We start from the raw sequence: 57,671 nt of genomic DNA, 5'->3' as shown, positions 1-57,671 counted from the left end.
GGCGCAGAGACCGGCCGTGACGAGCGCGAAGGTCACGGCGACGCGCAGCCCGATGGGCCAGCGCCCCCTGCCGACGAACGCGAGGCGCGGGAGGCGAGCGAGGCGCGTCACAGTCGGTACCCGCGCCCCGGCAGCGTCGCGATCGGGTCGGGCGAGCCGAGCTTGCGCCGCAGCTTGCTGACCGTGACCCGGACGGCGTTCGTGAACGGGTCGATGTTGGCGTCCCAGACCTTCTCCAGCAGCTCCTCGGCACTGACCACGCGACCGTCGGCCGCGAGCAGCGCCTCGAGCACCATGAGCTCCTTCGTCGAGAGCCCGAGGTCGACGCCGCCCCGGGTGGCCTCGTGCCGTGCCACGTCGACGACGATGTCGCCCGACCGCAGCACCGGGCGGGTGGCCGCACCCGCCCGGCGTCCGAGCGCCCGCACGCGGGCCACCAGTTCGGGGTAGTCGAACGGCTTGGCCAGGTAGTCGTCGGCCCCGAGTTCGAGGCCGGCCACCCGCTCGGTGAGGTCGCCGGCCGCGGTGAGCATGAGGATGCGCGTGCCGTCACCGCGCTCGGCCACGCGACGCGCGACGGCGTCACCGTGCAGGCCCGGCAGGTCGCGGTCGAGCACGACGACGTCGTAGTCGTTCACCGCGAGCATCTCGTCGGCGTCGTCGCCGCGGTAGGCGACGTCGACCGCCATCGCCCGACGGCTCAGCCCCGCGACGACGAGGTCGGCCAGGGCCCTCTCGTCGTCCACCACCAGTACCCGCATGCTTCCTCCTGCCGTCGTCGAACGTGACGATTCTACATATCAGAGTGTGACACCTCGTGTTTCGTGGACATAACCGGCGGAGGCACGGTCGCGAAACACCCGGTCGGCTGCACTGGGAGCACTCCTGAGACGAAAGGACTCCCATGACCTCCCTGCCCCTCCTCCACCGCCGCCGCGTCGCCGCCCTCGTCGGCGCGACGCTGCTGATCCCCGCGCTCCTGTCGGCGTGCTCGTCGGCTCCCGACGGGCCGACCCCCGTCGGCTCGAGCGCCGCCCCCGCGTCGAGCGACGCGGCCCGCGTCGGCCAGTGCGTCCGCGACGCCGGCTACGACGTCGAGGACGACGGCTTCTCGACCCCGGGCTCGTTCCGGCAGCCCGCGGGGCTCTCCGCCGACCAGCTCGACGCGTACACCGAGACCATCGCCGACTGTGCCTCGGGGACCTCGCTCGCGCCTCCGTCGCGGTCCGGCGGCGGCGGCCAAGGCTTCGACCAGCAGCTGCTCGACCTGACGGCCTGCCTGCGCGACGCCGGGTTCAGCGACGTCGAGGACCCGGTCGACGGCGTCTGGCGACCCGACCCGAGCCACCAGGGCGACCCCGCCTACGAGGCGGCCACCACCACCTGCCAGGCCGAGGTCGGCCTGAAGGGCTGACGCCCGCCCCCTCCCCTGCCGTCCCCCACCACTGAGAGAGAACGACATGACCACCCACGCCACCACCGTCCGACGCACCGGGTTCCGCACCGCCGTCGCTGCGCTCGCCCTGCTGACCCCCGCCCTGCTGGCCGGGTGCGCCTCGGGGCCCGACACCGCCTCGGGAGGCGCCGACACCTCGGCGGCCGACGCCCGCAGCGCCTCCGCCCAACTCGGCTCGTGCCTGCGGGACGCCGGCTTCGACGTCGACGACCCCGACCTCAGCGAGGTCGTCGTCATCGCCGCCCCGAAGGGAAGCGACCCCGACGCCTACGAGAAGGCCTTCTCGACCTGCGCCGCCACGCTGCCCGGCGAGTTCGGCGAGATCGGCCAGGCTCCCGACGCCGACGAGGCCGCCGCCCTCCAGAAGTCCGGCCTGAAGGTCGCGCAGTGCGTCCGCGACAAGGGGTTCAGCGACTTCGCCGACCCGGTCGGCGGCGAGTTCGCGCCGGGGCGCACCGGCCCCGAGGGCGAGGCCGAGGCCCTCGCCTTCGACGCCTGCTGGACGGAGTTCGGCCCCGACGCGTCCGGTGACGACGAATGAGGCGCACGTCCGCGCGCTGGTGGACGGCCGTGGCCGTCGTGACCACCTGCGGCGCCGCACTGACGGGGTGCTCTCTCGTGTCGGGTGCCGACGCCTCGACGCCCGCCGCCGACAGCACACAGGCCTCGACGAACCGGCAGACCACGCCGGTCGTCGAGGGCGACCTCGTCGACAGCAAGCGCGTGCCCGGCAGCCTCGGCTACGGCACCCCCGTGCCGCTGACCGCCGTCGGCAGCGGCACGGTCACCTGGCTGCCGGGCTTCGGCGACACGATCGGCCGCGACGGCACCCTCTACTCGGTCGACGAGGTGACCGTGCGGTCGATGCACGGCACGGTGCCCCTCTGGCGCACCCTCGAGCAGGGCCTCCGCGGCGCCGACGTCGACCAGTTGAAGGACAACCTCCGCGCCCTCGGCTACGACGTCGCCGACGACGACCGGTTCGACGACCGCACCCGCCGAGCGGTCGCGCGCTGGCAGAAGGACCGCGACCGCCCGCAGACCGGCACGCTCGGCACGTCCGACGTCGCGTTCGTGCCCGGCGACATCCGGGTCGGCGACCTGACGGGGCTCGTCGGCGCTCCGGCGGGCGAGGCGGTCTACGGCTACACCGCCACCACCCTCGTCGCCACGGCAACGGTCCAGCCCATCGACCTCGTGCGGTTCCCGTCCGGAGGTGCGGTGCAGGTGTCCCTGCCCGATGGCTCGCAGGTGCCGGGCACCGTCCAGTCCGTGGGCGGTCCGCCCTCGGACGACGAGGGCTCGGGCTCGGGCGGCGACGCCGACACGACCCCCGTGGTGGTCCGCCTCGACGCCGAGCTTCCCGAGGGCGTCTCGGCGACGAGCACCGTCGACCTGGTCGTCGCGGGCACGACCCGCGAGGGCGTCCTGTCGGTGCCGGTCACGGCGCTCCTGGCCGGGTCGGGTGGCGGTGCCGCGGAGGACGGCTCGGCCGAGGGCGACGCCGGTTCGACCGGCGACGACTACGTGGTCGAGGTCGTCCAGCCCGACGGCACCACACGAGAGGTCCCGGTCACGACGGGGTTCTTCGCCGACGGCCGGGTCGAGGTCACGGGCGAGGGCATCGCCGAGGGCACCGAGGTCGTGGTGCCGTCGTGAGCGCGTCGGTGACCGTGGGCGACGGGGTCGACGCGACCCGCGCCTCCTCGGCGGGCCCGCTCGTGCCAGGCGACGACGTCGTCCTCGAGCTGCGGGGCGTGACCAAGCGGTACGGCGACCTGGCGGCACTCGACGGGGCGGACCTGACCGTGCGGCGCGGCGAGTTCGTCGCCGTCGTCGGGCCCAGCGGCTCGGGCAAGTCGACGATGCTCAACGTGATGGGCACGCTCGACCGCCCCACCGAGGGCTCGGTGCGGGTCGCCGGGCACGAGGTCGGCGACCTGTCGGACGACGACGTGTCGCGGCTCCGGGCCGACCACATCGGCTTCGTCTTCCAGCACTTCCACCTGTCCGCGGGCGCGACGGCGACCGAGAACGTCGCCGACGGCCTGCTCTACTGCGGCGTGCCCCGGCGCGAGCGGTCCGCCCGGGCCCGCGTGGCGCTCGAGGCGGTCGGCCTCGGGCACCGGCTCACGCACCGTCCGCACGAGCTCTCTGGCGGTGAGAAGCAGCGCGTCGCCATCGCCCGGGCGATCGTCGGCGAGCCGACCCTGTTGCTGGCCGACGAGCCGACCGGTGCGCTCGACTCGACCTCGGGGTCGGCCGTGCTCGGGCTGCTGCACGAGCTCAACGCCGGGGGCACGACGATCGTCGTCATCACGCACGACCTCGCCCTGGCGGCCTCGCTGCCCCGGCGGGTGCACGTGCGCGACGGCGTGGTGGGGGCTCCTCCGCCCGTCGCGAGCCCAGGAGGCGCGGCGCGGCGACCCGAGCGGGTCGCCTCGTGAGCGCCCCCGCTCCCCGGCCACGCCGCACGGGCCGGGTCTCACCTCGTGACCTGCTCGGCCTCGGCGTGTTCGGCCTGCGGACGCGACCGACGCGGGTGGTGCTGTCGGCCCTCGGCATCGCCATCGGCATCGCGGCGATGATCGCCGTGGTGGGCATCTCGTCGTCGAGTCAGGCCGCCCTCGACCGGGTGCTGTCCGGCCTCGGCACGAACCTGCTGCAGGTGCAGCCGGGCACGTCGGTCACGGGTGAGGACGTGCCGCTGCCGGTCGACGCCGTCAGCGTGCTCGACCGTCGCACGGACGTCGACGAGGTCGGTGCCGTCGGCCGGATCGCGGGCCAGAAGGTGTACCGCAACGACCACGTGCCCACCGGGGCGTCGGGCGGCATCTCGCTCGACGCCGTGCAGGGCGACCTGGCGTCGGTGCTCAAGGCGGACCTCGTCTCGGGCACCTGGTTCGGGGCGGCGGCGGGCGAGCTGCCGCAGGTCGTGCTCGGCTCGACGGCGGCCGCGACCCTCGGCATCGACGAGGTCGGCCCCACGACGCGCATCTGGATCGGGGGGCGCTGGGTCGCGGTCGTCGGCATCGTCGCCCCGCTGCAGCTCGCACCCGACCTCGACAACTCGGCCTTCGTCCCGGCCGCGGGTGCCGACGCGGCGTTCGGGTTCACGGGCCACCCCACGCAGGTGTTCGCACGCGCCGACCCGGCGCACGTGGCAGGCGTGCGCGACGTCCTCGCCCGGCAGGTCAACCCGGCCGAACCGAGCGGCGTCTCGGTCGGTCGCCCCTCGGACGCCCTGGCCGCCCAGCAGGCGACCGAGGAGTCGTTCACCGGCCTGCTGCTGGGCATCGGCGGGGTCGCGCTGCTCGTCGGCGGCATCGGGGTGGCGAACACGATGGTGATCACCGTGCTCGAACGCCGGGCCGAGGTCGGCGTGCGACGCGCGCTCGGGGCACGGCGGCGACACATCCGCGACCAGTTCTTGGTCGAGTCGCTGCTGCTGTCGCTGCTCGGCGGGACGACGGGCGTCGTGATCGGCGCCGGGGTCACGGCCGCGTTCGCGGTGTCGCAGGGCTGGCCCGTCGTCGTCCCGGCCTGGGCCGTGGGCGGTGGGCTCGCCGCGACCGTCGTGATCGGCGGACTGAGCGGGCTCTACCCCGCCTCGCGCGCAGCGCGCATCCCGCCGACCTCGGCCCTCGCGGCGGTCTGAGCCGTCGGGCCAGGAGGGCCGTGCCGGATCGTCCGGCGCGGCCCGTCAGCGCCTGGCCCGCGCGTCCGCGTCCGCCTCGCGCACGGCCGCGACGAATGCCCGGATGCGACCGACGTCCTTCACCCCGCGGGCGGACTCGACGCCCGAGCTGACGTCGACGCCGTCCGGGCCGAGCTGTCCGACGAGCGAGGCGACGTTCTCGGGGGTGAGCCCGCCCGCCAGCACCCAGTCGCGGGTCGGAGGGGACGCACGCAGCGGTCCACCGTCGAAGGTGGCCCCGGCACCGGGCTCGACCGCGTCGAGCAGCAGGGCGTCCTCGCCGTAGGCCGCCCGCCGTTCGTCGTCCTCGGCCAGGTACGCCGCCGCACTCACGGCGCGGACGACCCGGAAGCCGGCGGCCCGCACCTCGGCGACGTCGGCCGGCGTCTCGTCACCGTGCAGCTGGACCGTCGTCACCCCCGAGGCACGGGCGAGCTCGAGCACCTCGGCGACCGGCTGTCCGCGGAACACGCCGACGGTCTCGACCGTCGGCGGCACCCCGTCGACGAGGTGGGCGGCCGTCCGGGCGTCGACCGTGCGGGGGCTGCCGGCGGCGAGGACGAAGCCCACGGCGTCGACGCCCGCCGCCACAGCGGCATCGACCGACTCGGGGGTCGACAGCCCGCAGATCTTGATCCAGGTGTGCATCACCTCAGTGTGCCGCCCTGGGCCGGTCGGCGCACCGGGCGGCCCGGACGACGAGCCAGAGCATCACCGCGTACGAGACGACGGACGCAGTCGACCAGACGGCGATCGACGTCGTCACGGTCGCACCGGCGAGGCTCGAGCCGACGATCGCCCCGGAGGTGGCCACGAGACGCACGACGTCCCAGGCGAGCTGGGTGCCCTGCCGTTCGAGGAGGGGCAGGAGGCGCGACACCGGGGACGCGACCAGTTGCGCCGCGAAGGCGGGCGCCAACAGCATCGCCGAGGTCGCCGCCCCGGACCAGGCCTCGCCGAAGACGACCGGGAACACGACGGGGGCCCCCAGGACGCAGGCGACGAGTCCGACCACCGCCAGAGCGGCGAGGGGCAGCAGCACACGACGCACCGAGGCTTCGACGCCCCCCGCACGACGTCGCACGATCGCGCCCGTCTGCCCGTCGACCTGCAACGCGACGGCGTCGGCGACGATGCCGACCGGGCTGCCGAGCACCCGCATGGTCAGGGCCAGAGCCCCGATCGCCGGTGAGCCGTGCAGGGCGGCGAGCAGCAGCAACGGAGCCTGCTGCCCCATCACGTTGATCAGGCCGGACCACGTGCTGACCAGCGGGAAGCGCCGGTAACGCGACACCACGGCCACCACGAGACGCCCCCGGACCCGACGGCGGCCCGGAGGTCGTACGGTCGCGCGAGGGGGTCTCGAACGTCTCGGGGCGTGGCGGCGACGGGTGCCGACCAGCGCGGTGGCCCGGCCGACCGCGAGCCCGAGCACGAGCCCCCACGATCCCCCGAGCGGCGCGAGGGCGAGGTTGCAGGCGACCTGCCCGAGACCTTGCAGCGCCGAACGGCGACCGAGGGCCACGTAGTCGCGGCGCCGGGCCAGGCTGCTCGTCACCACGCGCTGCAGGGCGACGGCGAGCACGGTGACCGGGCAGACCCACCAGGCGTCGACGAGCAGCGGGGTGCCCGTCGCCTCCGCCCAGACGTGTCGCCCGGCGTACGCGACGACCCCGGCGATCGCGCTGATGGTCACGACGCTCACCACGGCGAGCAGCACGACGGCCCGGGCGGCGCCCTCGGCCCGGGGCACGACGACGGCACGATCCCAGCCCAGCGGCGCGACCGCCCCGACGACGCTCGAGAGCGCCGTCACCACGGCGAGCGCTCCGAGGTCGCCCGGGCGGTAGAACCGGGTGATGAGAGGGGACGCCGCGAGCACCGCACCCTGACCGATCACGCTGCCGAGCAGCACTCGCGACGCCGGTCGTGCGAGACGAGCGCGCAGACGGCGCCTCGCCCCGGGGCGCGGGTCGGACGCCTGGACGACGTCCGACGACTCGGTGGTGGTCACGCCGAAACGGCGGCGGCCTGCTCGAGCCGCGCGGCGACGGTCCCGTCACCGATCGCGGCGACGAAGGCCGACGGCCAGCGCGTGGTGTCGAGCACGCGTCGGCCGTCGACGACCGACCGCACGCCCGGCACGTCGGAGTCGCGCCACGTGCGGTACTCGGCGTGGTCGGCCTGCACGATGACGGCGTCGGCCGGCTCGCCCCGGTGGTAGGCCTCGAAGCCGAGTGCGGTGAGCTCGGCGTCGTCGTAGAGCGGGTCGTGCACGAGGACGCGCGCCCCGCACTTGGCCACCGCGGCCACGGTGTCGAACACCCCCGAGAAGGCCGTCTCTTTCACCCCGCCGCGATAGGCGGCGCCGAGGACGACGACCGTCTGGCCGGCGAGTCGGCCGTGCACCCGACGCAGCAACCCGGCGGCGTGCGTCGGCATGGCCGCGTTGCGGGCGCGGGCCACACGGACGGTCTCGGCGTCGGGGTCGTTCCAGAGGTAGAGGCGCGGGTACACCGGGATGCAGTGGCCGCCCACCGCGATGCCGGGCTGGTGGATGTGGCTGAACGGCTGCGAGTTGCACGCCTCGATCACCTGGGCGACGTCGACGCCGACCGTCTCGGCGTAGCGCGCGAACTCGTTGGCGAGCCCGATGTTGACGTCGCGGTAGGTCGTCTCGGCGAGCTTCGCCATCTCGGCGGCCTCGGCCGAACCGAGGTCCCAGACGCCGTTGGGGCGGTCGAGGTCGTCACGGGCGTCGAACTGCAGCACCGACTCGTAGAACTCGACCGCGCGGCGCGCCCCCTCGGGCGACAGGCCCCCGACCAGCTTGGGGTAGCGGCGAAGATCGGCGAACACCCGACCGGTCAGCACGCGCTCGGGCGAGAACGCCACGTGGAAGTCGACGCCCTCGCGCAGGCCGCTGCCCGCCTCGAGACGCGGCGCCCAGCGCGACCGGGTGGTGCCGACCGGCAGCGTGGTCTCGTAGGCGACGAGGGTGCCCGGGGTGAGCTGCGCCGCGAGCGACTCGGTCGCCTGGTCCATCCAGCCGAAGTCGGGTCGGGCCTCGTCGTCGACGAAAAGGGGCACGACCACCACGGCGACGTCGCAGCCCGGCACGGCGTCGGCGTAGTCGGTCGTGGCCCGCAGGGCACCCGACGCGACCACGTCACGCAGGCGTCGGGCCAGGTCGTGCTCGCCGGGGAAGGGCTCGACGCCCGCGGCGACCTGTTCGACGACGGTCGACGAGACGTCGACGCCGACGACGGTGTGGCCCGACGAGGCGTACTGCACGGCCAGGGGGAGGCCGATCTTGCCGAGTCCGATGACGGTGATGTTCATGGGTTCCTGCTCTGTGTGGGGTCGTGGGGGACGGGGATCGGGTCGATCGACGAGGCCGGGCGGGCCCCGCCCGTCAGACCCGGACCAGGGAGGCGCGGGGGTCGACGGGCATGCCCGTCGCGGCGGACTCGAGGGCCGCCTCGGCGACGCGGAGCGTGTCGAGGCCGTCGCGCAGGGTGACGACCCGGACGGGCCGCCGGCCGCGGACGGCGTCACGGAAGGCCTCGTGCTCGAGCACGAGGGGCTCGCGCTTGGTCAGGGCGAAGCGCGTCATCGAACCCTCGGCGACGCCTCGGAACGCCGAGACGGCGTCCCAGGCGGTGTCGACGGTGGCGTTCTCGTAGAAGGTGAGGTCGGCCGTCAGCGTGTCGGCGACGAACGAGCCGCGCGACCCCGTGACGACGGTCAGCCGCTCCTTGAACGGCGAGAGCCAGTTGACCAGGTGGCTGGTCACGGTGCCGTCGTCGAGACGACCCGAGAAGGCGACGAGGTCCTCGTGCGGTCGGCCGCTCTTGTGTGCGGCGTGCCCGTAGACGCTGCGGAACGGGCTGCGGGCGAGCCAGGCGGTCAGGTCGATGTCGTGGGTGGCCAGGTCTTTCACCACGCCGACGTCGGCGATGCGCGAGGGGAAGGGCCCCTGGCGACGCGTGGCGATCTGGTAGACGTCGCCCGCGTCCCCCGCCTCGAGACGTGCCCGCAGCGACTGCAACGCCGGGTTGTACCGCTCGATGTGACCGACGGCCCCGACGAGCCCGCGCGTCTCGAAGGCGTCGACGAGTCGGGCGCCCGCGGCGACGTCGTGCGCGACGGGCTTCTCGATCAGGGCGTGCACCCCGGCCTCGGCGAGCTGCAGGCCGACCGCGTCGTGGTAGGCGGTCGGGACGGCGACGACCGCCGCGTCGATGCCGAGCCGCAGCAGGCCCTCGACGTCGTCGACGAAGGGCAGGTCGCCGGCGACGCCGTGTGGGTCGCCGCAGGCGTCCGCGACGGCGACGAGCTCGACGCCGTCGACCTGACGCAGGACGCGGGCGTGGTGACGCCCCATCATGCCGAGGCCGATCAGCCCGGTGCGCACGGGTCGCGCGGTGCTCATCGGCCGGCCCCCGCGACGGTCTCGACGGCGGCCGCGACGCGGTCGAGCTCGTCGTCGGTGACCGACGGGTGCACCGGCAGCGAGAGGACCTCGCGTGCGGCACGCTCGGTCTCGGGGAGGTCGACCTCGAGGCCGAACGAAGGCAGGCGGTGGACCGGCGTCGGGTAGTAGACGCCCGTGCCCACGCCGTGCTCGAGCTCGAGGGCCCGGGCGAAGCCCGCCCGGTCGTCGGGGACTCGCACCGTGTACTGGTGGAACACGTGGGTGGCGCCGGCCGCGACCGACGGCGTCTCGAGCGACGTGATGCCCGCGGACAACCGCGACGCGGCGACGCGGCGACGCTCGGTCCAGCCGGCCAGCTTGCGCAGCTGGACCCGACCGATGGCGGCGTGCAGGTCGGTCATGCGGACGTTGAACCCGACGACCTCGTTGGCGTAGCGCCGTTCCATGCCCTGGTTGCGCAGCAGCCGCAGTAGCCGTTCGACCTCGGGTTCGGCGACCGAGATCATGCCCCCCTCGCCCGAGGTCATGTTCTTGGTGGGGTAGAGGCTGAACGCGCCGGCGACGCCGAACGTGCCGACCGGCCGCCCCGCCCAGGTCGCGCCGTGCGCCTGCGCCGCGTCCTCGAGGACGAGCAGGTCGTGCTCGGCCGCCAGGGCGGTCAGGGCGGTCATGTCGGCCGGGTGGCCGTAGAGGTGGACGGGCATGACGGCTCGCGTCCGGGGGGTCAGGGCAGACCGCACCGACTCGACGTCGAGGCAGTAGTGCCGGGGCTCGATGTCGGCGAAGACCGGGGTGGCCCCCACGAGGCAGACGGCGTTCGCCGTGGCCGCGAAGGTGAACGACGGCACGATCACCTCGTCACCGGGCCCGATGCCGGCCGCGAGCAACCCGAGGTGCAGGGCCGTCGTGCCCGAGTTCACGGCGACGGCGGCCCGGTCGCCGAGCAGCTCGGCCGAGAACTCGCGTTCGAAGGCGGCGACCTCGGGGCCCTGCGCCAGCATGCCGCTGGCCATCACGGCGTCGACGGCTCGTCGTTCGTCGTCGCCGATCAACGGTCGGGCCGCCGGGACGGGCGGTGCACCCGTGGTCGCGGGGGTGGTGGCGGTCATCGGTCTTCCTCTCGGAGGGCGTCGCCGTGGACGCGGTGGCGGGTGCCCGTGACGGGGCAGACGAAGAGGTCGCCGTCGGCGACGAGGGGGGCACCGGCACGCCCCACCCAGCCGATGCGACGGGCGGGGACGCCGGCGACGAGAGCGTGGTCCGGCACGTCGCGCGTGACGACGGCGCCGGCGGCGACCATGGCCCACCGACCGATCGTCACGGGCGCGACGCAGACGGCACGCGCCCCGATCGAGGCGCCGTCGCCCACCCGCACGCCGACCGGAACCCAGTCGGACGCGCCCTTGAGTGCGCCGTCGGGGGTGACGGCTCGCGGGGTGCGGTCGTTGGTCAGGACGACGGCGGGGCCGACGAACACGCCGTCGCCCAGCTCGGCCGGCTCGAAGACGAGGGCGTCGTTCTGGATCTTGCAGCGATCGCCGACCACGACCCCGGCACCGAGGTAGGCACCACGGCCGACGACGCAGGCGTCGCCGACGCGCGCCCCCTCGCGGATCTGCGCCAGGTGCCAGACGCGGGTGCCGGCGCCGACGACCGCGGTCGCGTCGACGTCGGCCGTCGGAGCACAGGAGGCGCGGGCCGCGTCGGTCCGGTCCGTCGCCTCTCGGCTCGGATCCGACGGGGCGGGGCTCTTCGGTCGCATCGGGTCCTCCGGTTCGGGTCCCGACCAGAATACGACATGTCGTCAGCCAATGCGAGAGGAAAAATATCATGCGCCGGTCTTCTGTTCCGAGAGGAGGTCGAGTAACATTTCACACACGCCAACCCGAGGAGACCCCGATGAGGCCGAGCCGCCACGCCGATCCGAACCCCCGCCCGCGGGCGCGACCCGTGTACGAGACGGCCAAACGCGTGGTCGACGTGGCCTGCGCCTCCTCGGCCCTCGTCCTGCTCTCGCCGGTCGTGCTGGGCGTCGCCGTCGCCGTCGCCGTGCGGCTCGGTCGGCCGGTGCTCTTCCGTCAGACGCGACCCGGTCTGCACGGCGAGCCGTTCACCCTCGTCAAGTTCCGCTCGATGCGTGACGTCGACCCCGCGGCCGGCCTGGTGACCGACGCCGACCGCCTGACGCCGTTCGGGCGACTGCTGCGTTCGACGAGCCTCGACGAGCTGCCCAGCCTGGTCGGCGTGCTGACCGGGCGGCTCAGCCTCGTGGGCCCCCGCCCGCTGCTGATGCGCTACCTGCCCCTCTACGACGCCGAGCAGTCCCGGCGGCACGACGTGCGCCCCGGTCTGACCGGCCTGGCGCAGGTCAGCGGCCGCAACGGGCTCGACTGGGACGAGCGACTGCGCCTCGACGTCGACTACGTCGACCGGCGGGGCCCACTGCTCGACCTGCAGATCGCCCTGCGGACGGTCGGCTGCGTGCTGCGCCGCACCGGCGTGACCGACGCCGGCGGAGTCACCTGTCGGCCGTTCGCCGGATCGAGCACCGCGGTCGAGTCCGACTGCCGGCCCGACGCACGCGTCGGCGTCGACGCCCTCTCGGACGGGGTCGCGGCGTGACCGGCGGCCTGGTCGTCGTCGGCGCCGGCGGCATGGGCCGCGAGACGATCGACGTGGCCCGCGCGGCGGGGCGTGAGGTCGTGGGGGTCGTCGACGACGGCCCCTCGCCCGCCGACCTCGACCGTCTCGCCCGGCTGGGGGTCGCGTACCTCGGTGACCTCGACGGGTGGCTGTCGTCCGGCTCGACGGCTCCCTGGGTCGTCGCCGTCGGCGACCCCGCCCTGCGCCGTCGGCTCGCCGCCCGCCTCGCCGCGGGGGCCGCACCCGCCCCCGCGCTCGTGCATCCGGAGGCGACGCTCGGCTCGGACGTGCTCGTCGGCGACGGCTCGATCGTCTGCGCCGGCGTCCGCGTCTCGACGCACGTGCGGCTCGGTCGCCACGACCACCTGCTGGCCGGCGCCGTCGTCGGACACGACGTGGTCGTCGGCGACCACGTCAGCATCAACCCCGGTGCCGTCGTCTCGGGCACCGTCCACGTCGGTGCCGACACGATGATCGGCGCCGGGTCGATCGTGCTCCAGCAACTCACGGTCGGGGCACGCAGCGTCGTCGCGGCCGGAGCCTGCGTGGTCCGCGACGTCACGGACGACGTCGTCGTGCGAGGGGTGCCCGCCCGATGAGCGAACGAGTCGTCTGGGTGGTCGCCCACTACGCCACGAACCGCGAGCGAGACGGTCGCAGCGGTCGACACGAGCAGTTCGCCCGACGCTTGCCGGACCACGGCTGGCGAGCCGTGCTGATCGCCGCGAGCACCGACCACCCGAGTGGCCGCCAGGGCTTCGGCCCCGGGCGCCTCCGTCGCCGGTGGCACGGACCCACCCACGACTTCCTCTGGCTGCGGGGCGTCTCGTACGCCCGGTTCCGGCCTGCCCGGGCGCTCGACATCCTGCTCTTCACCGCGCTGGTCCTGCTGCCCGGCACACTGCGCGGCCTTCCCCGCCCCGATCTCGTGGTGGGCACGTCGGTGCACCCGACGGCAGCCTGGGCGGGGTCGGTCCTCGCACGTCGCCTCGGCGTGCCCTTCGTCCTCGAGATCCGCGACCTCTGCCCCGAGACGCTCGTGCAGTTCGGGGTCGTCGGGCCACGATCACCCGTGACCCGCGCGCTGACCCGGCTCCAGCGGCTCTGCGTCCTCCGGGCGGTCCGAGTCGTGTCACCGCTCGAAGGGGCGGGTCGTTATCTCGCCGAACGCGGGCTGCACGCTCCCTTCAGCTGGGTGCCGAACGGCGTCTCCCCCGAACTCGTCGACGAACCGCCGGGAGTCGCGTGCCGCGACTCCGAGCCCTCGAGCGCCGAGAACCCGGCCCGAGACCGCTCGCCCGGCGCGACGTTCGAGATCACCTACCTCGGCTCGATGGGTCCGGCGAACGCCCTCGGCCCGATCGTCAACGCCTTCGACCGCGCCGCGAGTCGCCCCGGGGGCGAGCACCTCGTCCTGCGCCTGGTCGGCACCGGTCCCGCACGCCCCGCCCTCGAACGTCGGGCTGCCGCCGGGCGCCACGCCGACCGCGTGGTCTTCGAGGGCCAGGTGTCGCAGGTGCGGGCCCGCGCCATCGGCCGTGGCGCCGACTGCCTCGTCGCGAACCTGCGGCCGCTCGACCTCTACCGGCACGGCACGTCACTCAACAAGGTCTTCGAGTACCTGCTCCTGGCCAAGCCCGTCGTGCTGGGCGCATCCGTCCCGCACGACCCCGTCAGCGCGGCGGGGGCGGGCCTCCGGGTCGACGGCAGCGACGTCGACGGCCTCGCCGAGGCGATCACCGCCGTCGCCGCCATGACGCCGGCCGAGCGCGCCCGCCTGGGCGCCCGGGGCCGAGAGCACGTCCTCGCCCACTACGACTTCGACCTGCTCACCGCTCGACTCGCGGACGCCTTCGACGCGGCGGTCGGTTCTCCGGCGGCGACGGACGACCCGACACGCCCCGGCGGCAGGGCACGACCGTGAGCGCCCCGGTGACGTCGGCGCGCCCGTTCCGGTCCGCGCCGTCGGCCCGGCCGGCGTCGTCGCCCCCTCCCCCGTCACCGACGTCGTCGCCGATCCCGTCGCCCTCGTCCCGTTCCGAGACGATGGCTCGATTCATCGCGCACCTCGTGACGATCTCGGTCGGCACCGTCGTGTACGCGCTGTCGTTGCACTGGGTCTACGCGCAGCTCGTCACGGTGCAGTTCGCCTACGGAGGCTTCACGTACCGCGCCGCGTCCCCTCAGCTGACGATCGCGACGATCGCCCTCGCCTGTGCGATCGCCACCACCCTTCCGCGCCGACCGTCGACGGTGTCCCACGTCGTGTTGTGGGTGCTCTTCGCCGTGGGCGTGGCGCCGGCGGTCCTGATGAGCGCCTACACCGGGTACCTCAGCGCCTCCGAGGCACTGGGCGCGAGTGCCACGGTCGCCGCAGCATTCGGCATCGCGACCCTCGGCACCCGTCTGCTCGACGCCCGAGCGGCCGCGAACGGGGACGCGCCCCCGAGCCCGTTCGCACCTCGGCCCGGAGCGAGCCCCCGTCGGCGCGTGCCCCCCGGCACCGTGTTCTGGAGCATCTGCGGGCTGCACTCGGCCATGACCTACGGGCTGATGGCCGCGACCACCGGGATCTCCCTGACGTTCGTCGCCCTCGACGACGTCTACGACGTGCGGGCGGCCTACAGAGAAGAGACACACGCATACGGCCTGCTCGGCTACCTGCTGAGCAGCCAGGCCAACGTCATCAACACCGCGATCATGGCCCGCGGCACGACGCGCCGGAACGTGCCGCTGATCGCCGTCGGTGCGCTCGGGCAGCTCGCGCTGTACTCGGGCACCGGGTTCAAGACGATCCTCTTCTCGTTCCCCGCCGTGCTCCTGGTCGCTCTCGCGACACACGTGAGTCGCGGACGCGTCCGAGCTCCCGGTCTCGCCTACGTCGTCGGCCCCGTCGTCCTGATGGTCGCCGCCGCCCTGGCCGACGAACTCCAGGGCGGACTGCTCTGGACGTCCCTCTTCGCCCGGAGGTTCTTGATCACCCCCGGCCTGCTGACGAGCGTCTACGTCGACTTCTTCGACGAGAACCCGCCGGCGATGTTCGGGCGGAGCTTCTTGCGATGGTGGGTCGACTCGCCCTACGACCGGTCCATCGCCCTCGAGGTCGGGCAGTACCTCCAGCCCGGGGGCCAAGTGGCGGCCAACGCGAACCTCTTCGCCGACGGCTTCGCCAACTTCGGCCACGTCGGGGTGATGGGCACGGGGGTCGCACTTCTGGCCCTCCTCCGGTTCGTCGACTGGGCCGCCAGAGGTCTGCCCCTCACGGCCGCGGCCATGGTGATGCTCATGCCGAGCATCACTCTGACGAACACGGCCCTGACCACCGCGATGCTGACGCACGGCCTTGCCCTCGGCACGGTGCTCCTCGCCGTGGCCCCACGCTCGGGGTGGTACCGACCGGGCGGCGACTCGGGCTGAGTGGACTCGGCGAGGACGACGTCGATGCGTTGCTCCCGCGCCGCTGCGCTGCCGCACTGCCGCCGGGACCCGCGCCTCCTCGGTCTCGGTTATAGTGCATTCATGCCTCATGTTCACATGTCTCATGCCGGTGGTGCGGTTCGACGCCCCACGCCTCCGACGTTCGACCGGCGACGCCTGCTGGCGACGGGGGCCGTGGCGAGCCTCTTGGGTCTCGGGTTCTCGACCCGCGCCTCCTCGACCGTGGCCGCAGAGGTCACCTCGCCACCCGGCCCGGTCATCGACGACGCGGGCGTGACCGACCTCGACGATGCGCTGGCGGCCGTGCCGGCCGGCGGCGAACTCGTGGTCACCCGTCCGTGGCGACGCACGCACCCCCTTCAGCTCGATCGCCCGATGACCCTGCGGTTCGTCGGCGACGGGGCCCTCGACACCACGGCCGACATCAGTGTCGTCCGGGTGACGTCGTCGGCCGTCGACGTCGTGGGGGCCGCGGTCCGGGGGCCCGGTGGTCGGCAGGCGGGTGCGGGGCGCGGCATCGACGTCGTCGGCACGGCCGAGCGTCCTCTCGACGACGTCCGACTGGTGGGCGGTCACCTGTCGGGGCTCGGGCACGACGGGGTGCGAGCCGAGCACACGAGCGGCCTGCTCGTGCACGGGCTCGAGATCGACGACGTCGGTTACGCCGGCGTGCTGCTGCGCACGTGCGTCGACGGGGCGGTGCGGGCGTGCACGGTGACCGACGTGCACCAGCCGCCGCCCTACGTCAACAGCTACGGCATCATCGTGACGCGCGACGACACCCGGCCGCTGACCGTCACCGGCCGTTCGGCACGACTCACCGTCGAGGGCAACGTGGTCACGGGCGTCCGCTCGTGGGAGGGCATCGACACACACGCCGGCGACCGCATCGTCGTGCGCGACAACGTGGTGCGCGACTGCCGCGTGGGCATCTCGATCGTGCCGTGCCGTGCCGAGGTCGACCTGTCGTACCGGCACGCTCCGACGGCCTTCGTCGTCGCCGGCAACACGGTCGAGCGTGTCGCCCTCGCCGCCCCCGGGGCGGGCATCGTCGTCAAGGGCGCCGGCTCGACCGTCGGCGACGCCGCCGAACGCGCGACCGGCTTCGTCACCGACAACGTCGTCCGGGGGCACGGCGGCGGGACCGAGGCCGGGGTGCTGCTCTACCTGACCCGCAACGTGGTCGTCAGCGGGTCGGTGCTCGATCGCTGCGTCGACCGCGGCATCTCGCTGTACCACTCGAACGACGCGATCACCATCACGCGGACGGTCGCGACCGGCCTCGTACCGTCGACACCAGGAGGCGCGGCGTCGGTCGTCGACGTCCGCAGCGGCTCGAACTCGGCGACGGTCTCGGCGACGCGCGTCGTCCGTGACGGCTCCGAGACCGGGCCCGTCCGGGGCGTCGCCGTCGGTTCGGCGGCGAACACCGTCGACCTGCTGGCGAACGACTGGTCGGCGACCGATCTCGCCGTCTGGAACCGCGGTGCCACGGTGCGACGGTGGGCGGACGGGGCCTGACGAACAGGGTGACCGAGCCGGGGACCAGCCCCGGGCGGGCGACTCGGACGGGCGACTCGGAGGGGGGAGGGTCAGGGACGCGCTGGCCCGTGACCGTCTCGGGACGCCACCGCACCCCGCGCGCGGGCAGGTCGCCGTCTCGGGCGTCGGTGAGGGCCTGCCACGTGGGAGACGGCCGCGACGGGACGTGACCCGGGGTCGGGACCGTCGGCCCCCGGCGCGGCAAAGGCCCCGCCCACCAGATCGGCAGCCGCGGCGAGCTGCCTCGACACCCGTCGGTGCACGCTGGCCCGGCGACCGATCGGATCGATGACGTCGTCGTCGTCCGGGTTCACCGGCCGACGCGTCAGCCCGCGTGACCGGACGACGGCGTCGACGACAGCGAACGGACGACCCCGCTCGTCGGTGGCCGGCACCCCACGCCGCGCCCCGCCGGCCGAGGCGTCGTGCCCGAGGCCCACGGCCGACGAGTGAGCCGGAGCCATCCCCGACTCGTCGGGCGAGACCGACTCCGGTGGACCCGCCTGCTGGACCACGAGCGCCTCGGCCAAGCGCGCGAACTCGAGAATCGTGAAGACCCTCGTCGCGGCCCGGGGCGACCGGCGGACGACGTCACGGCGGTGGCGGCGACTGGCCACGAGCACGAGGTCGGCGTCGTCGATGTCGGAGTCGTCGAGGGATCGGGCGGTGTGCCCGTCCAGTTCGACGCCCACGCGTCGGGCGGCCAGGACGGCCGCGGCCGGTGGGGTCGCCCCGGCGACGGCCCCTGTGCCCCGACTGGTGACGACAGCGTCGCGGCCGAGGCGGTCGGCGAGCAGGGCGGCGAAGAGAGGCGATCGGCAGAGGTTGCCGGTGCACACGACGAGGATGCGCAGCGGGTCGGACGCGGTGGACACCGGACCGGCACCGGACGGGGTGCGGGTCATGACGCATCACGCTGGTTCGCGGCGAGCCGGGGAGCCGCCCCGGCAGCGCGCGCGGGCGCACCGATGAGGCCTCGGTACAACGCGAGCAGGGCCGCCTCTTCACCGTCCCAGGAGAAGGTCTCGACGACGGCCCGACGAGCATTGCGTCCGTGTCGGTCGAGCAACTCGGGGTCGGCGGCGTACGCGGCGACGGCCACCGCGATCGCGTCGGGGTCGCCGGGATCGACGAAGGTCGCGCAGTCGAGGTCGCCGAGCAGTCGGCGCCAGAGCGGGAAGTCGCTGACCACGACGGCGAGGCCTGCGGCCATGTACTCGAAGAGCTTGGTCGGCAGGGAGTTGAGGTGGGCCTCCGTCGGCTGGAAGGTGACCAGGCCCACGCGAGCCGAGAGCAGGAGGTCGCGCGTCGCCTGGGGGGACATCCGCCCGTGGAACACGAGCGGAAGCCCGTCGGTGCGCGGCCGGGCGGTCAGGTCGGACGCGTCGGGCCCCGCGACGGAACCCGCCATCTCGAGGCGCCACCCGGCGGGGAACGTCGCCGATCGGACCAGGCTCGCCAGGGCGCCCGACCCCCGGTTGCGGTCGAGCGAACCGACGAACGTGACGATCGCATCACGGCGACTCGCCGGCGGTGCGGTCGACTCGAGCGACCTCAGCCGGGGGTAGTTGCGGACGAGCACCGTCTTGCCCGCCGGGAACCTCTCGGCGATGGTCTCCGTGGCGACCACGACGCGGTCGGCGGTCGCCGCCACTCGCACCGCCGCGTGGGCGACGACCTGGGCGATCGGGGCCGACAGCGGCGAGAGGTAGGGCTTCGACCTCACCTGGTCGGGCAGGTCTTCGTGGGCGTCGTAGACCACGTGGCGGCCGACCAGCCGCAACAGCGGGATGCCCCAGACCAGCTCGGGATCGTGCAGATGACAGACTCGGGCACCCGAGCGAGCCGCCAGCCACAAGGCCTGGGCGCTGCTGAGCACCATGCGCGACAGGCGCGGCCGACGCGGGATGGTCACGACGTCCACGCCCGTGGACCCCCCGGTGACGTCGCTCTCGACGGCGATCAGCCGCACGCGGTAGCCCGCCCCCGCGGCACCGGCCGCCTCACGCAGATGGACGCGGTTGTCGGTCCAGGCGTGAGCGCTCGAGACGTGCGCGATGTCGGGTCGTGGCGTGGTCATGATCTTCCCTTCGATCGGATGAGCCGGCGTAGTCCTCGAGGAGCCCCCGAGGCCTCGCCGTAGTACTGGTAGCGCGTGTCGGATCGGCGGCGGGGGCTCATCGAGAGGACTGCCGCGCGGGGGGTCTCACCCACCGCGTCGAGCCGCTCGAGGGCCTTCTTGACGTGGGTGCGCTGCGTGCGCCCCGAGGCGACGACGAGCAGCATGCTCGTGACCATCTCGCTGAGGAGCACCGCGTCGGTCACCGACAGCAGGGGCGGGGTGTCGATCAGCACGACGGCGTAGCGGCTGCCGAGGTCGTCGAGCAGGGCTTTCATCGCCACGGAACCGAGCAGCTCGCTCGGGTTCGGCGGCACGTCGCCGGCCGGCAGCACGCCGAGGGCATCGCTGCCCCACGGCTGGAGCACGTCGTCGAGTTCGACCCGGCCGATCAACAGGTCTGACAGGCCCACGGCCCCCTCGATGCCGAGCACCTTGGCCAGGTTGGGACGCCTCATGTCGGCATCGACGATGACGACCCGGAGCCCTGTCTCGGCGAGTGCGACGGCGAGGTTGGCGGTCGTCGTCGTCTTGCCCTCGCCCGGCCCCGCGGAGGTGACGGCGAAGGTCCGGGCCGACGCCCCCGAGGCGAGGAACCGGATGTTGGTCCGGAGCATGCGGAAGGCCTCTGCGTTGATGCTGCCGCCCCCGTCGCCGACGACGACAGGGCGGCGCCGCACCTCGGGGTCGAAGGGGATGTCACCGACCACGGCCAGGTCGTGCTCGTCGGCGAGGTCGTCCTGGCCGCGCACCTTGGTGTCGAGCACCGTGCGCAGCAACGCACCCAGCGCACCGACGGCGAGGCCGAGCGCCAGCCCGAGGGCCACGTTCGCGGTGGTGTGCGGGGTGGCCGGCGACGACGACACGGCCGCGGGCTCGACGACCTCCATCGTGACCGAGGGCACCCCGGGCGCGAACTCGGGCTCGAGCTCGGTCGTCACCACCGACCGCAGGCTCTCGGTGACCGCGTCGGCCAGCTCGGCGGCGCGCCGCGGGTCGACGTCGGACACGGTGACCGACATGATCGTCGACGCGGTCGGCGAGCTCGCCGAGACCTCCGCCGCCAGCGACTCGAGCGTCAGCGGCGAGCCCACGTCGCGCACGACCGGGTCGAGCACCCGCGGCGTCGTGACGAGGGAGGTGTAGGTCTTGATCTTCTGCTGGGCCGCGTTCGAGCCGGACGCGATCTCCATCGCGGTGGTGTCGGCCTGGCCGCGCACGGCGACGAAGAGCTTCGTGCTGCTCACGTAGGTCGGGGTGGCCGACGCCGAGATCGCGACGCCCGCGCCACCCCCCACGACGAGGCCGATGAGCAGCAGGTACCACCCGGCGAGCAGGGCTCGGAAGATGTCGGTCACACGCACGGGTCGAGCCTTTCGGGTAGGACGCCACACTGGCAATGTTTCATATTCTACGATGGCACCTGCCGTATCACAAGCGGCCGTCCGGGTTTGCCGACTTCGTGACCCGCGTCAGCCGGCGAAACGGGCGAGCACGGCGTCGACGGCGCGGGTCGCCGCCCGCCCGTCGCCGTACGGCGTCGCGTCGGTCCGCGGGCAGGCGAGCCCGTCCAGCCGGTCGGCCATCTCGACCGGGCGGTCGCCGACCAGCTCGTTCCAGCCGAGGGTGACCGTCTCGGGCCACTCGGTGTCGCTGCGCACCGTGACGCACGGGCGCCGCAGCAGGAAGGCCTCTTTCTGCAGACCACCCGAGTCGGTCACCACGCCGTCCGCGCCGCTGAGCAGGTCGACGAGCTCGGGGTAGCCGACGGGCGGCGCGACGATGAGGCCCGGTCGGTCGAGCACGACACCGGACGCGGAGGCGCGGGCCCGCAACCGAGGATGCGCGAGCAGCAGCACGGTGCGTCCTGATCGCCCCACCGCCTCGAGCCCGTCGAGGACGTCGCCGAGCCGCTCGGGATCGTCGGTGTTGGCGGGGCGGTGGAGAGTCGCGAGGACGTAGGGAGCCGTGGGGGCGAGGGGCGCCGGAGAGGCGACCCGCGCCTCCTGCGGTCGGGCCGCGCGGTCGCGGTCACGGTCGCGGTCGCGCACCGCGTAGAGGACGTCGGTCATGACGTCCCCGACGAGGACGGTTCGGTCGCCGAGCCCCTCGGCGCGCAGGTGCTCGACGGCGCCCGCGGTGGGAGCGAGGCAGAGGTCGGCCGCGTGGTCGGTCATGACCCGGTTGTGCTCTTCGGGCATCGACCGGTTGAAGGACCGCAGCCCCGCTTCGAGGTGCGCCACCGGGATGCCGAGCTTGACCGCCGCGAGGGTCGCGGCCAGCGTCGAGTTCGTGTCGCCGTAGACGAGCACGGCATCGGGGCGACGACGCTCGAGCACGCCTTCGAGGGCCTCGAGCATGCGGCCGGTCTGCGCTCCGTGGGGAGCCGAGCCGATGTCGAGGTGCTCGTCGGGCCGGGGGATGTCGAGTTCGTCGAAGAAGACGTCCGACATCGCGGTGTCGTAGTGCTGGCCGGTGTGGACGACGACGTGGTCGCACCGACCGGCCAGCGCTCGGGCCATGGGGGCCAACTTGACGAACTGGGGGCGGGCGCCCACGACGCTCATGATCTGCATGTTGGTATTTTACATGCGGAACTCCGAGTCGACCAGGCCTTAGGTCTTGGCAGCGGCGTCAGGCCTCGAGATCGTCGAGATCAGCGGGGTCGGCGTCGCCGACGTCGAAGCGGTCGACGGTCAGCGTGTCGCCGGACGGGTCGACGTCGACGCGCACCGAGTCGCCGTCGACGACCTCGCCACCGAGCAACGCCATGGCGAGCCGGTCGTCGATCTGCCGCTGCATGAGCCGGCGCAGCGGGCGGGCACCGTAGATCGGGTCGTGGCCGCGCTCGGCGAGCCACGCCCGGGCGTCGGGGGTGACGGCGAGCGACAGGCGCCGGTCGGCCAGGCGGCGGCCGAGCCGGTCGACGTAGAGCGAGACGATCTGGCCGAGGTCGTCGGCCGTCAGCGTCGAGAACACCACGATGTCGTCGAGCCGGTTGACGAACTCGGGCTTGAACGCCTGGCGGACGAGCCCCTGCACGAGGTCTTCTTTCTCGGGGTCGCTCAGCGTCGGGTCGGTGATGACCTGCGAGCCGAGGTTCGAGGTGAGCACCAGGATCGTGTTGCGGAAGTCGACCGTCCGCCCCTGGCCGTCGGTGAGGCGGCCGTCGTCGAGCACCTGGAGCAGCACGTCGAACACCTCAGGGTGGGCTTTCTCGACCTCGTCGAGCAGAACCACGCTGTAGGGACGGCGGCGCACCGCCTCGGTCAGCTGGCCGCCGGCCTCGTAGCCCACGTAGCCGGGAGGCGCGCCCACGAGGCGGGACACGCTGTGCTTCTCGCCGTACTCGCTCATGTCGATGCGGACGAGGGCCTTCTCGTCGTCGAAGAGGAAGTCGGCGAGGGCCTTGGCGAGCTCGGTCTTGCCCACGCCGGTCGGCCCCAGGAAGAGGAACGAACCCGTCGGGCGGTCGGGGTCGCTGATGCCCGCGCGGGTGCGTCGGACCGCTTCGGAGACGGCCCGGACGGCCGCCTTCTGACCGATGAGGCGCCTCCCGAGTTCGCTCTCGAGGTGCAGCAGCTTCTCGGTCTCGCCGCTGAGCAGTCGACCGACCGGGATGCCGGTCCAGGCGGCGACGACCTCGGCGATGTCGGAGTCGGTGACCGAGTCGCTGACGAGACGGTCGTCGCTCTTCTCGAACGACTCGGCCTCGGCGAGGCGGCGTTCGATGTCGGGGATGCGCTCGTAGCTGATTCGCGCGGCGTCTTCGTAGCGCCCCTCGCGCAGGGCACGGTCGGCGTCGATGCGGGCCTCGTTGAGGTCACTGCGCAGGGTGCCGACGCCTTGCAGCGCAGCCTTCTCGGCCTGCCACCGGGCGTCGAGGGTGTCGTAGGCCGCCTGCCGCTCGGCGATGGTCTCGCGCAGGGTGGCCAGGCGGGCCTGCGATGCGTCGTCCTTCTCCTTCTTGAGGGCGAGCTCTTCGATCTGCAGCCGGACGAGACCGCGGTAGAGCTGGTCGAGCTCGACGGGCGACGAGTCGATCTCCATCTTGAGGCGACTGCCCGCCTCGTCGACGAGGTCGATGGCCTTGTCGGGCAGCTGACGGCTCGGGATGTACCGGTTCGACAAGGAGGCGGCGGCCACCAGGGCGCCGTCGGTGATCGTCACCCCGTGGTGCGCCTCGTACCGTTCTTTGAGGCCGCGGAGGATCGCGACCGTGTCCTCGACGCTGGGTTCGCCGACGTAGACCTGTTGGAACCGCCGCTCGAGAGCGGCGTCCTTCTCGATGTACTGGCGGTACTCGTCGAGGGTGGTGGCGCCGATCAGGCGCAGCTCGCCCCGGGCGAGCATGGGCTTGAGCATGTTCGACGCCGCGACCGAGCCCTCTCCACCACCCGCACCCATCAACGTGTGCAGCTCGTCGATGAAGGTGATGACCTGGCCGTCGCTCTTGGTGATCTCTTTGAGCACGTCTTTCAGGCGCTCTTCGAACTCTCCGCGGTACTTGGCACCTGCGACGAGGGCGGCGAGGTCGAGGCTGATCAGGCGCTTGTCCTTGAGGCTGTCGGCGACGTCGCCCTCGACGATGCGCTGGGCGAGCCCCTCGACGACGGCGGTCTTGCCGACGCCGGGCTCGCCGATCAGCACGGGGTTGTTCTTGGTGCGGCGCGTGAGCACCTGACTGATGCGTCGGATCTCGGCGTCTCGGCCGATGACGGGGTCGAGCTTGCCACTGCGAGCGATCGCCGTGAGGTCGACGCCGTACTTCTCGAGCGCGGACTTCTGCTTCTCGTCCGAAGCGGGTGCGCCCTGCAGGTTCGCCATGGGTGAGGCCTTTCTCGAACTTGAGTTGACGTGACTCAAGTCTACTGCGCGGTCGCGAGGCCGCAAGACGCACGTGGCACCACTCCCTGCACCGCCGCCGGCCACGAACGCGGCATCACACGCCCGTTCGCGGCTCGTCTAAATGCGATGTACAATATGTCAACACCTCATGTAGCGGCCTTCGTGGCCCCGATCCGAAGAGAGAACAACCACAGATGAGAAAAACCATGACCCGCTTCGGCGCGGCCGGGCTCGCCGCAGCCACGGTCGTCACCGGCCTGAGCTTCGGCGTGGCCCCGGCGGCCGCCGAGCCCGCCTCGACGAATGCAGCACTCGCCGCGCCGATCGTGCAAGGAGGGGGCACGTACCGAACCATCGAGGCCGGTGACTACAGCACGAACGGCTACAAGGCGAAGGTGGTCGGGCATTCCTCCTACGCCGAGGCAGTCGCCGACGGGCGCCTCTTCACGATGCCCGAGATCGACCAGCTGGGCCAGGTCAAGGACGTCTTCGGCAACTGCCTTGCGGCACCGGCGGGCACGAACCCTGATGTCGTCTTCCGCAAGTGCGACGACATCCCCGCCGGATGGACGTCCAAGTTCATCCCCAGGGCGAACGGCCGCATCACAGTCCCCATCGGCAAGTCCAAGGCTGACTACCCCGACCTCGCCTTCGCGGTGTGGAACGCAGGAGACGTGAAGATCTCGGGTGGTGGCGGGGCGATCTGGAACGGCGAGCACTTCGGTCTGCCGTTCTCGGCAGCAGTGGCGTCGGTGGACTCCGGTCGCCGTAGCGCCGTGGTGTCGGGCAAAGCCGTGCCCGGCGCGACCATCAAGCTGAGCGGCGGCGTCGAGGTCGTCACCTCCGACAAGGGTGAATGGTCGGCCACCCTGACCGACTTGTCCGCCGGCGCGAACGAGATCACCGTCGGTGAGTACGTCGGCACCAGCATGAAGCAGGAGACGACCGTGACCGCCCAGGTCGAGGACATCTTCTCGGGCTACGTCGACTCGGTCGACCTCCACAAGCGCACCGCGAAGCTCTCGGGCTACGCCACCCCCGGCGCCTACGTCGTGATCCAGAACCGTGACCAGGTCCAGGCCGATCCCGTCACCGGCGAATGGTCGTTCGAGAAGAAGGGCCTGAAGCTCGGCGCGAACCAGATCGCACTCGAGCAGTACGTCGGCGGCGACTCGACCGGCCAGCTGCTCATCACGGCCGAGCTGACCGTCGCCCCGGTCCGGGGCGCCGTGTCGTTCCCCTCCGACCTGGGCATGGAGGCCGTGGCCTCGGGCACGGCCGAGCCCGGCGCCACCGTCGTGATCCGCGACGTCGAAGGCACCGAGATCGCCCGCACCGCCGCCGCAGCCGGCACCGGCGCCTGGTCGACCTCGATCCCGGCACCCGGCAAGGGCGGCGACGCCGACCTGCGCATCCACCAAGAGATCGACGGCGAGGCCAACGGCGAGATCATCGTCACGGCCGCCTACGGTGCCGCGGTGTCGATCGAGTCACCGATCGACGACCTCATCCACCCCGGTGGCCGACTGGACTTCGTCGGCAAGGGTGAAGCCCTGGCCCAGATCCGCATCCAAGAACAGGGCAAGACGGGCATCATCAAGGCCGGCACCGTCCTGGCCTCGGGTTCCTGGCGCCTGGACGACATCGACCTCGACGGCGCCAAGCACACCCTCGTCGTCACGCAGACCGGCAAGGGCAACAACGTCACGACCTCCACGGTGACGTTGAACCCCGACGCGACNCCCGGCCCCCGCGGTCACCGTGACGAACCCCGCGAACGTCGCCGACGGCTACACCCCGAACGCCCCGTTCACCTTCGAAGGAACCGGCACCAAGGGCAAGACCATCCACATCGAGAACAAGTACGGCAGCGCCATCGCCACCACCACGGTGAAGGCCGACGGCACCTGGTCCTGGACCCGCGTCAACATGGGCACCTCGACCTGGTACCTGAACTTCATCCAGGACAAGGGCCAGGCCACCGAGACCGTCGCGAAGGTCACGGGCTTCAAGCCCAACGCCGCCCCTGCCCCCGTNGGTCACCGTGACGAACCCCGCGAACGTCGCCGACGGCTACACCCCGAACGCGCCGTTCACCTTCGAGGGCAAGGCCACCCCGGGCAAGACCATCAACATCGAGAACAAGAACGGCGTCGCGATCGCCACCATCACCGTGAAGGAGGACGGCACCTGGTCCTGGACCCGCGTCAACATGGGCACCTCGACCTGGAACCTGAACTTCATCCAGGACAAGGGCCAGGCCACCGAGGCCGTCGCGAAGGTGTTGGGCTTCAAGCCCAACGCCGCCCCTGCCCCCGTGGTCACCGTCACGAACCCCGCGAACGTCGCCGACGGCTACACCGCGAACGCCCCCTTCACCTTCGAGGGCAAGGGCACCCCGGGCAAGACCATCAACATCGAGAACAAGAACGACGTCGCGATCGCCACCATCACCGTGAAGGCCGACGGCACCTGGTCCTGGACCCGCTCCAACATGGGCACCTCGACCTGGAACCTGAACTTCATCCAGGACAAGGGCCAGACCGGCGAAGCCGTCGCGAAGGTCGAGGGCTTCAAGCCCCGCGCCTGACATCCCGCCCCGGCTGACACCGCCGCGTCACACCCGCGACCGGCGAACACCGGCCGACACCCGGTGCCGGGGTGGACCGTCTCGCGACGATCCACCCCGGCACCACCCCGAGGGCCCTGCTCCCGCGCATCCGGGCCGACACCCCCCCCGATCCGCTCCACGACCCCGATCCGAGGACACCATGACCAAGAAACCGCTCCTGCTGACCCTGGCCCTCGCCGCGACCCTGACCACGGGCCTCGCCGGCTGCACCCAGGGCACCTCCACTCCCTCCCCGAGCCCGACCGCCGACAGCCACGACGTCGCCGAGGCCGAAGCCCGCGAGAACACCTGCGTCGACGGCTTCGCCTGGATGACCTTCGGCGACGGCGAGGACGACGAGAAGACCCTGCCCGACGGCTGTGACACCGTCGTGGTCCAGGGCGACGGCGGCACCCTCACCACCGGCGACGCGCGAGTCGTCGTCGTGATGGGCAACGACGTCACCGTCCACGCCGGGGCCGTCGAACAGGTCGACCTCGAGGGCGACGACAACACCGTCACCCACGACGGCACCCACGAGGTCGCCGTCAACACCGAGGGTGAGGGCAACACCGTCACCACCGGCTGAACGCGTCACCCAGGAGGCGCCCCGCGAACACCGCCGCGGGGCGCCTCCCGCATCTCCCCCGTGACGTAGAACATCTCATCTGCTATTAATGACGAGTGCGTTTCCTTGCGCATGCCGCTGCAGAGAGGACTTCCATGACTGCCCAGTTCCGCCGCGCCACTGCCCTGACCGCGATCGCCGTCACGGCCACCCTCATGGGCGGGCCCGCCGTCGCCGGCGAACCCGACCCGGTCGGCGGGACGCCCCCACCCGTCGCCACCGAGGCACCTGCACCCGAAGCGGCCGACCCGACGGCGGACACGACCCCCTCACCCGACCACACGGTCGACCCCAGGGCACTCTCGGCCGAAGCCACCGTCGACGTCGATCGACGGACGGTCCTCCTCGTCGGCCGATCCACCCCCCGGGCAACCGTGGTCGTCGACGATCTCTTCGAGGTCGAAGCGGACGGCACCGGCGCGTGGCGGGCCGAGGTCACCGGTGTCCGCCTCGGTCCGACGACGATCACCCTCGCCGAGTACGTCGCCGAGACGTTGGTCGACGAGTCCACGCTCGACGTCTTCGTCGGTCAGCGCCTCCAGGCCTCCGGTCGCTTCCCCGACGACCGCACCCGACGGGCTCAGGTCGTGGGCACCGCCACGCCTCACGCCCGGGTCGAGGTGGTCGACTCCGCGAACCACGTCGTCGGGGCGACAGACGCCGCCGACGACGGCGCGTTCGAGGCCGACGTGCTCGCCCCCGACGCCGGCGGGCCCGCGACCTACGACGTCCGACAATCCCTCGACGGCGAGGGCATCGACCACGCCCCGGTCACCCTCGACTACGGTCGAGCCGTCGAGGTCACCCAGCCGGTCGACGGGGCACCCCACCCGGGCGGGCCGGTCGCCCTCGTCGGCGTCGGCGTGCCGCGGGGCGAGGTGCGCGTCCGGGAGAAGGGCTCGGCCACGTGGCTCGCCCCTGCGGCGACGGTCCTGGCGTCGGGCACCTGGCGACTGACCACCACACCACTCGACGACGCCGTCCACGAGCTCGAGATCGTGCAACTCGGCCGGGGAGGCAACCGGACGACCGACACCGTCACCGTGAACCACGCCGAGGCCCCCGAGCCACCCACCCTCCTGCCCGGCACGATCACGGGCCCCACGACCTACGTCTCGGGGCGGCCGACCACGATCACGGGCCGGGCGACCCCCGGCGCGACCGTCGCCCTGACGAACGCCTGGCAGACGCCGATCGCCCAGGGCATCCCGACCGACCCCGTGACCGGCGCCTGGCAGTACACCCGCATCCTCGTCGCCCCGAGCGTCTACACGCTCTACGTCACCCAGCAGCTGGGCGACCTCTCGGCCACGTCGGGGCCCTTCGTGATCACGCCCGAGACCGCCCGTCCCGCCTTCGCGGTGACGAGCCCCGACCGCGCCGCCGGCTTCACCTCGGGCCGCACCGTGACGTTCGCGGGCACCGGCGACCCCCGGGCTTCCGTCCGGATGCAGAACAAGTGGGGCACTCCGATCACCGGCCCGGTCCGCGTCTCGAGCACCGGCAGGTGGGCCCTCAGCCACCCGCTCTACGCGCCGTCGACCTACTACCTCACGTTCATCGAGGCCACCCCCGGCCAGCCCGAACGCCGCGTCGACTTCGGAGCCTTCGCCCCGCGCCCCTGAACCAGGCGTCGGCGGCTCGACGCCGGCGGCTCGGTGGCCCCGTCACGGGCCGTCGGCGAAGCGCGTGATCGTGCTCGACCTGCCGTAGACCGCCAGGGTCGTCGCCGACCAGTCGTTCCGCACCAGGTCGAGCACGTTGCCGGCGCCGGGCACCGAGACCCCTCTCACGGGCGACGGTGCGACTGCACCCACCTCGAACGTGTTGGCGAGCAGGGTGCCGGTGTTCGCCGTGCTGGTCAGCTCGATCGCCGCACCGATCGGTGATCCGGGCGAGAGCACGAGCCCGACGACCCGGTTCCGCACCACCGTCGTCCTGTCGTTCGAGTGGTAGAGCGCGATGCCGCGTTGCTCGCAGGCCTGGAGCACGTTGCCCCGCACCACGACGTCGCGGGTCAGGTACAGCAAGATGCCGGCCTCGCGCGTGCCACCGCCCATGCCGACGACGGCGTTGCCCTCGACCACGGCGGTGGCACGCTCGCTGGTCGACCCCACCGTCGACCCGGCGCCCTTGACGACGATGCCCGAGCCGGGGCGGGTGGCCTCACCCCGTTCGACGTGGTTGCCGGTCACCACCACGTCGGTCGGGGCGTACACGTACTGCCCGCGGGACTCGTCCTGGCACGGCACGATCGCGATGCCGACCGAGCACCCGGTGACCCGGTTGTCACGCACGACGATCGACTCGCCGGCATGGGTGTCGATGCCCTCCCAGTGCAGCACACGGGTCACCGTGTTCCCGTCGACGGTGACCCGGGCCGAGCGCGGCGAGTCGGCCAGCGAGCGCGACTCGTCCCGGGTGACGGCGATGCCGTACGAGTTGACGTAGCCCGCCGACTGACGGACGTCGGTGACGGCGTTGCCCCGGACGACGCTGTCGAGGCACGAGATGAGCAACACGCCCGCGTAGCCGACGTCCGAGATCGAGCACTCGACCACCTCGAGGCCGACCACGTTGCTCGCGAGGACCCCGTCGTGCGAGAAACCGGTGATGCGACACGCCTCGATCGACACCCGCTCGAGCGGCGACGCGGCCGTGCCCGTCGCCACGACCGCACGGCCCGCGCCGGCCGCAGACGCCCCCGCCCCCACGAGGACGGCGTCGACGATCCGGACGTCGGAGGCCCGCACGTCGACCAGCGTCGCGTGCACGGTCGAGGTGAGCGTGGCGCCGGGGGCGAAGAGCACGGTCATCGACCGGTCGACGACGAGCGGCCGGGCCACCCGCTCGGACCTGTCGACCAGCAGGGTGCCCGACGTCGGCACCGCACGCAACGCCTCGTGCACGGTCGCGTACGCCGACGACGACACGACCACGGTCAACCCGGGAGGCGCGGCGGAGGTCGCCGACGCCGGCGCGGCCGCCGCAGCGGTCGGGTCCGCAGCCGCCCGCGAGAACCCGACCGCGCCCGCACCGGCCGATGCGAGCGCCGCCGCCAGGAAGGTCCGGCGGCCCGTGGTGCCGCGGGGTGAGCCGGTGGTGGACGCCGGATGGTGATACGTCGTTCGCACGTGTTTCCTCCAGGATCAGACGCCATATTAATATGACGATCGTTCGGTTTATTAGGCCGACACTAACACCTGGAGGCTCCGAATCGATGCGTGGGCATAATGGCGTGATGATCGACGTCGACCTCGCCCGCCGCCTCCGCGATGCCGGACTCCGCTGGCACCCCCGCCCCGGCGACCGGTTCACCATCGAGCAGGGCGACTTCGACTCGGCCGAGGTCTTCACCATCAGCGACATGACGGTCGAGGCCCACGACTACCCGACGGGCACGGTGCTCGGCTTCAACGGCACGACCGAATGGGCGCTCGACTCGGTCGCCGCAACCGACGCCCTCTGGCTGCCCCGCGAGGACCAACTGCGCGACCTGCTCGGCCGGTCGTTCGAGTCGCTGGTCCGTCGCCACGCCGCGGGCCCCGGAGGCGCGGGTGACGACGAGACCGTCGCCTACGAGGTCCGCACCCGGGCTCCCGGCAGCCCCGCCGGATCGGACCTCACGAGCCACCTGGCCGGAGCCGCCGACGACGCCTACGCGCTCGCGCTGCTGTCGTTCGTCGAGGCGTCGCTGCGTCTCGACTGACACCCGTCGGAGTCAGCCGCTCAACGCCTGGTGGACACCGTGACGGTGAAGACCCGGTCGCGGGCGACCTGGCGGGTCGGCCCGACGATCCGCTCGAGCGCCGGCCGGTGGGCGAGGTGGCTGTTCCACACGCACCAGAGCTCACCCCCGGGCCGCAGCAGGCGGGCAGCGGCGGTGAAGAGCTTGTGCGAGATGCCCGTGTGCACCGCGGCCCCGATGTGGAACGGTGGGTTGAGCAGCACGAGGTCGGCGGACCCTCGGGGCAGCGAGCCTCCGGCGTCGTCACGGAGGACGCTCACCCGGTCGGCTACGCCGGAGGCCTCGACCGTCGCCCGCGCCGACGCCACGGCCGCGGACGACTGGTCGGTCGCGACCACCACGGCTGCCGGGTGGTCGAGGGCGTACGACGCTGCGAGCACCCCGGTGCCGCAGCCGAGGTCGACCACGCGCTCCGCCTCGACCGGGGCCGACGCCAGCGTGTCGAGCAACAACCGCGTGCCGACGTCGACGGTCGGCCCCGCGAAGGCGGCGGCCCGGGCGACCACGACGAGGTCGCCGTGCGGTTCGCGTCGGGGCCACCTCGAGGGGCCCGCGGCCGGACCGGCGGCCGTCAGCACACGGGACTTCCGGTGGGCGCGGCCCGCGCGCACCTCGGTGAAGTGGCGCCCGAGGACGTCGTTCATCGCGAGGGTCATGTGCTTCACCCGGCCCCCGGCGAACACCTGCACGTCGGGGTGGGCGTGGGAGGCGACGAGCTGGGCGATCTCGTCGAGGGCGTCGAGCCCCCGGGGCAGTTGGACCAGCACCACGCGAGCGCCCTCGACCAGGGACGGTTCGAGGTCGAGCGACGCCCACCGGGCCGGGCTGCCGAGGGCGCGAGCGTTGGCGGCCAGGGCGAGCTCGCCCGAGTACGAGTCCTGGTGGACGCGCAGTTCGTGCTCGCCGACCAGGGTGGCCGCCCCGAGCGTCAGGGCACCGTGGCGGTCGCCGACGACGGTGACGTGCCCAGGGTGGGCGACCAGCGCCTCCTCGGCCACGTCGAGCAGCAGGCGGTCGGTGGCGTCGTGCGCCACGAGCTCGGGAGCCTCGACGTCGGGCCGTCGGCGGAGCCGGTCGAAGTCGATCACCAGGCCACGCTAGCGGTCGTCGACCCCACGGCCACGCACGCGTCAGCGCAGCGGCCGCCACACGACGACGGACGTCTGGCGCGTGGGGCGCGTGCCGTGCTTGAGCGGGACGACCCCGCTCTCGCCCGCGGCGAAGACCCGGGCGCCGGGTCGGTTGACCAGCTCGTCGGCCAGGGCCCGCTCGAGTTCGCGGACCCGTTTCTGCAGCGAGGTCACCTGGTTCTCGAGTTCGAGGACGCGCCGGATGCCCTCGAGCGACACGCCCTCGCCGCCCAGCCGTGCGATCTCGCGCAGCTGCACGACGTCGCGCATCGAGTACCGACGCGACTTGCCGGCGGTGCGCTGCGGCACGACGAGGCCGAGCCGGTCGTACTGGCGCAACGTCTGGGCGTGCAGACCGGACAACTCGGACGCCGCCGCGATGGCGAACAGCGGGGAGTCCTCGTCCATCGGTGCGTCGTGCGGTTGCGAGCGGTCCATCGGCTGCTCCTTCGGCGGTGTCGGCCGACGCGCGAGCGACGTCGGGTTCGAGCGATCCGGCCCGGGCCGTCGGGCCCGGGGCGGTGTCAGGCCCGGGCGCGGGCGATCAGGTCGTCGCGGGGGTTCTCGGCGGGCAGGGCCGCGGCGAGCGCCTCGACGGCCTCGCGCGCCTTGTCGTTGAGGTGGGCGGGCACGGCCACCTGGACGGTGGCGAGCAGGTCGCCGACACCATCTTTCGCGTGGACGCCGCGGCCCTTGACGCGCAGCACGCGACCGGACGGGGTGCCCGGTGCGACGCGCAGGCGGACCGGGTCGCCGCCGAGGGTGGGCACCTCGATGGTCGCCCCGAGGGTGGCCTCGGCGAAGGTGACGGGCACGTCGAGCCGCAGGTTCTTGCCGTCGAGCTCGAAGACCGGGTGCTTGCGGACCGCGACGGTCAGCACCATGTCGCCGGCCTCGCCGCCGTCGGGGCTCTGCTCGCCCCGACCGCGCAACTTGATCTTCTGGCCGTCGTGGACGCCCGCGGGGATGCGGACCTTCATCGGCTTGCCGTTCGAGGCCTGCAACGTGATGGTCTCGCCGACGATCGCGGTCTGGAAGTCGAGGGTCGTGCTGGCCGTCATGTCGCGTCCCTTCGAGGGCCCGCCGAAGCCGCGGTAGCCGCCGTTGGTCTGACCGAAGCCGCCACCGCCGAACATGCCGCCGAAGATGTCGTCGAAGCCGCCTCCGCCGCCCTGGCGGAACTGCGTGCGCTGGCCGCCCTGGTTGAACATGCCGCCGAAGACGTCCTCGAAACCGCCACCCGCGCCTCCGGGGCCGCCGCTGCCGGCCGTGAAGCGGGCACCGTTGCCCATCGCGCGGACCTGGTCGTACTCACGACGCTGCTCGGGGTCGGAGAGCACCGAGTTGGCCTCGCTGATCTCTTTGAACTTGGCCTCGCTGGCCGCGTCGCCCGGGTTGCTGTCGGGGTGGTGCTTGCGCGCCAGCTTGCGGTAGACCTTCTTGAGCTCGGCCGGCGTGACGTCTTTGGAGACGCCGAGGACGGCGTAGAAGTCCTTGTCGAACCAGTCCTGACTCGCCATGCGGCACCTCCTTCCTTGACTGGAGGTCGCTGCCCGGCAGCGACCTGGAGAGAACGGGGGAGGCGGTGGGCACCTCGTCGAGGAGCCCACCGCCGATCGCGACTCGCGTCGCAGGGGGTGGTGACGGGCAGCCAAGGGGCCGCCCGTCACCGGGGTGTCACTGCGGGGTGTGGACCGCTACCTTGGCGGCCCGGATGACCCGGTCGCCGATCGTGTAGCCCGGCTCGATCACGTCGGCCACGGTGTTGACCGTGACGTCGGCGCTCGGCAGCTGGACGAGGGCGTCGTGCTTGCTCGGGTCGAAGACGTCGCCCTTCGCGCCGATCTGCGCCAGGCCGAACTTGTCGAGCCCGCCGCGGATCTTCTGCGCGATGACGGTCATCGGGCCCTCGGCCAGGTCACCGTGCTGTTCGGCACGGGCCAGGTCGTCGAGCGCCGGCAGCAACGAGCGGACGACCTCGGCGACCACGGCCTCGCGGTTGGCCTCGCGGTCACGCTCGACGCGCCTCCGGAAGTTCACCAGCTCGGCCTGTGCCCGCAGCATGTCCTGACGCATGTCGGCCACGAGGTCGGCACTCGCCGCGTCGAGGATGGCCTCGTCGTCGGCGCTGAGGGTCTCGGTGCCCTCGGGCGCCTGGGCCATCTCGTCGGCGGCCGCCTTGGCCCCGGCCGGGGCCTCGGCGTCGGCCGAGACCTCGACGTCGGGCGCCTCGGCGTCGACGAGCTCGTCGGGGTCGACGACGTCGGCCGTGCCCCCGTCTTCGGACGGGGTCGCGGGACGCGGCTCGTCGTCGGGCGTCTTGTTCTGGTCAGTCATGCCGACCGCCTCTACTTCTTGTCGTTGTCGTCGTCGTCCACGACCTCGGCGTCGACGATGTCCTCGTCGTCACCTGCGGCCTGGCCGTCGGTCGGCGCGCCCTCGCCGGCGGCACCGGCAGCACCGGCCTGGTCGGCCTGGCTCTGCGAGTAGATCGCCTGGCCGAGCTTCTGCTGGCTCTCGTTCAGCTTGTCGAACGCGGGCTTGATCGCGGACTCGTCGTCGCCGGCGAGCGCGGTCTTGAGGGCGTCGACGTCGGCCTGGACCTCGCTCTTGACGTCGGCGGGCAGCTTGTCGTCGTTCTCCTTGATCAGCTTCTCGATCGAGTAGACGAGCTGCTCGGCGTTGTTGCGGGTCTCGTTCGCCTCGCGACGCGCCTTGTCTTCGGCGGCGTTCTCTTCTGCCTCGCGGACCATGCGCTCGATGTCGTCCTTCGACAGCGACGAGCCGCCCGAGATGACCATCGACTGCTCTTTGCCGGTGCCCTTGTCCTTCGCGGACACGTGCACGATGCCGTTGGCGTCGATGTCGAACGTGACCTCGACCTGCGGCACGCCACGCGGGGCGGGGGCGATGCCGGTCAGCTCGAAGGTGCCGAGGTTCTTGTTGTCGCGGGTGAACTCGCGCTCGCCCTGGAAGACCTGGATCGCGACGGACGGCTGGTTGTCGTCGGCCGTCGTGAAGGTCTCGCTGCGCTTGGTCGGGATGGCCGTGTTGCGCTCGATGAGCTTGGTCATCGCGCCACCCTTGGTCTCGATGCCGAGGCTCAGCGGGGTGACGTCGATCAGCAGGACGTCTTTGCGCTCACCCTTCAGCACGCCGGCCTGCAGGGCGGCGCCCACGGCCACGACCTCGTCGGGGTTGACGCCCTTGTTGGGCTCCTGGCCGCCGGTCAGCTGCTTGACGACCTCGGTGACGGCGGGCATGCGGGTCGAGCCGCCGACCAGCACGACGTGGGCGATGTCGCCGACCTTGACGCCGGCCTCCTTGATCACGTCGTTGAAGGGCTTCTTGGTGCGGTCGAGCAGGTCGCTCGTCCACTGCTCGAACTGCGAGCGCGAGATCGTCTCGTCGAGGTTGAGCGGGCCGTCGGCCGTCAGCGTCAGGTACGGCAGCTGGATGCTGGTCGAGGTGCTCGACGACAGTTCTTTCTTGGCCTGCTCGGCGGCCTCTTTCAGGCGCTGCTTGGCGATCTTGTCGGTCGAGAGGTCGACGCCGTTGGAGTCCTTGAACTTCTTGATCAGGTGCTCGACGATGCGGTTGTCCCAGTCGTCGCCGCCGAGGCGGTTGTCGCCCGAGGTGCTGCGCACCTGGATCGTGCTGAAGTCGTCGTCCTTGCCCACCTCGAGCAGCGAGACGTCGAAGGTTCCGCCACCGAGGTCGAAGACCAGGATGAGCTCGTCTTCCTTGCCCTTGTCGAGGCCGTAGGCCAGGGCCGCGGCGGTGGGCTCGTTGATGATGCGCAGGACGTTCAGTCCCGCGATCTCGCCGGCCTCTTTCGTGGCCTGGCGCTCGGAGTCGTTGAAGTACGCCGGCACGGTGACGACCGCGTCGGTGACCTCTTCGCCGAGGTACTGCTCGGCGTCGCGCTTGAGCTTGCCGAGGATGCGCGCCGAGATCTCTTGCGGCGTGTACTTCTTGTCGTCGATCTCGACCTTCCAGTCGGTGCCCACGTGGCGCTTGACGCTCGCGATGGTGCGGTCGACGTTGGTGACGGCCTGGCGCTTGGCGGTCTCGCCGACCAGCACCTCGCCGTCTTTCGTGAAGGCGACGACCGAGGGGGTCGTGCGCAGGCCCTCGGCGTTCGCGATGACGGTGGGCTCGCCACCCTCGAGGACGCTGACGACCGAGTTGGTGGTGCCGAGGTCGATTCCTACTGCACGTGCCATGTGCTTTTCTCCTTCGATGGTGCGGGTGATGCGGGAAGTCGTGACGTCCGAGACGTACGGGGCCGACTGCTTGAGTCGAACAGGCTCAACTTTACTCACGGCTGACCTCAGGTCAAGCTGTGAACCTGAAAGTTGAGCCAGAAAGACTCAACTCTCGAACGGGGGGCGATCGACGAGGAGGCGCGACCCGCGTCGGTCACGTCCGCCCACTAGGTTGACCCCCATGACCGCAGCTCAGACGCTCGCCGACAGCAGCCCGATCCCGCGTCGACGGGTCGTGTCGTGGGCCCTGTGGGACTGGGGCTCCGCCGCCTTCAACGCCGTCGTCACCTCGTTCGTCTTCAGCACCTACCTGGCGAGCGGCGCCTTCGTCGACCCGGCGATCGTGGCCGCGGCGGGGGACGACGCCCAGAACCCCGCGCTGCAGCTGGCGAAGGCCGAGAACGCGACCGTCATCTCGACGGCCCTGACCATCGCGGGCGTGCTAATCGCCCTGCTCGCCCCCGTGCTCGGCCAGCGCAGCGACGGATCGGGCCGCCGCAAGCTCTGGCTGGCGATCAACACCGGCCTCGTGGTGCTGGCGATGGTCGCCATGGTCTTCGTGGCGCCGGCGCCCGGCTACCTGGTCTTCGGCGCCGCCCTGCTGGCCGTCGGCAACCTCTTCTTCGAGTTCGCGAGCGTCAACTACAACGCGATGCTCGTGCAGGTCTCGACGCCGAAGACGATCGGCAAGGTGTCGGGCTTCGGCTGGGGCCTCGGCTACGTCGGCGGCATCGTGCTGCTGCTGCTGTTGCTCGTCGCCTTCTTGCAGAGCTTCGGCGTCGAGGGGCGCGGCGGCCTGCTCGGCGTGGCGACGAGCACGGCGGGCGGCTCGTGGGACGTCCGCCTCTCGATCGTCGTCGCCGCCGTGTGGTTCGCCGTCTTCGCGGTGCCGGTGCTGCTGTCGGTGCCCGAGCTGCCCGCCACCGCCGCCCAGGCCCGGGTGGGACTGTGGCGCTCGTACCGCCTCCTGGGGTCGACGATCGCGAAACTCTGGCGCACCAACCGCCAGGTGCTGCTGTTCTTGCTGGCCAGCGCGGTCTTCCGCGACGGCCTCGCCGCCGTGTTCACCTTCGGCGCCATCATCGCCGCGGTGGTGTTCGGCTTCACGCCGGCGATGGTGATCTACTTCGCGGTCGGGGCGAACCTCGTGGCCGGCATCGGCACCTTCGTCGGCGGCTGGCTCGACGACCGCCTCGGGGCCAAGACGATCATCGTCGGCTCGCTGGTCGGCCTCGTGGCCGCGGCCTTCGCCGTGCTCGCCATCGGCACCTCGACGAACCTCTTCTGGGTGTTCGGCCTGGCCCTGGCGCTCTTCGTCGGGCCCATCCAATCGGCGAGCAGGTCTTTTCTCGCGCGCATCACTCCCCCGGGCCGCGAGGGCGAGATCTTCGGCCTCTACGCGACGACCGGCCGGGCCGTGAGCTTCTTGGCGCCCGGGCTCTTCACGCTGTTCGTCGGCGCCACCGGCGACACGCGCTTCGGCATCGTGGGCATCGCCCTCGTGTTGCTGGCGGGTCTCGTGCTGATGCTGCCCGTCAAGCCGGTCCAACGCGCGATCGACTGAGCCCACGGGCCCCGGGCGGCCGGCGGGCCGGTCCGTCGGCCCGACCGGCCCGTCAGCCGGCCGGGGTGGCCGAGGAGGCGCTGGCCAGGTAGTCTCCGACCGCGTCGTCACGCAGGGCCTCGCGCAACGCGTAGAGCCGGTCGACGTCGAACGAGACGTACGACTGCCCGTCCGCCGAGGTGCCCAGGCCCGACGTCGCCATCGTGAACGTCTTCAGGCCCGACGGCCGTAGCCCGCGGGCGCTCCAGGCGATCTCGGCCATGCGGGTCGGGGTCAGGCCCGGGTCGACGGCGACGTGGCGGGCCGTCGCCGCCACGAAGGCCGAGAGGGCTGACGGGTCGGTCAGGGTCCGGCGGTCGAGCACGCCGTCGACGAGACCACGGATGAAGGCCTGCTGGTTGCGCACCCGCTGGTGGTCGGCCTCGGCGAACGACTTCCGTTCGCGGACGAACGCCAGGGCCTGCTCGCCGTCGAGGTGGTTCTCGCCCTGGACGAACTCGTGGCCCCCGGCACGGAACGTGCGGGTGCTGACGACGTCGACGCCGCCGAGGGCGTCGGTCATCGCCTCGAAGCCGGCGAAGTCGACCTCGGCCACGTGGTCGATGCGCGTCTGCAACAACTGCTCGACCGTCTGGACCGTGAGGGGCACGCCGCCCCAGCTGTACGCGGCGTTGATCTTGGCCATGCCGTGCCCCGGCACGTCGACCCAGGTGTCGCGCATGATCGACATCACGTAGACCGCGCTGCGGTCGGCCGGCAGGTGCACGAGCATCATCGAGTCCGAGCGTCCGGACTCGCCGGCCACCCGCGTGTCGGAGCCGAGCAGCAGGACGTCGAGCGAGCCGTCATCGGCCGGGGCGGGCCGGTCGGCCTCGTCGGGGAAGGCCGCGCGGATCGTGGTCGCGCCGTCGTCCCAGGTGCGGGCGAGGTGCGCGAGGTAGCCCGCCCCGACGCCGAGCACCAGGGCGGGCAACCCGACGAAGACCACCAGCGCGGCCACGAGCGTGGTGACCACGCGGCGTCGACGGCGTCGGCTGCGTCGACGCCTCGAGCGCTCACCCCGCACCTCTTCTGGCGACGGTGCGACGCCCGCCCTCCGCTCGAGGCCGAGTCGACTGAGGGCGTCGCCGGCGGGGAGGTCGGGCTCGGACGGGTCGCGTTCGGGAGTCATCCTCACATGATATTTCACATCGTCCATGACGGCAAGACCCGGGGTCGGGAGGCGCGGTGACGGCCGGCTCTGCGCCTCCCCGGGGTTCCGCCTCACGGACGACGACAGCGTCGGCGGTGGTCCGTAGGCTGACCGGGTGAGCACCCTCGACGACGACTACGACATCCGCACCTTCGCGGCCGCGCTCGACCCCGAGGCGGGCGACGAGTCACCGCGGGCCGACGACGCGACCGCCGCCTGGGTCGCCGCCGAGTCGATGGGATTCCACGAGCCCGCCGCCGACGACGCCGCCCTGGGCCGTTCCGCCCGGCGGCTCGTCGCCGACGGCCGACGCCTCACCGGCGCCTACCGTCGCGAGGCGAACCCGGGTTCGCTCGACGCCGACGGGCGCCCCGTCGCCACGTTCACCTCGTTCGACAAGACCCTGCACGTCGGCGGCGGCCGCCTCGTCGAGGCCGACCTCGTCGCCGGCGTGACGGTCCAGCCAACGCACCGCCGCCGTGGCCTCCTGCGCCGCATGATGACCGACGACCTGGCGAGGGCGAAGGCCGCCGGCACCCCGGTCGCCGCCCTCACCGCGAGCGAGGCGTCGATCTACCGTCGATTCGGCTTCGGCGTGGGCGTCCGCGAGCGCACGATCGAGGTCGACGTGCGACGGGCCGGCGGCCTCCTGAGCGAACCAGAGGGCAGCACCGAGCTCGTCGCCCCGGCCTCGCTGACCGAGACGGCACCGGCCGTCTTCGCACGCTTCCACAGCCGCACCCCGGGGTCGATCGACCGTCACGCGGGGTCGTGGGACGCCGTGCTCCGTCGCGAACGCCCCGACGGCACCCCCGACCCCGCCGTCCGCGCGGCGGTGCACCGCGACGCCACCGGCACGATCGACGGCTACGTCACCTACCGGGTCGAGTCGGTGGGCGGCGGGCCCGGCTCGACCGGCGTCCAGAGGCTCGTCGTCGTCGACCTCGTCGCCGCCACCGACGACGCCTACCTCGGGCTCTGGCAGCTACTGCTCGCCGTCGACCTGGTCGCCACGGTGCGGTACCCGAACGCGCCGCAGCACGACCCGCTCGCCCACGCCCTGGTCGACGGCCGGGCGCTGACGATCGTCCACGACGAGGACCACGTGTGGTTCCGCATCCTCGACCCCGTCGCGGCCCTGCAGGCCCGGCCCTGGGCCGCCGACGGCGTGGTCACCGTCGCGATCGGCGACGCTCTCGGGCACGCGGCGGGCACCTACCGCATCACGAGCGAGGGCGGCGATGCCACGGTGAAGAAGGCCGCCGTGCGGCGCGCCGACCTCGAGCTCGACGTCGCGACGCTCGGCTCGCTCTGGCTCGGTGGCTTCGACCCGGTCACCCTGGCCGCGGCCGGCCTCGTCCGCGAACGACGGAAGGGCGCCGTCGCGCGCCTGCGGGCGATGCTGGCCCCCGAGCGCCCGGTGCACGGCATCACCTACTTCTGACGACGCGCCCCTCCGGCCACCCCGGCCAGGGCACCGACCGTGCCGGCCAGCAGCATGATCGTGGTCGCCGTCGCCAGCTCTCGCGGGTCGGTCGCCAGCGACCGGAAGCCCGCGACCAACGTGGCGGGGCCGACCGCCGCGCCGCCCCGGGTCGAGAGCACCATGACGGTGCCGCCGCCCACCACGCTGGCCGAGGCGGTCACGGTGGCGGCGACCACGGCGCGCGCGACGGGTCGGTGACGGAGCAGGGCGAGGGGCGACGGCACGGCGGCTCTTTCGACGGACGAGAACGTGGGTTATCTATATCATGCGCCTGCGCCTCGGCGGAACGCGACTCGGGCGACACCCGACACCCGACAGCCACGGACGCCGGTCACCCGGCCCGCGCCTCCTGAGGGTCGGGGACCGCGGCGCGGTCACAGCGGTCGGCGGAACGACGCACGCCGAACCGCACCGCCCCCACCGCCGACCCGGCCAGGACGACCATCACAGCCGAGACGAGCGCCAGGCGCGCATCGAGCCCGGTGAAGGCCAGCACAGACGGGGCACGGTCGGCCCCGGCCGGTTCGGCAACGGTCGAGCTGGCGTCGGCCTGCCCGGCCTCGACCGGCGAAACCGGCTCGATCGGAGTGGCGACGCCCAGGATCGGCACGAACAGGGCAGCGCGTGCCGACACCACGGCCCCGGTGCGCGAGGTCGCCTCCGCGACCGCCTCGTGCCGGATGCCATCCGCGTCGACGTCGGCCTGCCGGACGGGCCGAGGCGCGGACCGGCACGAGCTCGACGCCCCGCTCGCGAGGACGGTCGTCTCGCACGACATCGGGCCGTCGGTCGACTCGACGGTCAGATCGGTGAGAGTCGCGTTGCCACGATTGACCACGGTGTGCTCGAACACGATGTCGTCGCCGGGACCGGCCGTGCCGTCGCCGTCGGCGTCGGTCGTCAGCGCGGAACGGACGTCCATCGTGAGATCGTCGACCTCGGCCGCGAAGACCACGGCGGCCTGCGCCCCCGTCGTATCGACGCCGAGGCGGTCCGTCACGGACGTCGAGTCGACGACGTACCGCCCGGGCAGGCTCGACCCCACGTCGAACGACACCGTGCACGACGTGATGCCGATGGCCAGATCGCCGTCGACCCGCACCGATCCGGTGCCGGCCTCGGCCCCGACGTGCCCGGCGTCGCAGCTGGTCCGGGCGTGAGGGTCGGCGGCGACCACGAGCCCCTCGGGCAAGCTCTCGGTGAAGGCCCAACCGTGTTTCGCACCACCCTCGCTGGTGTTGTGGACCGTGAGGACGAGCCTTGCGACGTCACCGACGACGGGCGACGACCCCGCGAAGCGTGGCTCGACCGACGGTGTCGAGTCGAACACCCGCAGGTTGTCGATGGCACCGTCGTTGCCGTCCGCCGAGGACTGGGCGTTGCGGAGGACGACGCGGAACGAGTCGCCCCCGACGAGGAACGCCCCGTCGGACACGAACGACCCCGCCCGGATGTCGTCACCGTCGACGCGGTGGTCGGCCGAAGCCGGATCGGTGCACGGATCGATGGGGTGGGTCGACACGGGGTGTTCGACGTCGCCGTCGACCAACGAGAAGTCGAGCAACGGGTGGGCGTGCCCCCGACAGGCCCGGGCGGCCGCGTCGACACCGAACGAGACGAAGCGCCCGCCGACCCCGAGCGAGGTGGCCTCGACCGAGGCGAGCTGGACGGCCCCGGCCGGGACGGCTCGGTTGGCCGTGGAGGCGCTGACGACGTGGTTCGACGCAGGATCATCCGCCCCCTCGACCTCGCCGAGCGCCTGCGCCAGCCCTCGCAGCAGCAGGTTGTCGCCTGCCCTGCAGCCCTCGGCCGCCCGCGAGTCGTGACTGATCACGATCCCGTTGCACTGGGTCACGTCGAGCCAGGCCGGATCGGCGGTGTAGGTCTCACCCCGGGGCCCGACGTAGTCGACCAACGACACCGGCGTCGTGCCCATGCCGCGTTCGAAGCCCTCGTGGAAGACGAGGCGAGGGGCAGCTGGTGCCGTGACGGGCACGGCACCGCCCCCGGGCGGCGAGGCCAGCGCGGGTCCACCCGCGGACAACGCCAGCAGGAGGGTGATCGAAGACGTCGACAGGGCAGCCACGGTTCGCACGGTACGGCTCCGAGGAGCACGGTTCCGGGCAGCGGGGTTCCGGGCAGCGGGGACAGGGGGCATCGGTGACCTCTCGGCGACAGGATGGGACACGGCAACGTACCAGGTTCTACATTTCGGGAGTGAACGGCCGAGCGCGGCGGAAGGACTGACGCGACCAGACGGCGAGACGAGGAGGCGCGAGGTCGTTCGACGCCGAGCCAACCGTCAGGGGATGCGAGGGCCCGCACGACAGAATCGGCTCGGGGCGCCACCCCGACGCCCGGCACCCTCGTCACCCCGAGAGCGGAGGGACCCGCATGGCGAGCACGGCCCAGCTGCGAGCGCTGCGCGCCTCGCTGCCCGCGGTCGCCGACCGGGCACCCGACCTCGCCGACGACTTCTACCGGCGGCTGTTCGCGGCGCGTCCCGACCTGCTGCGCGACCGGTTCAACCGGGGTGACCTGGCGCAGGGGCGGCAGCAGCGTGAGCTGGCCCGCACGATCGTGACGCTGGCCGAGGCGGTGCTCGACGCGGCCCCGGGGTCGACGTGGGGCGGTGGGGCCGACCGGCACCCCGCCTCCTCGGGTGGCGGCACCGCCCGGCAGGCGGGGGCGCCGACCCTGGCCCCCGCGACGCCCGGCGAGATCGTGTCGAGGCTGGCTCAGCGGCACGCCGCCCTCGGCGTCACCCGCGACGAGTACGCGCTGTTCGGTCGGCACCTCGCCGAGGCCTTCGCGGCCGTCCTCGGCGCGGCGGCCACCCCCGCGGTCGTCGACGCCTGGGCGGAGGTGTACCGCGCGGCCCGCGACGAGATGGTCGCGATCGTCGAGGCGATCTACCGGCAGGCCGACCTCGAGCCGGGCGAGGAGTGGCGCGAGGCCCTCGTCACCGAGCGCCACGTCGAGGCCGAGGACGTCGTCGCGCTGACGCTCGTCTCGGCCGACAGCGAAGCGCTGCCCCGCTACCGCGCGGGTCAGTTCGCCTCGGTGCAGGTCCGGCTGCCCGACGGGGCCCGGCAGATCCGGCAGTACAGCCTGCGCGGCGGGCCCGACGAACAGTGGCGCATCAGCGCGCGGCTGCTGGTCGGCGAGCCGCCCGCCCCCGACGGCGAGGTCTCGTCGCACCTGATGCGCGAGCTGCGGGTCGGTGACGTCGTGGGCGTCTCGCCGCCGATCGGGTCGCTGACGATCGACGACCTCGACGACGCGCCCCTGCTGTTCGTGTCGGCGGGCATCGGCTGCACCCCTGTGCTCGGCATGCTCGACCACCTGGCCCGCACCGAGCCCGACCGGCCCGTGACGGTCCTGCACTTCGAGCGCACCCCCGAACGGCACGCCCACCGGGTCGAGCTCGAGGCCCTCGTCGCGTCGATGCCGAACGCCACCCTGCGGGTCAGCTACACGCAGGGGTCGCTGTCGGCGCTCGGCGCGCTGGCCGAGGCCTCGATCGACGGGCCGGGGGTCTACCTCGACCCGATCGACCTCGACCGGGTCGACCTCACCCCGGCGCACCGGGTGTTCTTGTGCGGACCCGTGCCGTTCATGGCGATCGCCCGCGCCGCCCTGATCGGCCACGGGGTCGACGCCGAGCGCGTGCACTACTTCGTCTTCGGGCCCGACGACGGCAGCGTGACCGGGGCCGACACCGGGCAGGGCGGGCTGAGGTAGGGCGGGCCGGCATCCGCGTTTGGCGGTGTCGGCGGCCCAGGGCATACTCGGTATGCACGGCCGCCCGGGGGCGGGGGCCGTGCCACGGGACAACCGTGACGTGTCGAGAAGCGGAGGGCTCCATGGCGGGACGACCAGACGACGTGGCGACCTCGTGACCGTCAGGCTCGGGTTGCTGGCGATCCTCGACCAGGCTCCCGGCTACGGCTACCAGCTGCGGTCCGAGTTCGACCGACGCACCGGGTCGACCTGGCCGCTCAACGTCGGCCAGGTCTACTCGACGCTCGAGCGCCTCGACCGCGACGGTCTCGTCGAGCGCGACGACCCGGCCGAGGGCGCGGCCCCGGGCGACGGGTCCACTCCGGGCGAGCAGCACCGGCTCTGGCGCATCACGGCGGCCGGCCGGGCCGAGGTCGCCCGCTGGCTCGGCACGGCGGTCGACAGCCCCGACGCGACCCGTGACGAGCTGCCGCTGAAGTTCGCCCTCGCCGCGACCCTGCCCGGGGTCGACGTCGTGACGCTCGTGCAGACGCAGCGCCGCGCCTCCCTGGCGAAGCTGCAGCGCCTGACCCGCGGCAAGCGCGCGGGCGGCGACCCGGGGGCACCGGGCGAGTTCGCCTGGCAGCTCGTCGTCGACTCGATGATCTTCGCGGCCGAGGCCGAGGTGCGCTGGCTCGACCACGTCGAGTCGCGCGTGCGCCGGGCGTCGCTCGCCGAGCGGCAGTGGGCGGTCGAGGCGACGCCGGGTGCGCCCTCGGCGGGCCCGACCGCGGCCCGGTCCGACCGGGGCCGCGGCGAGACCGTCCGGGGTCGGTCGTGACGGGCCGCGCCGAGGTGCTGACGATGCTCGCCGTCCGACACGAGCACGGCACCGGCGACCTCGCCCGCACCGCCCTCGACGGCGTCAGCCTGACCGTGCATGAGGGCGAGCTCGTCGCCGTGATGGGCGCCTCGGGGTCGGGCAAGTCGACCCTGCTGGCGATCGCCGGCGGCCTGACCACGCCGACCGCCGGCCACGTGCAGGTCGACGGCACCTGGCTGGCCGACCTGAGCCCGGCCGAGGTGGCGCGGGTGCGTCGACGTTCGGTGGGCTTCGTGTTCCAGCAGTTCAACCTCGTCTCGACCCTGACCGCGGCCGAGAACGTGGCCCTGCCGCTCGAACTCGACGGCATCGGGGCGCGGGCCGCCCGCCGCGCCGCCGACGACGCCCTCGCGGGCCTGGGGCTCGCCGGCCGGGGTCGGGCGTTCCCCGCCGAACTGTCCGGCGGCGAGCAGCAGCGCGTGGCGATCGCCCGGGCGCTCGTCGGCAGCCGACGCCTCGTGCTGGCCGACGAGCCGACCGGCGCCCTCGACAGCACGACCGGCGACGAGGTCATGGCCCTGCTGCGCGAGCGCGTCGACGCCGGAGCCGCCGGGCTGCTCGTGACGCACGACGCCCGCCACGCGGCCTGGGCCGACCGCATCGTGTTCCTCCGCGACGGACGCCTCGTCGACGAGTCCGCCCCGCGCGGCCCCGAGTCGCTGCTGCCCCCGGAGGCGCGGTGACGACGGGCGACGAGGGGTCGCGCCCCGGTCACGGCCGACCGCCGCGGCAGGCGCGGGCCACGGCGCCCGAGCGTGACGGCGGCGGTCGCGCAGGCCGCGCCTCCTCGTCCGCCGTCGACCTCGTCGCCCGGCGACAGGTGCTCAAGCGCCTGCGGCAGTACGTGATGGTCGTGCTCTTGATCGCCCTGCCGGTCGCGGGAGCGTCGGGCGCGGCCGTGCTGGTCGCCAGCGCGCAGCCGACCACCGGGCAAGAGATCGAGTCGACCCTCGGGCGGACTGCGGCGCGGGTGCAGTGGACGGGTGCCGAGACCCGTCAGTCGCCCGACACGACGAGCCAGGCCCAGGGCGAACCCGTCTCGTGGCGGCCGGCCGACGAGGTCGTGCCCGGCGTCGACCGCGTCCTCACGCTGCGCACGATCTACACGCGGGTCGGCACCACGTCGGCGAGCGTCGTCCTCGGCCCCGTCACCGACCCGGCCTTCGAGGGTCGCTACCGACTCGAGCAGGGCCGAGCCCCCGAGCAGGCCGACGAGGTGCTGGTCACGCCGAGTCTCGCCCGCGACGCCGACCTGGCCGTCGGCTCGACGACGACGCTGCACCGCCTCGTCGGCACCGACGGGCCCCGCGACGCCGAGGTCCGGGTGGTCGGCGTGCTCTCGCAGCGCGACGGCCCCGACCAGCAGGTGTTCGCCCCCGAGGCGCTCTCGCCCCCTGCGGCCGGGGCCCCCGACCCGAACGACACCTTCACCGAGCAGTACCTGGTCGGGCAGGGCGTCGACTGGTCCGAGGTGCGAGCCCTGGGCCGTGCGGGCTACGTCACCTGGTCGGCCGACGTGATCGCCGACCCGCCCGCGCCCGGCACCCCGGGCCTGATGAGCGACGTGGACGGCAACGCCGGCACCTACGCCGCCCTGGGCCTCGTCTTCGCCGTGTTCGCCGGGGCAGAGGTGGCCCTGCTCGCCGGTGCCGCCTTCGGCGTCGGTGCGCGTCGGCAGCGACGCACCCTGGCGGTGCTCGCGGCCGTGGGCGCCGACCACCGCACCCTCACGCGCGTCGTCGCCCGTCAGGGGGTCTGGGTCGGCGTCGTCGCCGCCGTGACCGGCCTCGCGGTCGGCGTCGACCTCGGCATCGCCGCCGTGGCGCTCGCCCTCCGGTCCGGGGCCGACCTCGGGCCGTTCTCCCTCTGGGGCGTGCACGTGCCCGGCGTCGTCGTCGCGGGCATCGGGCTCTTCGCCGTGCTCGTGTCGTGGGTCGCGGCCGTCGTGCCCGCTCGCCGTGCCGCCCGCGTCGACGTGATGGCCTCGCTGCGGGGCGGCACGACGGCGGGCGCGACCCGCACACCCCGATCGCCCGGGTCCACCCGTCGACTGCGGCGGCCGGTCGTCGCCGCCGCCCTCGTGGCCGTCGGCGTGCTCGCCTGCTTGGGTGCCGGCTGGGTCTCGTACGGCACCTCGGTCGCGGTCGGCTCGGGTTGGTGGTGGGCCGGTTTCACCGGGCTCGCGGTCGCGGCGGTCACGGCCCTCGTCGGCGTTCTGCTGCTCGTCCCGACCGTGTTGCACGCGCTCGGTCGGTCGTCCACCCGCGCCCCCGTGCCCCTGCGCCTGGCCCTGCGCGACGCGACCCACGGCGTGGCCCGCACCGCACCCGCCGTCGCCGCGGTGACCACCGCCGTGTTCGTCGCCGTGTTCGGCGCCTCGATGTCGACGGCGGCCTCGCAGCAGTCGAGCCTCTCGACGTACGTGCCCTTCCCCGACGGCACGGTCGCCGTCGCCTACGACCTCGCCGCCGACCTGCGGGTGCCCGCCGGGTCACCCGAGGCCGACCGCCTCGACGAGGCCGCCGTCGCCGCGGTGGCCCGCGAGTTGCCGGTCACCTCCGAGGTGACCTGGCTGACGCCGGTGCCGGGCGACTTCGACTCGGGCGGATCGTCGGTGCCGGTCGACGCCGTCACGCCGTGGGCCGTCGTGCACGTGCCCGACCGCTGCGACGCGTCCGGCGGCCGCCTGCGCGGCCTGTCGAGCCGCGAGATCGACCGGGCCACCCGGGCCGACCCGGCCTGCGCCTTCCCGCTCGGCGGGTCGTCGTACGACAACGTCGTCGTGACGGACGACCGTGGCCTCGAGGTGGCCCTCGGGGCGGAGCCGAGTGCCGAGGCGCGGGCAGCCTTCGACGCGGGCGGGGTCGTCGCCTTCGACCCCTCGCTCGTCGTCGACGGGCAGGTGACGATCGGGCTGGCCTCACCGGACGAGGTCGCCCGGGGCCACGACCTCTCCGACCCGTCCCGGTCACTGACGGTCGAGGGCGTCGTCCAGCGGCCGACCTCGTTCACCGACGGAGCCGTCGTGATGAGCGTCGAGACCGCCCGGGCCGCGGGGTTCACCCTCGATCAGGAGGCCGTCGTGCTGACGCTCGACCGGCAGCCGACCGTCGACGAGTTGACGACGGTCGGTGCCGCCGTCACCGCCGCGACCGACGGGCGTGCCTCGCTGCAGAGCTCGACCCACGGCTCGCCGTTCGACCTCGGGCTGCTCGTCGCGCTCGTCGCCGCCACGCTGGTGTCGGCGGCCGCGGCCGCCGTCGCCCTGGGGCTCGCCCGCGCCGAGGGGCTGAGCGACCAGATCACGATGCAGGCCGTCGGCGGCACCGACCGTCAGCGGCGGGCGATGTCGTTCTGGCAGGGCGTGGTCGTCGTGGGCCTCGGCGCGGCGCTCGGCACCGCCCTCGGACTGGTGCCCACGGCGGCGATGGTCTGGGCCGCCGACCTGCCGTTCGCGCCGCCGTGGTGGGCCCTGGCGGTGGTGGTGGTCGTCCTGCCGCTCGTGGTCGCGGCCGGCAGCGCCCTCACCAGCAGGCGCCCCGCGTCGCTGGTGCGGCGACCCGTGCTCGACTGACGGGCGACCTCGAGCCCGGCGACTCGGCGCCCGGTGACGGGGCGGTCATCGACTCAGCGACCGGTGACCTGACGCTCGCCGTTCTGGCGCTCTGCGGCCGTGCGGGGGCGACGGCGTCCCGCGACGAGACCCACGACCCCGAGGGCGACGACCAGCAACGCCGCGAGCGCCACCGGCCGGGGCTCGGAGCCCGTCCAGGCGAGCGAGTCCGAGGAGGCGCGGGTCGAGGGGGCAGGCAGCGCGCGACCCCGGTCACCCGCGTCCTCGACGACGGGCGTGACGCCGCCGACCGGCGCGACGGCCGGGTCGGACGGGGACGTGTCGGGCCCGGACGGCAGGCCCCCGTCGCCACCCCCGTCGGCGTCACCCTCGCCGGGGACCGGTGCCGGAGCCGCGTCGACTCCGAAGGGCACGACCTGCCCCGTCGCCGAGACGACGTCGTCCACGGTCCGCATGACGGCCGAGACCTGCCACTCCCCCGCGTCGAGGGCGTCGATCGTGGCGCGGAACGAGCCGTCCGGCTCGGCCCGGACCCTGAGGGACGTGGAGCCGCTCGCCGCGGCTGACGACGAGGCGGCTGACGACGAGGCGGCTGACGACGTGAGGGTGGACGGGGCTGTGCCCACCGCGGGCTCGACCGTGACGGTGACGAGGGCCGAGTCGAGGGCCGTGCCGGTGACGACCAGCGGCTGCCCCGACGGCGAGCGGGCGCCTGCGAGTGGTGACGTGACGACCGGGCCGGCCAGCGCCTCCTGCACCTCGACGGCGACGACGGCGGTCGCCCCCGACGAGCCGACCACGTCGAGCGAGAGAGGACCCACCAGGGTCTGCGGCGAGAGACGGACGGGCAGCTCCACGCGCCCACGGGCGTCGGCGACGGCGGGGGCCGCCTCGGCGAGCGCGGCGGACGCCGCCTCGACGGTCTCGCCGGGCGTGAAGCCGGCCCCGCGCAGCGTGGCGGGGGCCCCGGCCTGCAGGGTGCCGTCGGGGGCGACGACGATCGGGCCCCGCCCGAGGTCTTCGGTCACGGCCGCGAAGGCGTCGACGAGCCCGGCGCCGAAATGCTCGGTGGGCAGCTGGCCACCGGCCTGACGGGTGAGCAGCGCGGTCAGTTCGGCCGGCGTCGCTCCGGGGTGCGCGGAGGCCAGCAGGGCCGCGACGCCGGCGACGTGCGGGGCCGCCATCGAGGTGCCGCTGAGCGCTGCGAACCCACCGCCCGGGACGGTGCTGACGACCGTGGACCCCGGTGCCGTCAGGTCGACGACGCCGTCGCCGTAGTTCGAGAAGCGCGACTTCTCGATCGAGCCGCCGAGCCCCTGCTGGGCCGACGAGACCGTGACGACGCCCTCGGACTCGGCCGGCAGCTGGACGCAGCCCTGCGACACGTCGCGCCCGGTGACCGGGGTCGAGTCGTTCGGGCTGCGCGAGTCGGTCGTCTTGTGGGCCAGGTCGACCGCGGCGGCCCCGGTCGCGGCGTTGCCCGCCGCGGCGACGTCGAGGACGCCTTCGTGCTGCGACCAGGCCACGGCCCGGCCGACCGCCTCGAGGGATGCGGCCTGGTCGGCGTCGGCTGCGCACCAGGCGGCCCACGGGTCGACGAAGAAGCTCGCGTTCGTGACGTCCATGCGCTGCTCCGCCGCCCACATGTAGCCGCAGATCGCGTACTCGGGGTAGATGAAGCCGGCGGCGTCGACGACCTTCACGCTCGCCAGGCGCACGCCGGGGGCGACGCCGACGACGCCCCGGCCGTCGTCGGCCGCGGCGATGATGCCGGCCACGTGCGTGCCGTGCTCGCGGGTGCTCGTCGAGGCCCCGGGCGACGGCGCCCAGGCGGCGGGGTCGGAGTCGGCGACGCCGTCGACGCTGCACCCCACCGACGCCGCCGGGTCGACCTGCGAGGCGAGGTCGGGGTGAGTGGCGTCGATGCCGCTGTCGAGCACGCCGACCAGCACGTCCGGGCTGCCGGGCTGCACGGCGCGGGCTTCGGCGGCGTGCACGGCCTGGTCGCTCCACTGACGCTGCTCGGCGGGGTCGGCGACGTCGGCAGCCTGCGTGGCCTCGTCGTCGGTCTGCCCGACCAGGCCGGTCGACTGCACGCCGGACGATTGCATGCCGGACGACGGGTCGGAAGCCGTCGGTGCGCCCTCGGTGCCGGAGTCGGAGGCCGCCCGGACGGCCGCCGTGCGGGTCGGACCCGCCGACTCGACGGCCGAGGAGGCGCGGAGCCGGTCGACGAAATCGGCCGAGGTCGACCGGGCGGTCACCACCCCGATCTCGTCCCAGGCCGCGAGGACCGTGCCCCCGGCCGCGACCACGGCCGCGGCGGACGCCGCGGTCGTCACCTCGCCGGGTGCGGAGTTCACGACGTAGTTCATGGCACCGACGGCGGCTGCAGCGGACGCCGTGTCCGCGGACGCCGTGTCCGCGGACGCCGGAGCGTCGGACGCCGGAGCCGCGGGTGACGCGGCGACCGGAGCCGCACTCGACACCGGCGCGGACAGCTCGGTCGTGGGAGTCGACGGTGCGGGTGACGCGGCGTCGGCGGCGAAGGCCGTGACCGGTGCGAGCACGAGGACCCCGGCCAGCGCGGCCCCCACCAGGGCACGGGTCGACCGGCGGGCGGAGGGACGTCGGCGTGGGCTGGTCACCTGGCCACGATAGGCGGCGCCGAGTCACGACGGGGTCACGATCATCCGACCTGTGGACGCAGTCGCGATCTGTGGACGCGGTGTCGCGCCTCCTCCCCAGCCGTCGAGCGGGCCCGTCGTTAAGCAGCGTTGCCTCGCCACCCGCCGCCGGGCCGCCTCGCCCGTAACGTGGGCGGCATGGCCACCAGCGACACCATCTCGAACCTGCTCGACGAGCGGCGGACCTTCGCCGCGCCTCCTGCCCTCGCCGAACGGGCGAACGTCACGTCCGCCGAGCACGCCCGGGCCGCCGCCGACCCGGTCGCCTTCTGGGCCGAGGCCTCGCAGCGACTCGACTGGCACACCCCCTGGACGATCGCCCACACCTGGAAGCCGGTCACCGAGGGGCCCGACGGCGAGCTCACGGTGCCCGAGGCGACCTGGTTCGCCGACGGCACGCTGAACGTCGCCGTGAACTGCGTCGACCGTCACGTCGAGGCCGGCCGGGGCGACAAGGTCGCCCTGCACGTCGAGGGCGAGCCCGGCGACCGGCGCGACGTCACCTACGCCCAGCTGCAGCGCGAGGTGGTCAAGGCGGCGAACGGGTTGCGCTCGCTCGGCATCGGTCAGGGCGACCGGGTGGTCGTCTACCTGCCCGTCATCGCCGAGACCATCGTCGTCACGCTCGCCATCGCCCGGATCGGGGCGATCCACTCCTTGGTGTTCGGGGGCTTCTCGGGCGAGGCGCTGAAGTTCCGGGTCGAAGACACCCGCGCCAAGCTGCTCGTCACGACCGACGGGCAGTTCCGCCGTGGAGCGGCCGTGCCGGTCAAGGCGAACGCCGACCACGCAGTGTCGGGCGACAACGAGATCGAGCACGTGCTCGTCGTGCGGCGCACCGGCGACCAGACGCCGGACGTGCCGTGGACGCCCGGCCGCGACCTGTGGTGGCACGACGTCGTCGACCCGCAGCCCGACACCGACGAGCCCGAGTACTTCGGTGCCGAGACGCCGCTGTTCATCATGTACACGAGCGGCACCACGGGCAGGCCCAAGGGGCTCGTGCACACGAGCGGCGGCTACCTCACCCAGGCGAACTGGACCCACTGGGCCGTCTTCGACGCCCAGCCCGACGACGTCCACTGGTGCACCGCCGACCTGGCGTGGGTCACCGCCCACACGTACGAGATCTACGGCCCGCTGTCGAACGGCCTGACCCAGGTGATCTACGAGGGCACGCCCGACACCCCGCACCCCGCGCGCCACCTCGAGATCATCGAGCGCTACGGCGTGACGACGTACTACACGGCGCCCACGCTGGTGCGCACGCTCTCGTCGTGGTTCCCCGAGGGGCTGCCCGACAGCTACGACCTGTCGTCGCTGCGCCTGCTCGGCACCGTCGGCGAGGCGATCAACCCCGAGGCCTGGGTCTGGTTCCGCGAGCAGTTCGGCCGCGGCGAGTGCCCGATCGTCGACACCTGGTGGCAGTCCGAGACCGGGGCCGCCGTCATGGCCCCGCTGCCCGGTGCCGACACCCTCAAGCCCGGTTCGTCGCTCCGTGCCCTGCCCGGCCTGTCGACCGCCGTGGTCGACGACGCGGGCCGGCGGGTGCCGAACGGCAGCGGTGGCTACCTCGTCGTGCAGCAGACCGGCCCGGCCCTCGCCCGCACGGTCTGGGGCGACCCCGAGCGTTACCGCGACAGCTACTGGGCGACCTACTGGCGGCAGGGCTGGTTCTTCTCCGGCGACGGCGCCAAGTACGACGCCGACGGCGACATCTGGGTGCTGGGCCGCGTCGACGACGTCATCAACGTGTCGGGGCACCGGCTCTCGACCATCGAGATCGAGTCGTCGCTCGTCTCGCACCCGGCCGTCGCCGAGGCGGCCGTGGTCGGCGTCACCGACGACCGCACCGGTCAGGCGATCGCCGCGTTCGTGGTCCCCGCCACCCGGCCTCGAGGAGGCGCGGTGCGAGACGCGGGCGACGCCGCCGAGCCGTCGGTGTGGGCTCCGCTCTCGGGGGCGCTCTCGCCCACGCTGCGGGCCCACGTCGCCGACCAGATCGGCCCGATCGCCAAGCCGGCCACCGTGCTGGTCGTGCCCGACCTGCCGAAGACGCGCTCGGGCAAGATCATGCGTCGCCTGCTGGTCGACATCGTCGACGGTCGTCCGCTCGGCGACACGACGAGCCTGCAAGACGAGACGGTGCCCGGTCGGGTGGCGGCCGTCCGCGAGGCGGTGGCCCGCTCGACGGCGTGACCACCACCCCGCCGTGACATGCTTCCCTTGCCACGTGAAGTACAGAATGTTAGTCTCTCGTCAGCGACCGCCCATCCAGCTGCCACGAGGTGACCATGCCCGAACCCGTCTCCGTCCCTTCCCCGCCTCCTGGTGCGCCCGACGGGGCCGGCGGGGCCGACCGGGGGTCGCCTGGCACCGCCACGGACGACGCCGGGGCGGCCTCGACCCGAACCGAGGACGCGGGCCGCTCCTCGGTCCGCCACCTGTTGCCCGCAGCCGACGCCGTCGCCTGGTTCGTGGCCGTGACCGCCACGGCCGGGTTGCTCGAGATCGCGACCGCCGAGACCTGGGCCTCGGTCGTCGCGGCGTCCGTGACCGCCGCCCTGCTCCAGGTCGCGGTGGGTGGCGTCGCCGGCGTCTACCGCTCGTCCTTCCCGTCCGGCAGCCTGCCCGAGGCACGCCGCTTGGTCGCCGGTGCGCTCGTCGTCGGCGTGCTGGGCAGCCTGGTCCCGCTGACGGCGCGCGGGCTCCTCCCCGGCGCCGTCGACTGGCCCACCGCCCTGACCGTCGTCGCGTTCCCGGTCGCCGCACTCGCCATGGCCGCGACCCGCAACCTGCTCCGCAGCCGGGCCGAGCGCCGGCTGCGTCCGGGTGACGACGCCACGCCGACGATCGTGTACGGGGCCGGCGCCCTCGGCCAGCACCTGGTCCGGCAGATGCTCAGCGACCCCGACAGCACCTACCGCCCCGTCGCCCTCCTCGACGACGACCCCGCTCGACGCAGCACCCGACTGGCCGGGCTCCGGGTCGTCGGCGGGCGGGACGCCCTCGCGGGCGCACTCCGCCGGTTCGGGGCCGTGACCGTCGTGTTGGCCGTCCCCCGGGCCGACGCGACGTTCGTCCGTGACGTCACCGCACGAGCCGAACGGCTCGGGGCCCGCGTCCTGGTCGCCCCGTCGGTCGACGAGATGCTGCGCGGTTCACGACCCGTCGACCTGCGCGACGTCTCGCCCGAAGAACTCGTCGGCCGACGAGCCGTCGACACCGACGTCGAGGCCGTCGCCGACTACGTGCGGGGCCGCCGCGTCCTCGTCACGGGGGCCGGAGGCTCCATCGGCAGCGAGCTCTGCCGCCAGTTGTCACGCTTCGCCCCCGCCGAACTGATCATGGTCGACCGAGACGAGACGGCGCTCCAGTCGGTCCAGGTGACCCTGAGCGGCCACGGGCTGCTCGACTCGCGCGAGGTGGTGCTCGCCGACATCCGCGACGCCACGGCGCTCACCGCGGTCTTTCGGGCGCGTCGACCCGAGGTGGTCTTCCACGCGGCGGCCCTGAAGCACCTGCCCCTGCTCGAGCAGTACCCCGCCGAGGCGTGGCAGACGAACGTCATGGGCACCCTGAACGTGCTCGAGGCCGCCCGGGCGGTCGACGTGCAGACCTTCGTGAACATCTCGACCGACAAGGCGGCCAACCCCACGAGCGTCCTCGGTCGGTCGAAGCGGCTCGCCGAGAGGCTCACCGCCGGCGTCGCCCAGTCCACCGGTCGGCGTTACCTGTCGGTCCGGTTCGGCAACGTGCTCGGCAGTCGGGGCAGCATGGTGCCGCTGTTCCGCGACCTGATCGCGCAGGGTCGACCCGTGACGGTCACGCACCCCGATGCGACCCGGTACTTCATGACGATCCCCGAGGCGTGCCACCTCGTCATCCAGGCCGGGGCGATCGGAGCCCCGGGCGAGGCACTCATCCTCGACATGGGCGAGCCCGTCAAGGTCCTCGACATCGCCGACCGGCTGATCGCCCTGTCCGGCCGCGACGTCGACGTGGTCTTCACCGGGCTCCGCCCCGGCGAGAAGCTGCACGAAGAACTGAACGGCAGCGACGAGGTCGACGCCCGCCCCGTGCACCCCCTGATCTCGCACGCCTCGATTCCCCCGATCGACGCCTGCTCCCTCGACGTCCGATCGTTGGCGGGCGAGCCTCCGACGCCCCCGGTGCACCACCTCGACGCGGTGTGACGCGCACGGCTCCGTCCGGCACCCCGCGCCGTCGCCCCCCCCACGGGGCGGCGCGTCACACATCCGTGAGACACCGGGTCGCCGACTGGTGCAACCCAGCCGGGGCTGCTTGGCTGGCCGCATGTCGATCTCCACGACGGCCGAGAAGGCCGAACTCCTCCGCTCCCTGCACGTCCCCGGCGACCCGCTGATCGTGACCAACGTCTGGGACGCGATCACGGCCCGCACCGTCGCCGGCGCACCCGGCGTCAGGGCCCTGGCCACCGCCTCCCACTCGATCAGCGAGGCGCACGGCGTCGAGGACGGCGAGGGCCTCGACGTCGACGACATGCTCGCCGCCGCGCGCATCGTGATCCGGGCCGTCGACCTGCCGGTCTCGGTCGACTTCGAGAAGGCCTACGCGACGGACGCGGCCGGCACGCTCGACAACGTGTTCCGCCTGATCGAAGAGGGCGCTGCCGGGCTCAACCTCGAGGACAGCATCGGCCAGGCCAAGGCCCCGCTCTACGACATCGACACGCAGGTGTCGAAGATCGCCGCCGCCCGCCAGGCCGGCGACCGCGCCGGGGTGCCCATCGTCATCAACGCCCGCGTCGACGCGCTGGCCGGCGACCCCGACTCGTTCGACGACGCCGTCACCCGCGCCAACGCCTACCTCGACGCCGGCGCCGACTGCGCCTTCGTCCTCGGCCTCGGCACCGACGACCTGGTCAAGGCCGCCCTCGACCGCATCCACGGCAAGGTGAGCGTCATCTCGAACCCGTCGTCCGTGCCGCTCGCCCGCCTCGCCGAGCTCGGCGTCTCGCGCGTCAGCTTCGGCCCCGGCACGCTCGGCCTGACGCTGTCGCACCTGCGCGACGCCGCGACCACCCTGACCGCGCGCGGCGAGTACCCCGCCGAGCTCGGCTTCTCCTTCTAGCCCCGCCCGCGCCAGCCCCACCCGCGCCGGCCGGTGACCGGTGCCGCGGCACGAGAGACGACCCGCGCCTCCTCAGCTCGTGAGAGCCGAGGAGGCGCGGGTCGTCAGGCACGCGGACGTCACCTAGTCGTCGCGGTCACCCTTCTTGCGCTCGTCCTTCTCGCGGTCGGCCTCGGACGGCTCGGAGCCGCCCTCGCCGTCCGGCTCGGGCACCTCGTCGCCCCGGCGTTCGATGGTCGCCGCAGCGGCCTGCCGCAGGCGCATGCCGGCGAGCTCGTCCTTGGCGAGGGCCGCGGCCTTCTTCTCGCTCTGGACGGTGTCGCGGGGCGGCAGCAGGATGTCGCGCTCGGCCCGGAGGCCGGCCTGCAGCTCACGCCCGCGCTCCAGCTCGGCGTCGAACTCGGCCCCGAACAGCAGGGCGTTGTTGGTGATCCAGAGCCACAGCAAGAACACGATGACCGCACCGAGCGAGCCGTAGGTCTTGTTGTAGTTCGAGAAGTTCGCGATGTAGAACGCGAACCCGACGGACGCGATCAGCCAGATGAGCAGGGCCACGAGCGACCCGAGGCTCATCCACTTGAACTTCGGCTGCTTGACGTTGGGCGCCCAGTAGTAGAGCACCGCGACGATCACGATGGCGATGACCGCCAAGACGGGCAGCTTGGCGATGTCCCAGACGAACACGGCCGTGCTGCCGAGGCCGACGAGGTCGCCGACCGTCTCGGCGACGGGCCCGCTGATCACGAGGATCAGCGCCGCGACGACGATGAGCACGACGGTGAAGGCCGTGACGCCGAGCATCGTCGGGCGCAGCTTCCAGATCGGACGCCCCTCGTCGATGCCGTAGACGCGGTTCATGGCCCGGCCGAACGCCCCGACGT

The 57,671-nt window shown here is 73.1% G+C and carries 46 protein-coding genes (1 of these 46 only partly in view); 22 read left to right on the top strand and 24 right to left on the bottom strand.

Features of this window, described 5'->3' with window-relative positions; genetic code table 11:
• Both ASG05_RS11510 and ASG05_RS11505 read right to left on the bottom strand, forming a co-directional pair.
• Positions 1–111 carry the start of a HAMP domain-containing sensor histidine kinase gene (locus ASG05_RS11510; protein ID WP_056260641.1) on the bottom strand. Its footprint begins 1,152 nt before the window's first position, so the window shows 111 of its 1,263 coding nt (coding positions 1–111); it begins with the start codon at positions 109–111; the stop codon falls past the left edge of the window.
• On the bottom strand, positions 108–761 hold the full coding sequence (locus tag ASG05_RS11505; protein WP_056260640.1) for a response regulator transcription factor: 654 nt from the start codon (positions 759–761) through the stop codon (positions 108–110). Before ASG05_RS11505 ends, ASG05_RS11510 begins: the two co-directional genes overlap by 4 nt.
• Before the next feature lie 143 nt (positions 762–904).
• Here ASG05_RS11505 and ASG05_RS11500 point away from each other — a divergent pair, with 143 nt between their 5' ends.
• The 5 genes from ASG05_RS11500 (at position 905) to ASG05_RS11480 (ending at position 5,114) form a co-directional block, all read left to right on the top strand.
• Positions 905–1,414, top strand: coding sequence for a hypothetical protein (locus tag ASG05_RS11500; RefSeq protein ID WP_056260638.1), 510 nt, complete (start codon positions 905–907; stop codon positions 1,412–1,414).
• Between the two features lie 46 nt (positions 1,415–1,460).
• Positions 1,461–1,997 (top strand): hypothetical protein, encoded by a 537-nt coding sequence (locus ASG05_RS11495; RefSeq protein ID WP_056260636.1) that lies wholly within the window; start codon positions 1,461–1,463, stop codon positions 1,995–1,997.
• A complete protein-coding gene (locus ASG05_RS11490) occupies positions 1,994–3,115 on the top strand; it encodes a peptidoglycan-binding protein (RefSeq protein ID WP_056260634.1) in 1,122 nt (373 codons plus the stop codon). The genes ASG05_RS11495 and ASG05_RS11490 overlap by 4 nt, the downstream gene beginning before the upstream one ends.
• 62 nt (positions 3,116–3,177) lie before the next feature.
• The gene (locus tag ASG05_RS11485; protein ID WP_056260933.1) at positions 3,178–3,903 is read left to right on the top strand and encodes an ABC transporter ATP-binding protein; all 726 of its coding nucleotides are present in this window, start codon (positions 3,178–3,180) and stop codon (positions 3,901–3,903) included.
• Positions 3,900–5,114, top strand: a complete 1,215-nt coding sequence (locus ASG05_RS11480; RefSeq protein ID WP_056260632.1) for an ABC transporter permease — start codon at positions 3,900–3,902, stop codon at positions 5,112–5,114. The genes ASG05_RS11485 and ASG05_RS11480 overlap by 4 nt, the downstream gene beginning before the upstream one ends.
• Positions 5,115–5,159: 45 nt before the next feature.
• On the opposite strand, the gene ASG05_RS11475 is transcribed toward ASG05_RS11480, so the two are convergent.
• From ASG05_RS11475 to ASG05_RS11450, 6 genes are all read right to left on the bottom strand, one after another.
• Positions 5,160–5,801, bottom strand: a complete 642-nt coding sequence (locus ASG05_RS11475; RefSeq protein WP_056260931.1) for a phosphoribosylanthranilate isomerase — start codon at positions 5,799–5,801, stop codon at positions 5,160–5,162.
• A gap of 4 nt (positions 5,802–5,805) precedes the next feature.
• Complete coding sequence (locus ASG05_RS11470) at positions 5,806–7,167, bottom strand: lipopolysaccharide biosynthesis protein (protein WP_056260630.1); 1,362 nt, start codon at positions 7,165–7,167, stop codon at positions 5,806–5,808.
• The gene (locus ASG05_RS11465) at positions 7,164–8,495 is read right to left on the bottom strand and encodes a nucleotide sugar dehydrogenase (protein ID WP_082486667.1); all 1,332 of its coding nucleotides are present in this window, start codon (positions 8,493–8,495) and stop codon (positions 7,164–7,166) included. Before ASG05_RS11465 ends, ASG05_RS11470 begins: the two co-directional genes overlap by 4 nt.
• Positions 8,496–8,568: 73 nt before the next feature.
• Positions 8,569–9,588, bottom strand: coding sequence for a Gfo/Idh/MocA family protein (locus ASG05_RS11460; protein ID WP_056260627.1), 1,020 nt, complete (start codon positions 9,586–9,588; stop codon positions 8,569–8,571).
• Complete coding sequence (locus ASG05_RS11455; RefSeq protein ID WP_056260626.1) at positions 9,585–10,700, bottom strand: DegT/DnrJ/EryC1/StrS aminotransferase family protein; 1,116 nt, start codon at positions 10,698–10,700, stop codon at positions 9,585–9,587. The genes ASG05_RS11460 and ASG05_RS11455 overlap by 4 nt, the downstream gene beginning before the upstream one ends.
• Complete coding sequence (locus tag ASG05_RS11450) at positions 10,697–11,353, bottom strand: acyltransferase (protein ID WP_082486666.1); 657 nt, start codon at positions 11,351–11,353, stop codon at positions 10,697–10,699. The genes ASG05_RS11455 and ASG05_RS11450 overlap by 4 nt, the downstream gene beginning before the upstream one ends.
• 137 nt (positions 11,354–11,490) lie before the next feature.
• Here ASG05_RS11450 and ASG05_RS11445 point away from each other — a divergent pair, with 137 nt between their 5' ends.
• From ASG05_RS11445 to ASG05_RS11425, 5 genes are all read left to right on the top strand, one after another.
• Positions 11,491–12,213 carry a sugar transferase gene (locus ASG05_RS11445; protein WP_082486665.1) on the top strand — a complete coding sequence of 241 codons (723 nt, stop codon included), beginning with the start codon at positions 11,491–11,493 and terminating at the stop codon, positions 12,211–12,213.
• Positions 12,210–12,833 carry a NeuD/PglB/VioB family sugar acetyltransferase gene (locus ASG05_RS11440; protein ID WP_082486664.1) on the top strand — a complete coding sequence of 208 codons (624 nt, stop codon included), beginning with the start codon at positions 12,210–12,212 and terminating at the stop codon, positions 12,831–12,833. The genes ASG05_RS11445 and ASG05_RS11440 overlap by 4 nt, the downstream gene beginning before the upstream one ends.
• Positions 12,830–14,158: a glycosyltransferase family 4 protein gene (locus ASG05_RS11435; protein WP_056260624.1), complete on the top strand. Its 1,329-nt coding sequence runs from the start codon at positions 12,830–12,832 to the stop codon at positions 14,156–14,158. Before ASG05_RS11440 ends, ASG05_RS11435 begins: the two co-directional genes overlap by 4 nt.
• Positions 14,159–14,280: 122 nt before the next feature.
• Entirely contained in the window at positions 14,281–15,651 is a 1,371-nt protein-coding gene (locus tag ASG05_RS11430) for a hypothetical protein (protein WP_157490198.1), read from the top strand.
• A gap of 102 nt (positions 15,652–15,753) precedes the next feature.
• Positions 15,754–17,193, top strand: coding sequence for a right-handed parallel beta-helix repeat-containing protein (locus ASG05_RS11425; protein ID WP_235491473.1), 1,440 nt, complete (start codon positions 15,754–15,756; stop codon positions 17,191–17,193).
• A gap of 71 nt (positions 17,194–17,264) precedes the next feature.
• Here ASG05_RS11425 and ASG05_RS11420 read toward each other — a convergent pair whose 3' ends face one another.
• From ASG05_RS11420 to ASG05_RS11400, 5 genes are all read right to left on the bottom strand, one after another.
• Positions 17,265–18,119: a hypothetical protein gene (locus ASG05_RS11420; RefSeq protein ID WP_056260619.1), complete on the bottom strand. Its 855-nt coding sequence runs from the start codon at positions 18,117–18,119 to the stop codon at positions 17,265–17,267.
• Positions 18,116–19,294, bottom strand: a complete 1,179-nt coding sequence (locus tag ASG05_RS11415; RefSeq protein WP_056260616.1) for a glycosyltransferase — start codon at positions 19,292–19,294, stop codon at positions 18,116–18,118. The genes ASG05_RS11420 and ASG05_RS11415 overlap by 4 nt, the downstream gene beginning before the upstream one ends.
• Entirely contained in the window at positions 19,291–20,697 is a 1,407-nt protein-coding gene (locus ASG05_RS11410) for a polysaccharide biosynthesis tyrosine autokinase (protein WP_157490197.1), read from the bottom strand. The genes ASG05_RS11415 and ASG05_RS11410 overlap by 4 nt, the downstream gene beginning before the upstream one ends.
• Positions 20,698–20,805: 108 nt before the next feature.
• Positions 20,806–21,909: a non-hydrolyzing UDP-N-acetylglucosamine 2-epimerase gene (gene wecB / locus ASG05_RS11405; RefSeq protein WP_056260612.1), complete on the bottom strand. Its 1,104-nt coding sequence runs from the start codon at positions 21,907–21,909 to the stop codon at positions 20,806–20,808.
• Positions 21,910–21,967: 58 nt separating this feature from the next.
• Positions 21,968–24,160: an ATP-dependent Clp protease ATP-binding subunit gene (locus ASG05_RS11400; protein ID WP_082486662.1), complete on the bottom strand. Its 2,193-nt coding sequence runs from the start codon at positions 24,158–24,160 to the stop codon at positions 21,968–21,970.
• A gap of 2,792 nt (positions 24,161–26,952) precedes the next feature.
• Here ASG05_RS11400 and ASG05_RS11385 point away from each other — a divergent pair.
• Positions 26,953–27,381 carry a DUF3060 domain-containing protein gene (locus tag ASG05_RS11385; RefSeq protein WP_056260606.1) on the top strand — a complete coding sequence of 143 codons (429 nt, stop codon included), beginning with the start codon at positions 26,953–26,955 and terminating at the stop codon, positions 27,379–27,381.
• 134 nt (positions 27,382–27,515) lie between these two features.
• Positions 27,516–29,045: a hypothetical protein gene (locus ASG05_RS11380; RefSeq protein WP_056260604.1), complete on the top strand. Its 1,530-nt coding sequence runs from the start codon at positions 27,516–27,518 to the stop codon at positions 29,043–29,045.
• Between the two features lie 42 nt (positions 29,046–29,087).
• Here ASG05_RS11380 and ASG05_RS11375 read toward each other — a convergent pair whose 3' ends face one another.
• Positions 29,088–30,554, bottom strand: coding sequence for a right-handed parallel beta-helix repeat-containing protein (locus ASG05_RS11375; RefSeq protein WP_157490196.1), 1,467 nt, complete (start codon positions 30,552–30,554; stop codon positions 29,088–29,090).
• Positions 30,555–30,661: 107 nt separating this feature from the next.
• Here ASG05_RS11375 and ASG05_RS11365 point away from each other — a divergent pair, with 107 nt between their 5' ends.
• The gene (locus tag ASG05_RS11365; protein WP_056260599.1) at positions 30,662–31,129 is read left to right on the top strand and encodes a hypothetical protein; all 468 of its coding nucleotides are present in this window, start codon (positions 30,662–30,664) and stop codon (positions 31,127–31,129) included.
• A gap of 20 nt (positions 31,130–31,149) precedes the next feature.
• Here ASG05_RS11365 and ASG05_RS11360 read toward each other — a convergent pair whose 3' ends face one another.
• The 5 genes from ASG05_RS11360 to dnaK form a co-directional block, all read right to left on the bottom strand.
• Entirely contained in the window at positions 31,150–32,256 is a 1,107-nt protein-coding gene (locus ASG05_RS11360) for a methyltransferase (protein ID WP_200936810.1), read from the bottom strand.
• 42 nt (positions 32,257–32,298) lie between these two features.
• Positions 32,299–32,706, bottom strand: coding sequence for a heat shock protein transcriptional repressor HspR (locus tag ASG05_RS11355; protein WP_056260595.1), 408 nt, complete (start codon positions 32,704–32,706; stop codon positions 32,299–32,301).
• 116 nt (positions 32,707–32,822) lie between these two features.
• Positions 32,823–33,818, bottom strand: coding sequence for a DnaJ C-terminal domain-containing protein (locus tag ASG05_RS11350; RefSeq protein WP_056260594.1), 996 nt, complete (start codon positions 33,816–33,818; stop codon positions 32,823–32,825).
• Between the two features lie 157 nt (positions 33,819–33,975).
• Entirely contained in the window at positions 33,976–34,635 is a 660-nt protein-coding gene (locus tag ASG05_RS11345) for a nucleotide exchange factor GrpE (RefSeq protein WP_082486659.1), read from the bottom strand.
• Between the two features lie 11 nt (positions 34,636–34,646).
• The gene (gene dnaK / locus ASG05_RS11340) at positions 34,647–36,524 is read right to left on the bottom strand and encodes a molecular chaperone DnaK (protein ID WP_056260592.1); all 1,878 of its coding nucleotides are present in this window, start codon (positions 36,522–36,524) and stop codon (positions 34,647–34,649) included.
• A 223-nt stretch (positions 36,525–36,747) separates the two neighbouring features.
• Between dnaK and ASG05_RS11335 the strand changes: the two genes are divergently transcribed.
• The gene (locus tag ASG05_RS11335; protein ID WP_056260591.1) at positions 36,748–38,130 is read left to right on the top strand and encodes an MFS transporter; all 1,383 of its coding nucleotides are present in this window, start codon (positions 36,748–36,750) and stop codon (positions 38,128–38,130) included.
• 52 nt (positions 38,131–38,182) lie between these two features.
• Here the strand turns inward: ASG05_RS11335 and ASG05_RS11330 are convergent, their stop codons facing one another.
• Positions 38,183–39,301 (bottom strand): LCP family protein, encoded by a 1,119-nt coding sequence (locus ASG05_RS11330; RefSeq protein ID WP_157490195.1) that lies wholly within the window; start codon positions 39,299–39,301, stop codon positions 38,183–38,185.
• A 136-nt stretch (positions 39,302–39,437) separates the two neighbouring features.
• Here ASG05_RS11330 and ASG05_RS11325 point away from each other — a divergent pair, with 136 nt between their 5' ends.
• A complete protein-coding gene (locus tag ASG05_RS11325) occupies positions 39,438–40,766 on the top strand; it encodes a GNAT family N-acetyltransferase (RefSeq protein ID WP_056260587.1) in 1,329 nt (442 codons plus the stop codon).
• Here ASG05_RS11325 and ASG05_RS11320 read toward each other — a convergent pair.
• On the bottom strand, positions 40,757–41,032 hold the full coding sequence (locus tag ASG05_RS11320) for a hypothetical protein (protein ID WP_056260584.1): 276 nt from the start codon (positions 41,030–41,032) through the stop codon (positions 40,757–40,759). The two genes, ASG05_RS11325 and ASG05_RS11320, sit on opposite strands and share 10 nt — an antisense overlap.
• 107 nt (positions 41,033–41,139) lie before the next feature.
• Positions 41,140–42,894, bottom strand: a complete 1,755-nt coding sequence (locus tag ASG05_RS16400) for a hypothetical protein (RefSeq protein ID WP_056260582.1) — start codon at positions 42,892–42,894, stop codon at positions 41,140–41,142.
• Between the two features lie 308 nt (positions 42,895–43,202).
• Between ASG05_RS16400 and ASG05_RS11310 the strand changes: the two genes are divergently transcribed.
• The 4 genes from ASG05_RS11310 (at position 43,203) to ASG05_RS11295 (ending at position 48,988) form a co-directional block, all read left to right on the top strand.
• On the top strand, positions 43,203–44,552 hold the full coding sequence (locus ASG05_RS11310; protein ID WP_056260580.1) for a globin domain-containing protein: 1,350 nt from the start codon (positions 43,203–43,205) through the stop codon (positions 44,550–44,552).
• Positions 44,553–44,706: 154 nt separating this feature from the next.
• The gene (locus ASG05_RS11305) at positions 44,707–45,372 is read left to right on the top strand and encodes a PadR family transcriptional regulator (protein WP_056260578.1); all 666 of its coding nucleotides are present in this window, start codon (positions 44,707–44,709) and stop codon (positions 45,370–45,372) included.
• A 23-nt stretch (positions 45,373–45,395) separates the two neighbouring features.
• Positions 45,396–46,097, top strand: a complete 702-nt coding sequence (locus ASG05_RS11300; protein WP_056260923.1) for an ABC transporter ATP-binding protein — start codon at positions 45,396–45,398, stop codon at positions 46,095–46,097.
• Positions 46,094–48,988: an FtsX-like permease family protein gene (locus ASG05_RS11295; RefSeq protein ID WP_056260576.1), complete on the top strand. Its 2,895-nt coding sequence runs from the start codon at positions 46,094–46,096 to the stop codon at positions 48,986–48,988. The genes ASG05_RS11300 and ASG05_RS11295 overlap by 4 nt, the downstream gene beginning before the upstream one ends.
• Before the next feature lie 53 nt (positions 48,989–49,041).
• Here the strand turns inward: ASG05_RS11295 and ASG05_RS11290 are convergent, their stop codons facing one another.
• The gene (locus ASG05_RS11290) at positions 49,042–51,636 is read right to left on the bottom strand and encodes a S8 family serine peptidase (protein ID WP_157490194.1); all 2,595 of its coding nucleotides are present in this window, start codon (positions 51,634–51,636) and stop codon (positions 49,042–49,044) included.
• Between the two features lie 177 nt (positions 51,637–51,813).
• On the opposite strand from ASG05_RS11290, the gene acs reads away from it, so the two are divergent.
• The 3 genes from acs (at position 51,814) to ASG05_RS11275 (ending at position 56,790) form a co-directional block, all read left to right on the top strand.
• A complete protein-coding gene (gene acs / locus ASG05_RS11285) occupies positions 51,814–53,874 on the top strand; it encodes an acetate--CoA ligase (RefSeq protein WP_082486658.1) in 2,061 nt (686 codons plus the stop codon).
• A 95-nt stretch (positions 53,875–53,969) separates the two neighbouring features.
• A complete protein-coding gene (locus ASG05_RS11280) occupies positions 53,970–55,871 on the top strand; it encodes a nucleoside-diphosphate sugar epimerase/dehydratase (protein WP_082486729.1) in 1,902 nt (633 codons plus the stop codon).
• A gap of 121 nt (positions 55,872–55,992) precedes the next feature.
• On the top strand, positions 55,993–56,790 hold the full coding sequence (locus ASG05_RS11275) for an isocitrate lyase/phosphoenolpyruvate mutase family protein (protein ID WP_056260568.1): 798 nt from the start codon (positions 55,993–55,995) through the stop codon (positions 56,788–56,790).
• Between the two features lie 123 nt (positions 56,791–56,913).
• Here the strand turns inward: ASG05_RS11275 and ASG05_RS11270 are convergent.
• Positions 56,914–57,671: YihY/virulence factor BrkB family protein (locus ASG05_RS11270; RefSeq protein WP_235491472.1), on the bottom strand; the 758-nt coding region annotated here is incomplete at its 5' end.

The organism is Frigoribacterium sp. Leaf186 (genome assembly GCF_001423905.1).
Taxonomy (GTDB): domain Bacteria; phylum Actinomycetota; class Actinomycetes; order Actinomycetales; family Microbacteriaceae; genus Frigoribacterium.
The sequence above is the reverse complement of the archived record's forward strand: the minus strand, read 5'-3'. Positions and strand labels throughout refer to the sequence as shown.

What these genes read in the sequence shown, in the direction of transcription:
- ASG05_RS11380 (WP_056260604.1), top strand. Translation starts at nt 27,516, where the DNA reads ATGACTGCCCAGTTCCGCCGCGCCACTGCCCTGACCGCGATCGCCGTC.
- ASG05_RS11335 (WP_056260591.1), top strand. Translation starts at nt 36,748, where the DNA reads ATGACCGCAGCTCAGACGCTCGCCGACAGCAGCCCGATCCCGCGTCGA.
- ASG05_RS11460 (WP_056260627.1), bottom strand. Translation starts at nt 9,588, where the DNA reads ATGAGCACCGCGCGACCCGTGCGCACCGGGCTGATCGGCCTCGGCATG.
- ASG05_RS11490 (WP_056260634.1), top strand. Translation starts at nt 1,994, where the DNA reads ATGAGGCGCACGTCCGCGCGCTGGTGGACGGCCGTGGCCGTCGTGACC.
- ASG05_RS11420 (WP_056260619.1), bottom strand. Translation starts at nt 18,119, where the DNA reads ATGACCCGCACCCCGTCCGGTGCCGGTCCGGTGTCCACCGCGTCCGAC.
- ASG05_RS11350 (WP_056260594.1), bottom strand. Translation starts at nt 33,818, where the DNA reads ATGGCGAGTCAGGACTGGTTCGACAAGGACTTCTACGCCGTCCTCGGC.
- ASG05_RS11430 (WP_157490198.1), top strand. Translation starts at nt 14,281, where the DNA reads ATGGCTCGATTCATCGCGCACCTCGTGACGATCTCGGTCGGCACCGTC.
- ASG05_RS11425 (WP_235491473.1), top strand. Translation starts at nt 15,754, where the DNA reads ATGCCTCATGTTCACATGTCTCATGCCGGTGGTGCGGTTCGACGCCCC.
- ASG05_RS11435 (WP_056260624.1), top strand. Translation starts at nt 12,830, where the DNA reads ATGAGCGAACGAGTCGTCTGGGTGGTCGCCCACTACGCCACGAACCGC.
- ASG05_RS11415 (WP_056260616.1), bottom strand. Translation starts at nt 19,294, where the DNA reads ATGACCACGCCACGACCCGACATCGCGCACGTCTCGAGCGCTCACGCC.
- ASG05_RS11365 (WP_056260599.1), top strand. Translation starts at nt 30,662, where the DNA reads ATGATCGACGTCGACCTCGCCCGCCGCCTCCGCGATGCCGGACTCCGC.
- ASG05_RS11505 (WP_056260640.1), bottom strand. Translation starts at nt 761, where the DNA reads ATGCGGGTACTGGTGGTGGACGACGAGAGGGCCCTGGCCGACCTCGTC.
- ASG05_RS11400 (WP_082486662.1), bottom strand. Translation starts at nt 24,160, where the DNA reads ATGGCGAACCTGCAGGGCGCACCCGCTTCGGACGAGAAGCAGAAGTCC.
- ASG05_RS11355 (WP_056260595.1), bottom strand. Translation starts at nt 32,706, where the DNA reads ATGGACGAGGACTCCCCGCTGTTCGCCATCGCGGCGGCGTCCGAGTTG.
- ASG05_RS11275 (WP_056260568.1), top strand. Translation starts at nt 55,993, where the DNA reads ATGTCGATCTCCACGACGGCCGAGAAGGCCGAACTCCTCCGCTCCCTG.
- ASG05_RS11465 (WP_082486667.1), bottom strand. Translation starts at nt 8,495, where the DNA reads ATGAACATCACCGTCATCGGACTCGGCAAGATCGGCCTCCCCCTGGCC.
- ASG05_RS11330 (WP_157490195.1), bottom strand. Translation starts at nt 39,301, where the DNA reads ATGACTCCCGAACGCGACCCGTCCGAGCCCGACCTCCCCGCCGGCGAC.
- ASG05_RS11280 (WP_082486729.1), top strand. Translation starts at nt 53,970, where the DNA reads ATGCCCGAACCCGTCTCCGTCCCTTCCCCGCCTCCTGGTGCGCCCGAC.
- ASG05_RS11475 (WP_056260931.1), bottom strand. Translation starts at nt 5,801, where the DNA reads ATGCACACCTGGATCAAGATCTGCGGGCTGTCGACCCCCGAGTCGGTC.
- dnaK (WP_056260592.1), bottom strand. Translation starts at nt 36,524, where the DNA reads ATGGCACGTGCAGTAGGAATCGACCTCGGCACCACCAACTCGGTCGTC.
- ASG05_RS11495 (WP_056260636.1), top strand. Translation starts at nt 1,461, where the DNA reads ATGACCACCCACGCCACCACCGTCCGACGCACCGGGTTCCGCACCGCC.
- ASG05_RS11455 (WP_056260626.1), bottom strand. Translation starts at nt 10,700, where the DNA reads ATGACCGCCACCACCCCCGCGACCACGGGTGCACCGCCCGTCCCGGCG.
- acs (WP_082486658.1), top strand. Translation starts at nt 51,814, where the DNA reads ATGGCCACCAGCGACACCATCTCGAACCTGCTCGACGAGCGGCGGACC.
- ASG05_RS11500 (WP_056260638.1), top strand. Translation starts at nt 905, where the DNA reads ATGACCTCCCTGCCCCTCCTCCACCGCCGCCGCGTCGCCGCCCTCGTC.
- ASG05_RS11445 (WP_082486665.1), top strand. Translation starts at nt 11,491, where the DNA reads ATGAGGCCGAGCCGCCACGCCGATCCGAACCCCCGCCCGCGGGCGCGA.
- ASG05_RS11385 (WP_056260606.1), top strand. Translation starts at nt 26,953, where the DNA reads ATGACCAAGAAACCGCTCCTGCTGACCCTGGCCCTCGCCGCGACCCTG.
- ASG05_RS11450 (WP_082486666.1), bottom strand. Translation starts at nt 11,353, where the DNA reads ATGCGACCGAAGAGCCCCGCCCCGTCGGATCCGAGCCGAGAGGCGACG.
- ASG05_RS11310 (WP_056260580.1), top strand. Translation starts at nt 43,203, where the DNA reads ATGGCGAGCACGGCCCAGCTGCGAGCGCTGCGCGCCTCGCTGCCCGCG.
- ASG05_RS11300 (WP_056260923.1), top strand. Translation starts at nt 45,396, where the DNA reads ATGCTCGCCGTCCGACACGAGCACGGCACCGGCGACCTCGCCCGCACC.
- wecB (WP_056260612.1), bottom strand. Translation starts at nt 21,909, where the DNA reads ATGCAGATCATGAGCGTCGTGGGCGCCCGCCCCCAGTTCGTCAAGTTG.
- ASG05_RS11345 (WP_082486659.1), bottom strand. Translation starts at nt 34,635, where the DNA reads ATGACTGACCAGAACAAGACGCCCGACGACGAGCCGCGTCCCGCGACC.